Below are 57671 nucleotides of genomic sequence, written 5' to 3'. Positions count from 1 at the left end.
GTAAGAGTTTGTTGTTCGGCGGGAGTAACAATGCGTTTGCGCTTCAAAATTGCTGCAACGCGAGCTCCAATCTCTACAAGACTAAAAGGTTTAGTAATGTAGTCGTCAGCACCTTCGGCAAACCCTTTCATTTTGTCAGCTTCATCGGTTCGGCTCGTCAGCATCAACACAAACACGCCCGTGCGTCTTTGCATTTCTTGACACAGTTTGTAGCCAGTTGTATCAGGTAAATTTACATCTAGAACTACTAAGTCAGGATTGAGTTGCTCAAATAATTCCAGACCAGTCCGACCGTCCTCGCCAGACTCAACTTGATAACCTTGCTGGCTCAAAAAACGGTGAATTAAATTTCGGATTGCCGGGTCGTCATCAACCACAAGGATTTTTACAGGGGCCATGACCACAAGTTTGCTTGAAGAATTAGGCAAGAATATTCAGCCATAATAATAGAAAACTGGATACAAATCTCGAAAAAATTGAGCTTTTAATAGTTATAGCCCTATTTATAACCTACGCAAAATTTCAGGCAATAAATCTCCAGGAACTTTGGATAAGGCTAAATTTTGGCCTGGCAGCCCACATTCACTATAGAAAGCTCTAATCGTTTTGACAATATAGCTCAATGCTGTTTGCCGGGAATCAGCCGCTTGGGAGTTTGCCGCGGCTTGCAAGTTGAGTTTATCCCCATATGTTAACCCTTTGTCATTGAGATGTTGTCCCCATTCGGCGCACACTTGCAACTGGTGGTGCAGTGCTGCTTCTAGATGGCTTGTCTGTGCGACTTTGTTAGCGGCGAAATCTGGGTCGGTGGCTAGTTGATAGTGGGCTAGTCCGAGATTGTTGCGGGCGGCCAAGGCGTCAAAGGTGAGTTTGGTTCGATCGATCTCTCCGGCGATATCCAGGGCGGCTTCGTAGGCGGTAATCGCCTGCTGCAATGATTCCGTCCGCGCCTGTTTCTGCTGGAAGTGGTTCGCCAAATGCCAATAAGCGGTACCGAGATTGTTGTAGGTGGCGGCGGCTGCTGCGGGTACTAATTCTCGGGTGCGGTATTTCAATGCTTCGCGGTAGGCGGAAATCGCCCTGACTAGCAGGGCTTCTGAGGGTGCGTGCTGGGCGAGGTTCCAGCAGGCGGTACCGAGGTTGTTTTGCACTCCGGCATAGTTGAGGGGTTCTCGTTCGGGACTGTAACAGGAGAGGGCTTGGGTGTAAGCTGCGATCGCGCTTTTGAGATATACGATCGGCTCACCATCTTGGGCTAAATTCCAGTATGCTGTCGCCAAATTATTCTGAGCAGCAGCGTACTGCTGGGGCTCCACGGCGGGGTCTAGATCCAGCAGCGCTTGTTGGTAAGCTGCAACTGCGTGCTGCAAGTTCTCTGTCTTGTCTCGATAGCGGGCTAAATCGGCCGAGGCGATTCCCAAATTTTTGTTTAATCTAACGCGGGTTTGGGGTACGGTTTCGGCATCTGTTCGGTTCAAACCTTCAAGGTAGAGGGCGATGCTGCGTTCAAGACAGGATACCGGATCTGAGGCGTTATGCTGCGTGCGATCGCGCGACAGCATCCAGTAGAGAGTGCCGAGATCGTTGAGCAGATCGGAAATTGGCGGTAGGCTGGTGGACTCCTGGGCGTACTGAGTTAAATTTTCTGTCAATTGGGCAATCAGCCGCGCGCATTCTTCAGTTAGCGGTCGATTTTGCTGGGAGTTGCTGTCAACTTCGAGATACGCAATCACTTGTTCGATCGCGCGAATGGCGATTGTCAGGTTTTGCTCTGAAACGTCTCCGCCCAGAATGCGATCGCGGTAGTAATTTCCCAAACCGTGATAAGCCAAAGCCAATGCTTCGGAACTACACTGATGTTCTTGCAGCAGTTCGATATATTGCAGGGTTTGCAGCGGCAGAAAATTCTCCTCTGATGCGGGATTATTTTCGGCTTCCACATCCTCAGAAGCCGCTGCTAGCACCAAATCTGCCAGTTGGACGGATTTAGAATCTGGCGCTGGGGACGGAGGATGGGAAACTGGAGATGGTTCGTCATCTGCCAGTTGGACGGATTTAGAATCTGGCCCTGGGGACGGAGGATGGAAAATTGGGGATGGTTCGTCGGGAATTGGGGATGGTTCGTCGGGAATTGGGGATTGTCCAGACAAAGAAGATATTAAAAGTTTGTTGCCAAAGTCTCCGCTGTCCCGCAGGTTTCGCAAGTCTCCCGAGTTCCCGAAGTCATCAAAGTGCCCGAAGTCTCCCTTAGCTGGAGTTGGTTCGCCTTCAAACTCAAATACTCCGGTTCGCCAGTGCCAAAATTCCGGGGCCGATTGCTCGATCGAACTCAGCCAGGGGCGCGACACCCACAGCAACAGAGTAGACTCGCACATTTGCAGGTTTGCTTCGATGTCCCTCAAATAGCTCAGGAACGACCACTGCACGGCTGCTGACTGCCTGGTCAGGTGTTCGGCCCCGAGAATTTGAAAACCCGGCAAAGGGCTGTAGCTGCCCCTGTTTTGCGGCGGTGGGTGTTGGGTCAGCCACGCGGCGATCGAAGCCCAAGGATTTGGATCGCTCAAGTCGAGTTCCAAACTGACAAATCGGGGGTAGTCGATCGGGGAGCGAGGATCTGAGCCTGCGCTCTCTGCGGCTAATTCTGCCTGCAAGCGGGCTGCCAGACAGTCCCGCAACCACAAGTCGTCGCAGGCGGCAATAAAAATTTGACGGCGTAAATTGAGGTCGATCGCCTGTTTTAAGCGTTGGTAGATCAGCTTGTTCGAGCTAGAAACTTTTTGGGAAGGAATAGACATCAGGAGCAGCCGATTTTAGAATTTAGATTTTAGGTTTTAGGTTTTAGATTTTGGATTGTAGATTTTAGATTGTAGAGTTGAGAGTTGAAATCTCGATCGCTCATAACTCACAACTAAGCCCCGAAGGCAGTCAATCGATTTGAGATTTGAGATTTGAGATTTTAGATTGAAGCCTTGACTTGCGCGAGATAAATACGTTCGGCTCTTTATCGGATACAGGTTTTTTATTTATCCACGGATGAATCCGGGGGCTTGTATCCTGGATGCTTGATTGTCAATCGCACCGGTGATGACTCAAGGATTGTAGATTTTCAATTGGCAATTTTATGTGGGTGACGAACCCGTGTTAGTATTTGCAACCCAAGTCCCTGAACCCAACAGCCAAGAGGAAAACACCAAATTTCTGCTGGTCTTATTTAGCTTTCCAGCTCGCTTGGCACGCTTCAGGATTGTCGCAACTACCTGCTTTGTATTGAAACACAAAAACCATGTTTCCCTTGGTGGAAAAACATGGTTTGTTGAAGGATTATTTAAAATTGCGATTTGAAGCAGCTTTGAGTCTGGGCCCAGCTTTTAGACGGAAGCAGCCACGAACACCAAACCAGCGACCAACATGGCTGCTGCAATTCCCATGATGATATAGTTCCGTTGCTGATTTTTGTTGGGAGGTACGGCTTCATACACCTTTGGCTCTTTAGCAAAGTTGTTCAGGCGTCCATCGTCATCTTTGATGTAAGGCATCAGTCACAATCCTTAATATTTTTGATGTTTACAACTCTACCAAAAAAGCGCCCAGGAAAATTCGGCCATTTATTTGGAGGTGACAGTGCCTGTTTGGGGAGAAGAGGCGATCGCGTAATCTTTGATCGGCATTCTGCCTGCTAAGTACGCCATCCGCCCCGCTTCTGCTGCCATTCCCATTGCTTTTGCCATTGCCGGGGAATTTTGGGCATTGGCGATCGCCGAATTAATCAACAGTGCATCGGCTCCCATTTCCATTGCTCGGGCTGCTTCGCTGGGCGTTCCGATCCCCGCATCGACTACCACAGGAACCTTCACCGTGTCAATAATTATTTGAATGTTGGCGGCATTGTTGATCCCTTGTCCCGAACCGATGGGCGAACCTAAAGGCATGACTGTCGCACAACCGACTTCTTCGAGGCGTTTTGCCAGCAAGGGATCGGCATTGATGTAAGGCAAAACGGCAAAACCTTCTTTGACTAATTGTTCTGCAGCTTCCAAAGTGCCGATCGGATCTGGCAGCAAATATTTAGCATCGGGAATCACTTCTAATTTGACAAAATTATTGTCTTCTTGCCCTAAAAGTTTTGCCATTTCCCGGCCCAAACGAGCTACTCTAATCGCCTCATCCGCAGTTTGACAACCGGCAGTATTTGGCAGCATCCAAATTTTAGTCCAATCGAGAGCCTCTGCCAATCCTTCATGCCCCGGAGCATTTGTTTGCACTCGCCGCACCGCGACGGTAACAATTTCGCACCTGCTAGCGTTGACACTTTGCTGCATTTCTGCAATGCTGCGATATTTTCCCGTCCCCGTCATCAAGCGAGAATGAAAAGTTTTGCCAGCAATTACCAGAGGTTTGTCTAAAGGTGGCGTTGCTGTGTCTACTGGATAGCCAAAAATACTGTACTCAAGTGCCTCTTCCCAGTTTTTTCTGCCACCCATCATCTCTTCAAGCTGCCAACCTTCTTTTATGGTTAGATCGTCGCGGGTAACAGCATATAAAATTTGGCCTACAGTAATTAGTTTAGCATCTCGCGGCATATTATTTTTCAACCCGCACTCTACGATTTCTTTAAATTCGCTGAAATGGTCTTCCATTTTGCCAGTCTTCCCTTGTAATGATTTGAATTTGTTTGCTGTTGGCAACAAAAAATATTTGTTGAATCTGGTTTTGGGATACCCAAAACAGACCTTGTTTGATGCCAGCGTTGATTTTCCAGACATCGTAATTTTCTCGGTTGATGTGAAAAATCACTACTGATGCACCTTGATTTTTTGCCCTGCTGATTCCTTCTTGAACTCGATACCTGATGTTCCTCGTAGATTCTGTCAACTCCTTAAATTCGCAAATCTCACCGTCTATCTCAGCATCTGGCGTTCTCACACCCTCTGCTGCTTGCTCGCTCAAAATTCTAACTCTCTTCCCTATTTTAGCCAAAACTTCAGCCAGAAAGATTTCCGAATTATTAAGATTATGTTGTTGGTGAATTAGCACAAATCCGCCAGCCATCTCATCAAAATAATATCGCCGATATTCTGGTTCTGCATTTTCGTAGATGGCTCTGCTTGTTTCGATATATTCTGAATTCACCGTTATTATACTGTCAATAGACTCCGAGCGGGTAGAGTTAAAGGTATGAAATCAACTGTTGAGCAACTGGCTAAAATTGGAATATTTACCAGCTTAAACCAAACTGAATTAGAGCGATTGCAAGAACATACAGCAATTCGGAGTTACCGACAGGGAGAAGTTGTGATGTATGAGGGCGATCGCATCCCCGAAAAATTATACACTCTTTTGAGCGGTTCTCTGCGGGTTGCAAAAACAGCGGCGGCGGGCAAAGAAACAATTCTCCGCACTTTATTTCAGGGAGATATTTTTGCCGCACCTGCTTTGCTAGGCAACGGCATTGCCCCCGCAACGGTGACTGCTGAAACTGATGTCGAAGTTCTTACCACAGAACGGGAAGTTTTGCTAGCAGCAATTCGGGAAAATCCCGAGATTGCCTTGCGAATATTGGCGGTTTTTAATCAGCGGTTGCAGCAACTGCACGATACCGTGCACGGTTTGGTGTCGGAAAGGGCGATCGTGCGGCTGGCCCGATTTATTCATTACTTTGGCGTCGAGCAAGGTACGAAGATTGCGGATAATAGTGTATGTTTAGAAAAACGTTTTCCCTACTATCAAATTGCTCGCACTATTGGAATTACCTACGAAGAATGCGTGCGCTTGTTTAAGAAACTCAAGCCGTTTGTATCCTACAGTCGAGGCGGTAAGATTATTGTATTGGATTGGGAAAAATTGGAGGATATCGCCTCGGGAAATGAAATAGACTAAATGTTAAAATCCCAATTCTTGTAGGGACGGGTTTCACAAATACTATTTGACTGCAACTTACTATCTATATAAACCCGCCCTGCCACAACTGTGAACCGGGGCGGGTTTATGAGATTATTGATTTTAGGCAATTAGCATAGGTAAAACCCGCCCCTCAAGCAATATTTAGGGAATTAATTAGCCTCGGAAAGTGTCAAAATAAACGCCAAATTTTCTTCGGCTTTCAAAGCGTGAAGAGCTTGACCTGGCATGAAGACAAATACCCCCTGTTCCAAAACAATATCCTTGCCTTCCAAAGTCAAAATACCCTTTCCTTCTATGACATTAACTGTGGCATTCCGTGCCGAAGAGTGTTCCGAAATTTCCGTTCCTGCAGCCAGACAAAATAAACTGTACTGACAATTCTTGTCTTTGACTAAAATTTTGTTCAGAACTCCGGCGGCGGGATATTCAATTGCGTCTCGGAGTTGGATTGCTGAAGATTGTAGCGGTAAAAGAGTAGTAGTCATAGTTTTTGACAATTAATTAATTTGGTCACAAGTCCCCGGATTTATCAGTGGCTTCACTTTCTTCAATCGAAAATCGCAAATCGCAAATCGCAAATCGATTGACTCGGTTAAGATTGTTTTTTAGCAGACATAACGATGTAGCCTAGATCCTGTTGGTAATGCTGGAAAACTCGACGCATTGCTAAGATACGATCGCGAATTTGCGATCGACTTAATATATTCCACAAAATCCGCACAGTACCCACAAACCCTTCATCTTGCAGCATTCGCGACAAGTTGAGGAGCCCCATCGCCCCGGTTTGACACTTTTCTACTTGCAAACCCGCGTTTTGGCAAACAGCAATCCAGCCAGACTCAGACAAAGGCGTTGAATTGACGCGAATCACTTCTGATAAAGCTTTGTGAATTTCAGATTCTCGGTTTTTAACTAAAAGTTCGTGAGAGAGAAACTTGCCGCCGGGTTTTAAACGATCGCAAATTCCCGATACAATTTTAGCTTTCCCCGACGGCGACTGCATTGTCAGGATAGCTTCAGCCAACACCCAATCAAACTGTTGGGAAATCCGATCCAAGTGAAAAATATCTCCTTCCACAATTTCCACTCGATCGCTCAAACCGGCTGCTGCAACATTAGCACGAGCGCGGGCCACACTCTCGGGATTTTTCTCAACTCCCACTACTTTTACCCCAAAACGTTCAGCAAGGGCGATCGAAGTATATCCAAAACTAGCAGCCAACTCCAAAACAGTCTCCCCAGGCTGAAAATCCGCCCATTCAAATAACTGTTCCGTAGCAAGTTTCCCCCCCGGCCTCAGCATTTTCTTGCCAGCCGCCGCGAGCACTTGATGTCCCGGTGCAGTCTTAAAATTCAGAGCAGTATTGGTCATTGAATTGACCTCCTATTTAACCTTACTCTCAGTTTGCCAAATTCTCCCAAATCTTTCTATGATCTAGCTCATATTCAAATTATCGCAGGCTGACGAACCCTACAATATCGGGAATGATACTCGACATCACTTCGTGAATTAGAGTTTCTGGGGTCATACAATTAGGGCTAAAATAGCTAAGGTTTCGGTTTCGATCGGGACTTATTCAGGGTTGAGCGCCGCACTTCTTCAACTTGACTGACTTGAAAAATTAGGGTAAATTGTTGACCCATTTCTTTTTCGACAAATGCTTCTAAAAGCTGCACCTGTTTGGGTGTCAAAGCTTCGCTGCTGCGAACAATCAGACGAACCTCCGGCGGTTTTGTCAACCAGTTAGTATCAGTTTTAATCAGTTCCACTCGTTGAAAAGTGATAGTTCGGTTAAGCAACGCCCGCTTCAGACTGGCTTCGAGTTGCGCTTGCTCGATCAATTCCGCAAAACTCACGCCCAGAGGAATTACAAGTATAGCCGTCAATGCTAGCGCCCACAAGAGGGCTTTACCGGCGCGATGCAGGGGGGTGTAGCCGGCCATTAAAGAAGTTAGCATACAGGAGAGAGTAATCCCCAGCAAATTAGTAAGATATAGGAGGCTGGCTCCCAAACTGAGCGACCAATTAGCTTGAGATAAGCCTAAACCAATAACACAAATTGGCGGCATGAGAGCGACGGCGATCGCAGTTCCCGCCAGAGTAGCAGAAACTTTGGGCTGAACTTTCGCATAGCCGCTGATTCCCCCAGCGGCGATCGCAATTCCCAAGTCTAGTAATGTAGGTTTAGAACGAGCTAAAACTTCGCTCCCAAAGTCGGGAATTTGTACCAAAGCGCCCAAAAAACAAGCTAGAAAAATTGCTAGCACCGTCCCGACTGCTAATGCAACTAAACCTTTGCGGAAGATGAGAACGTTACCTTCTACCGCTCCAAATGCTAACCCTCGGATTGGCAACATCAGAGGCGCAACGATCATGGCACCGATAATGACGGCCGCACTATTGGCAAGCAGTCCAAAGGTGGCGATTATACAGGAACCGAGAATTAAGACAAGATAGTTAATATCTAGGGTTGATTCTTCCAACAAGTCAACTCGTATTTGCTTGAGATGCTCTCGAGGAATCCTGCTCCTGGTGAAATATTTAAGACGATCTCGAATATTGTTGAGCAAAATAATCTCCTTAAGTCGGGGGCTTGGATCCGTCAAACGATTTTAGATTTTAAATTTTAGATTTTAGATTCTAGATTTACTCCACAGATTTTAGATTTTAGACTCGATATTTTAGATTCGATATTTTCAATTTACTCCACAGATGAATCTGGGAGGTTGAACAAGAGTCTAAAATTTGGGGCGGCTCACGACAAGAGTCGGGGGATCCTATCCGCATGCAGGTGCGAGCAAAAGAATCAAAATCCCAGCCAGCAATTTTTCGAGGATGTCCCAGAATCCGAAAGCAATTGCCGCGCCACTAATACCCAGCAGTTGCATAAAATCCCCTGCCTTGAATGACGGGATGGCGATGAATGACGCGATCGGCAATAATTGATTTATAATCAAGATATATAGTCCACCCCAATAATACCGAATCATGCTCGCAGAAGCAAACGCGACACTTTGGCCTAGTCTAATTACTGTTTCAGCATTAATTCTCTACTTCGTTGTTACCATCAACGTCGGCAGAGCGAGATTCAAATACAAAGTTTCTCCCCCGCAGATGACAGGAAACCCAGACTTTGAGCGAGTGGTGCGAGTTCAGCAAAATACCTTAGAGCAAATGATTCTATTTTTGCCCTCGCTGTGGCTGTTCTCGCAATTTATCAGCCCAATTTGGGGCGCCGGTATCGGCGCAGTTTGGATAATTGGACGCATTTTGTTTGCTTGGGGTTACTATCAAGCTGCCGAAAAAAGAGCGGCAGGGTTTGGCATTAGTACCTTAGCTACTTTAGCTTTACTTGGTGGGTCTTTAACTGGCATAATTATGTCGCTGCTGAAGGTTTGAGCGTAGCTTGCGATCGAGATAATTGTTTTTCTACTCGTTTCCAAGCTCTGCCTGCTAACGCAAATCCGGAGGATATGCCTCCAATTTTCCTGCTGAAAAAACGAGGCATATCCTCTGGACAGCGGTTCGCAAGCCGAGCCCGGAAACCGGTTAAATGTCATAAATGTTAGGAGTAAATATGTCAGAAACCAACAAACCCGTATTTGAAATTAACCCGAAACTTTTTCAGCAGCTTGTCGAGTGGCAAGAAAAACTTGAACGAGAAGATGAATTAGCAAGCGAGTCAGAAGACGAGAAACCAACTGAGGTACAAAATCCTCCCGACAGTGATGAACAGCATTCTCAAACAGATAATTTCTAGCTGGTGGCTAGCAGCATTTTTGGGATTTCCGGCTGCTGTCTCGGCTCAATCGCTGACACCTAGCCAAATTCAGCAAGTCAATAGCGGTTTGTTTCGTTCTAACTCTCAAGATTTCTTTGAGCAAGGAAATCGCCAACTGGAAAGGGAAATCGCAACTTTGTTGCAAAAAAATGTCGCTTCCGAAGACCGGATTCTGGAGATTGATGAAAAATTGCGCTCTCAGCTTTGCAGGCAAGAATTTAAAATATCGTCGTCGCATTCTGATACAATAAGTGCTGCTCAGATTGCTGATTTTCAGAGCCAATTAAAAGGCATTTGCAGAGAAAATTAAAAGGAAAGTGAGGTCAATATTCAAAGTTTAGTGGTAATGGATCAAGAGGCAATGGCAAAGTTAAAAACAGCCATGCTGGAAGCGGAAACCGCTGCTCATTTGGCGGCAATCATTATTGATTATACTCATGAGGAAATAATGATAGTTTTTCAGGCTCTAGAATGGGAACAACAGGATAGAATTAAGACTGTTTGGAAGACTGTTAGTTAAAGTAGATTGGGCAAAATCAGAGGTTTTAATTTTTAACCGCAGATGTAAGCCGATAGACGCAGATGAACGCAGATTTAATTTTGTTAGTGTTCGCTGTGTAGAACAATCTTAATTTTTACACAGCGAACAATGACATATCTAAACTAGGGATTCGAGGCATAATTGGCGGAAATGATCGCCCCGTTGCTCGAAGTTTTGGTATTGATCGAAGCTAGCACAGGCTGGGGAAAGCAGCACTACTTTAGCATGATTTTGTTTGCCTAATTCTGCTGCTCGCGGGATGGCTCGTTCCATTGTTTCGACTATTTCCCAAGCGTTGTAATTTGCTTGTTCGAGCCGATCGGCAAAAATACCTGCCGCATCCCCAATTAGCAACACCCCAGCAGCTTTCGCCTTGATTGTATCAATCCAAGCGCGATCGTCCCCTTCTTTGGCGTCGCCGCCCGCAATTAAAATCGCCGGTGCGCTCACTGAAGCCAACCCGACTTGGGCGGCGTCGTAATTAGTAGCTTTGCTGTCGTTGATGAAATCTATGCCTTCCCAAGTGCAGATGTGTTCGAGGCGGTGCGAAACTCCGGGGAATTTAGCGATCGCCCGGGCGATCGCACTTTTATCTATCCCCGCCAAATTAGCCGCCGCTACCGCCATTAACAAATTCTGCAAATTGTGTTCTCCCACCATCCGCAAAGAATCAGCCGGCAGAATTTTCTCGCTTTGAGCTATTACCCAACCGTTTTCGATGTACGCTCCAAAAGTGCGATCGCCCAACAGTTCTTTTTCACCTTTGACACTCGTCCAACACGCATCCGGCCAAATGTCAACTCCTTGCTGCCGCAAACAAGGATCGTCGCCGTTAATTACTTGCAATTCAGACTTTTTCAGCAAATGCGCTTTAATGTTGTAGTAATTTTCCAAAGTTTTGTGGCGGCTGAGGTGATCCGGCGTCAAAGTCGTCAAAACTCCGATCCGTGGCGCTACAAACGGCGAGGATTCTATCTGATAGCTGCTGATTTCTGCGATTACCCAATCCGGCTGTTTTTCGGCTAAAGCTAATTCGCACGCAGCATAGCCAATATTGCCGCAAGCGGGAGCGTAAAGCCCGGCCTCTGCAAAAATAGCAGCAATTAAAGCAGTAGTAGTAGTTTTGCCGTTAGTGCCGGTAATTCCCACCCAAGGAGATTTGAGGTAACGCCACGCGAGAGCCATTTCTCCGATTGTTTCAATGCCTAACTCTCTGGCGCGCACTAATGCTGGACTGTCCCAGGGAACCCCCGGACTTACTACTATTAATTCTATAGATTCGACTGGTTCAAAAGATTTGCCTAACTCCACATGAATTCCTTCGTTAGCAAATTCCTGTTGCTGTTCGAGCAAATTTGGGGAAGATGAGCGATCGCTCAGCGTTACTTCCCATCCTTCGCGTTTTAGCAGTCTGGCGGCGGCAATTCCTGATTTTCCTAGTCCAATGATATGAGCGATCGGCATAAGTTGTGTGATGAGCGAATTTCCCTGGTTTTATAAGTTTATATCTTAACCTTGAATTGGTTATTGACTATTGGTTATTTTGTTTATTTTGGAATAGGGCGATCGAACGCGATATTTATTTGTAGGGAAACGGCACTGCTGTGTCCTAATTCGTAGGGAAACGACACTGCTGTGTCCTCTTTTGTGATTTCGATCGACCTTTTTTTGAGTTTTTCAAGGAGTGCGTCTTTCAAGTTGTTCAATTTTTTCTTCTAACCGGACAATCTCTCTGGATAAACAGCGAAGCTGATATGATGATCCGGCCGCAGTAAGCGCCACCATTCCAAATAAATATATCTCCTTGCTCAGAGGTTTTTCTTTATTTACTAGATAGTATATGGTAACAACGAGTGGCGCTAGCCAGAAACTGGCGTTTGACATTTGCGCCCATTTACGAATCAGTTGTTTCTCATTCATTGTTCATATCTTCCCTTTTCAAGAGCGAGGCAGAGCCTCTGGATATGGGTTCCCAGGCAGATCCTGGAAACCAGTTAAAAGTCAGTTAAAACTGAGATATTGCACTATTGTCAGCAACAGGCTTTTCGGCCTGTTCCACAAAAGATAAATTTTCTCGCTTCACAGGCCGAAAAGCCTGTTCACAAAAGGCTATTTGAGAATGGTGCAACATAGGAGTTAAAACTGACTGAAAAGTCTAGTATGTCAGGGTTTCAGTCCTCATAGCGAGGACTTTCGCTTTGAGACGGGGGTTTCAACCCCCGGCGGACTGAAGCGGAGGGTTTCAACCCCCGGCGGACTGAAGCGGAGGTTTTCAACCCCCGGCGGACTCAAATCTTGTCAATTCTAACTTTTCACGATCGCCCCAAAGTCAGCCAACACCCGCGCGTGATTCCGCAGCAAACCCAGTAAATTCAACCGATTTTGTTTAATTTCGGGGTCAGAATCCATCACCAAAACGCTTTCTGGCCCGTCGAAAAAGTTGCTGACAGTCGGAGCAATTTCTGTCAAACTATCTACTAACTGCTGGTAATTCCGAGTTTGTTTGGATAGCAGCGTTTGCGGCACTAACTGCACTACTGCATCGTAAAAAGCTTGTTCAGACGACTTTTGAAATAACTCAGGTTTCACCGCATTTTTCGGTTCCAATTCTACTTTATCCAAATCACCTTGAGCTGCCAAACGAGTTGAACGGTTGACTGTTTCGTATATCAGATCCAAAGTCTTGTTATTGCGGATTTCTTGCAGGAAAAGCGCTCTTTCCAGTGCGTCCAACAAATCTCTCAATGCTCGTTCAGTATATTCTGGGTCGTTTTCTCCCAAAACTGCATTTACCAAATCGTAATCTACATTCTTTTCTTCTTGCAACAAAGTCCGAATTCTTTGCAAGAAAAAGTCGTATAACTGATCCAGCAACTCCCCAGGTGTTTCTGGGCGCGCTGCGGTAAATTCGGCAACAACTTCTGCGAGCAACTGGTGCAAGTTGACTGGCAACTGAGCCGCCCAAATAATGTTAGTTATTGCATTGGCTGCGCGGCGCAAAGCGAAGGGATCGGATGAACCAGTCGGCAACATTCCCAAACCGAAGATGCTGACTAATGTATCTAATTTGTCGGCTATTCCCACAACTTGACCTGTGAGAGTTTGGGGCAAATTGTCGCCCGCACCTCTGGGCAAATAATGTTCAAAAATCGCTGTGGCTACTGCTTCCGATTCGCCACTTGCTAAGGCGTATTTCTGCCCCATAATTCCTTGCATTTCGGGAAGTTCGTAAACCATTTGGGTTACGAGGTCGGCTTTGCAAAGTAAGGCTGCTCTTGCTACATCAGCTTGCTCTTCCTCTGTGATTTGCAGTTGATTGACAATTAAACTGGCAATCTTGCACAGGCGATCGACCTTTGCGCGTACTGTCCCCAAATCTTCCTGGAAAGTAACTGTTTCCAACTTGGGCAAATAATCCTCTAGAGGCTTTACCAAGTCTGCTTTGTAGAAAAACTGACCGTCTGCCAATCTCGCCCGCACTACTCGCTCGTTACCGGCGGCAATAATCGCGGCTTTAGCAGGGTCGCCGTTGGAAATTGTAATAAAGTAGGGCAGAAGTTCGGGATAATCTGGGCTTTTGAGGATGGGAAAATACCGCTGGTTTGTAACAATAATTGTGGTGATTACTTCCGGCGGCAATATCAAAAATTCCTCGTCAAATTTGCCGACAACTGCGTTCGGCCATTCTACTAAGTCGGTGACTTCTTCTAACAATTCTTCGGTAATGGCGGCGTAACCGCCTTGTTTTGTCGCTGCGGCTTCTACTTGTGCTTTAATTAGATTTTTGCGCTGGGTTCGATCGACCTCCACGCAAGCAGCCCGCATACACTCGACATAATCCTCGGCTTGGGGAATCGAAACCCCCCCCGTCCCCCCCTTGCCAAGGGGGGGTGTAGGAAGCGATATCCCCTCCTTCTGGGGTGTAGGGGGGGTGTATAACACCCGGTGTCCTTGGGAAATTCGATCGCTCTTGACCGTATCCGAACCGCTCACCAATGTAATTGGCAGTACAGTATCATCCAACAGTGCCACCATCGATCGAATCGGGCGCGGAAACTTCAAATCTCCGTCGGCCCACCGCATAAATCTTTTGCCTTCTAACTTATTAATCCACTGCGGCACAAGTTCTGTCAAAATATCCGCACTCATCCGCCCCGGAATCTTTTTGAGCACAAACACAAAATCGCCTTTATCGGTAGCGCGAACTTCCAAAGCATCAATTTCTACGCCCTGCTTTTTCGCAAAACCTTCGGCTGCTTTCGTCGGTTTGCCGTCTTTAAAAGCCGAACTCGCGGGCGGCCCTTTTACCTCTTCTTCTCTATCTAATTGCTGAACTGGCAGTCCTTTCACGAGAACGGCCAAACGCCTCGGAGTAGCGTATACATTAATTGAGTCATTTGTCAAGGATTCTTCTGCCAGACTTGCAGGTACAAGTCGCTGCCACTGCTGGGCGCTGCCTGAGACAAAAGATGCGGGCAATTCTTCTGTACCGATTTCTAATAAAAAGTTAGCCATATAACAGTGTTAGGTGTTTTTGTCAATAGGCAATTAATCTGCCCGTTTAATCATTACAAAAGTTACCGCTGGCGATAACCCAATGACAGAATTATTTTACCGACGCGCAAGTCCTATTAAATCCAAAAAAGACTCAAATGATCAGCATACCACGTAAAATCGGGGGTGAAAGACAAATAGCTCAACAGCTCATGACCTTGGCGGAAAGACTGGCACAAGATTGGAAGTCACGACTTGAACAAGATTGCCCGGAGGAGAGTTCTAGCACTCGCGAGAGTGTTGTCCGCTGGCTGTTGGGAGACAGGCCAGAAAGATTTGACACTCTTGCTCCGGCTCAACTAACCGTCGCCTCTGGCGCGATCGACTTTTTATATCGAATTTTGATTTCTCGGTATCTGGGAGTACCGCCAGAAAAAGCTTACCGCAACTTGATCGGGCGGCTCGGCGGTTTGGTTGTGCTCCGGCAAAAAATCCAAGCGTGGGTTTCCCTGAGTCGCGACAGACAGCGGAGTGCGGTGGAGGTACTGCAAGAAGTGATTCAGGAAATGCTTAATTCCGATCGCTACCTGCAGCAGCAAGTCGCCTGGATTGCCGAATGCACCTCAGACAGACGCCTGCGAAATGCTTTGCTGCTAGCGAGCACAGAAGAATACTGCTTGCGGCCGATCCGCAACCAGCCGCTGCTGGTGTACCGTTTTGTCAACTACCTGCGGCGTGCCCAGCGGGGCGGGTTGACGCAAGTGCCTGCTGGAGACTGGGTGCGGCTGGTGTCGGAACAGGTTCTACCCGACGATACAGACGAACCGCTCAGCCTGCTAGACGAACAGGCGATGTCCGAGTATCGAGAAAATCAAGCTTGGGAAGAGCAGCAAACTCAGCGGCAGATTGTCCAACAAGAATTTGAGAATTACTTGGCCGCACAAGTCGATCCGCTGGCTTCCCGGTGGCTGCAGCTTTACCTGCAAGGTCGTTCCCAAGAGGCAATTGCCGAGGATTTGAAGGTTCCGATCAAGCAAATTTACCGCTTGCGAGAAAAAGTCAGTTACCACGCGATTCGGGTTTTTGCGGTCAAACAAGCACCGGAATTAGTCGCCAACTGGCTGGAAACTTCGCTCCAAGAACACAGTTTGGGCTTGACTCCGGCTCAGTGGCAGCAATATTTACAAAACCTGACGCCGGTTCAGCGGCAGTTGGTAGAATCGCTGAAAGCAGGGAAAAGTGTAGAGACGATCGCATCTGAATTAAAGCTGAAAACCAATCAAGTCATCGGCGAGTGGAGCAAACTCTATTTAGCAGCTCAATCGCTCCGCAACGAGTAGATTGGTAATGGGTGGCGGGCAATTGCTAACTGTTAATTGGCGGTAGCATTTTTCAGAATCCGCGCTACAAATCAATTCCCGAACAGCCACAGATGATTGCGAGTTTCTCCGGGGAAAACCGCGCGATGCCCCTTGTATCAAATCAGGTTAGCTCGATCGGGATGTTGTAGCGCAGCCGTGACGATCGCGCTCGGAGACGATCGCAGTCAACTCTCTGGGCTAAGATACTAGCAGCACGATCGACTTTTGAGGATTTTTTAACCAATCCTAAATTCAGCGGTTGCCCGTAAATCATCGGTTGTGGTGCATCTCTAATACTTGTGCATTAAAGATATAATTCTATTGTTGCCAGCCACGGGCATCAATATCGGGCGATCGGTGATAGTGGGTCTAGAGTGCGCCAGTCATCATCTAGTTCTCCATCTTTTGGTAGAATTTGAGGCTGCAATACAGAAGGGAGAAAATTCTGGGACTAAGAATTTTTATTTAATAAAAGCTTCCGGTTGTGAGACCAATTCCTCCGTCAGGGAAGTTGCAGCGTTTAATTTTATCGCATCAGGTTGGTGCGTCGCGCTCGATCGCGCTTCCAACTACAAAGCAGCTAATGGTACATACATCTTCAACAGACTCCGCAGCTACAATGGACTCCGATCGAATATTTCACCTAATCGACACAGTTGTCCCCTTTGAAGCTTGCCTTTACTATCAAGTTTTGCCTTTATCTCTAGAAGGTAATCTTTTTAAATTGGGCGTAGTCGATGCCCAAGATGACTCCGCCTTGGACTACGTGCAGCGGATTTTAGCTTACATGAATTGCTCAGTCACAACAGAGCCAATTGCCTCGGAAACTCAGCGCTCGATGCTCTCAGCTTACTTGCTGCACGGGAACCAGCTCCGAGAACCGAACCAGACAGCAACCGCCGCAGCCCCAACACCCAAAAATCCCGCATCAGCAACTTCAGGCCCCAATGCAGCAACGCTGCTGTCTGTGCCAGAACCCTCGATGCCCCCTCGCGAGCGGTTTAAACCTGCAGGCGCTGATGTTTTGCTGACGCCTGCAGATCCCTCGGTTTTGAATGTCAAGGCTTTGCACTTGTCAAGCCCTGTCGAAGTTTTGGCAACTTTGCCGGCGCCCCAACTGCTGCAAGAATTGCTCGGTAGAGTGCTGCGAGAGGGTATCGGCCGCCTGTTTTTTGAGCGGCACCAGTCCCAAGGTCGCATTCTTTGGAGTCAAGATGGCGTTTTGAAATCGATGCTCGAAGGTATCGATATCGTCCTTTTCCAAGAGGTCATCGACGAGTTGAAGCGGCTGACAGATATGCCTGTTTCCCCGGTGGAACAGCCCAAACAAGTCGAAGTTGAGCGCATATATCAAAACACTCATTTGCTGTTGCGCTTGCGGGTAATGATGGTGGGCGGCAAGGAAGAAGCCACCCTGCAAGTTTTGCGGGGGGCAGCTTTGAGGTTTTACCAGCAGCAGCAGTTGTCTAATTTGAGTCGGGACGCGCTGCGGCTGGCCGAAGAATTGCAGCGGAAAGTGAATCAAATTCGCGATCGAACTCGGCTTTCTCCTGTGCCTTTAGAGGGGTTGCCCGCTTTGGAACAGGTGATTAGAAATGTTGACGACCAACTTGAAGCTTTGCTGCACGAACAAAATCCCGAGCAGCCCTAATTAGCAATAGATGACTGTTTTAAATTTTTTTTACTCACATCAAGTCCGTCAAATAATAATAATTACTTTTGTAGTGAGGACTAAAGCCCTAGCGAGTTTTATGAGAACTAAAGTCTTCACTACAAACCAATTTGATGGCAGTTATGCGACGCAATACAATATTATACCAGTTCCAAAAAAGAATGCAATTGTATGCCCGTACTCTAAACCCTGGTAGCCATCAGTCATTCCCAATCTAAAATCTAAAATCTAAAATCTAAAATGGTATTAGCCGTGCTCGAAAACATTGTTGTACTGCAATAAATCCAAACTCACAAAAACGGGCAAACACTGAAAACATTGCTGTGCAATTTCCCAGCGTTCTTCTCGCTGCAACATAGCAGTCAACTTTTGTTTAGCGCTCAGCAAATAGCGGACATCGTTAGCAGCGTAGCTGAGTTGCTCGTCTGAAAGATGCTCAGAATTTCCCCAGTCAGAACTTTGAGAAGTTTTGTTGAGTTCTACTTTTTCCAATTCTTGGATTAAATCTTTAAGTCCGTGTTTGTTGGTGTAAGTTCTCGCAAGTTTGCTCGCTATTTTTGTGCAGAAAACAGGTGCAATGTCAATACTTAAATTGTAACGCATGGTTGCCATATCGAAGCGCGCAAAGTGAAATACTTTTTCAATATTTTCGGCTTCCATTAGCTTTTTTAAATTCGGGGCGGCAGTCTGGCCTTTAGCAATCCGCACTGCTGCAACTTTACCTTGCGGATCGCACAACTGAACCAAACACAAGCGATCGCGCCACGGCATCAAACCCATTGTTTCCGTATCAACGGCGATCGCCGGCGCAGTCAAATAATAAGATAAGAGAGAATCGGAAATATCACCATCGCACACTTGAAAATCTGCAAATTCCATTATTAGTAATTTTTGACTGTTGACTGTTGACTGTTGACTGTTGACTACCCTCTTCTCTCTTCCCTCTTCCTTCTTCCCTCTTCCTTCTTCCTTCAAATTATCGACTGCGAACAAAAAGCTGAGTAAAATAATACTCGCCTTTGGCATTTTTGGCAATCCCAATACCTGTCACATTAAACTGACCTTCCATATTCTTGCGGTGGCCGTCACTTTTAATCCAACCCTCAACAGCATTGCGTACCGGGTCGCTGTAGCCAAAATTATAAGCAAGATTTTCAGCTACACTTTGATAAGGAATCGTAATTGCTTTCGCCCGCCCCTCAAATCCATCGTGACTGAAACTTACTTTACCGTTAGCCATATTTTCGCTGTGAATTCTGGCTATCTGACTGATTCGCGGATCGATAGTCAGCGGCGGCAACTTTTTAGATGCTCGGTATTGATTAATCTGTTGGTTAACCGCTTTTTCTAAGTTAGTAATAGCACTCGAAGCAACATTAGTATTCATGGGAGTTTGTGGCAGCGATCGCGTAGGAATGGAGGTGTCACACTGTGGCAGGATTGTCAACAATCCCAAGCACGTCAAAATCAAACCTTTCGACATGAAATCAAACCAGAAATAAAGTTAATTGTTACCGATTCCTACAGAGCGATCGCCCCACATTCCGCTAACCTAGATATTCAGAACCTTCGCTACAGTGTTCACGTCTTTATCGCCGCGTCCGGAACAGTTAAGCACAATGCGCGGATTGCCTGTTAGCTGGGGGCACAGAGTCTCTAAATAGGCGATCGCGTGAGCAGTTTCCAAAGCTGGAATAATCCCCTCCAACTGCGAAAGCCGCTGAAATGCTCCCAGTGCTTCTGCATCAGTTACGCTATAATATTCAGCCCTGCCGGCATCCTTCAAATAACTGTGTTCCGGCCCTACACCCGGATAATCCAAACCCGCACTAATCGAATGCGGCTCAATCACTTGACCTTCATTATCTTGCAGCAAATAACTCATCGCCCCGTGCAGAACTCCCACACTTCCCTTAGTCAAAGTAGCAGCGTGTTTGTCTGTATCCACACCTTCGCCGGCCGCTTCAATACCAATCAATCTGACAGTTTCTTCCCCGACAAACTCGTGAAAAAGACCCATTGCATTAGAACCGCCGCCGACGCAAGCTAATAAAATATCCGGCAAACCACCCCACTTTTCCTGACACTGAGCGCGGGTTTCTTCACCGATTACCGCATGGAAATCGCGCACCATCATCGGGTAAGGATGCGGGCCCGCCACGGAACCGAGAATGTAATGAGTTGTTTCGACATTTGTCACCCAGTCGCGAATCGCTTCCGAAGTCGCATCTTTCAGCGTTCCCGTACCCGCCGCCACCGGCCGCACTTCGGCTCCCATCAGCCGCATTCTAAACACATTTAAAGCCTGTCTTTCCATGTCGTGAACGCCCATGTAGACAACGCATTCTATACCGAAACGAGCGCAAACTGTGGCGGTAGCAACGCCGTGTTGACCGGCACCAGTTTCAGCAATTACCCGCTTTTTGCCCATGCGTTTTGCTAACAATGCTTGAGCTAAAGCGTTGTTGATTTTGTGAGCTCCGGTGTGGTTTAAATCTTCGCGTTTGAGGTAAATTTGCGGGCCAGTTCCGTCTGCTTTAGCGTAGTGTTCGGTGAGGCGTTCGGCAAAATACAAAGGGCTGGGGCGGCCGACATAATCTTTGAGCAATTGTTGGAGTTGCTGTTGAAATTCCGGTTCGCTGCGGTATTTGTGGAAAGCGGCTTCTAGTTCAAATAAAGCCGGCATCAGGGTTTCGGGGACGTATTTGCCGCCGAATTTGCCGAATCTGCCGAGGGAGTCGGGGCGTTGGGCGCTGGTTTCCGTGGTGAGATGCAGGGGGGTGACAGTCATTTGATTTTAGATTTTAGATTTTAGATTTTTTAGATTCGCGGGTAAGCTAGAGGCTTGGTGTCGATCGTACCAAATCGGTTGTGGACTGGAGGCGATCGAACAAATTTCATTATAATTCCTTGAACGCTTGACCGAAAGCATCCAGGATACAAGCCCCCGGATTCATCCGTCCAGAAATAAAAAACTTGTATCCGAGAAACTTGCCCCCCGAATCTATCCGTGGGGTCAATCCTTCAATTCTTTAATCTAAAATCTAAAATCTAAAATCTAAAATCTAAAATCGATTGACGGGCTAATACAATAAGTAGAAGATAGAGCGCGTTCCGAGCGATCGCAACCATACCCCAATCCGCTAAAACTAGAAATACCAGTAAAAAAAGTTCAAGCATCTTAACCTATGGCAGCATCCAAACGCAAAGATTCTGACAGCAAAACAACCGACGGCAAACGAATAGTTTACTCCGAGTTTGGGAATGTTGACAACTCCGCCGCCCTCCAACGGGGAGTTGCCGAAGTTCCCCCCAATCAACAAAACCTCAAAATCGAAGCATCCCGAAAAGGACGCGGCGGCAAAACAGTTACAGTCATCAGCGGCTTTCAGGAAAAACCCGAAACATTAGCAACTTTAGCCAAGCAGCTAAAAGCCCAATGCGGTACTGGCGGCACAGTCAAAGAAAATGAAATCGAAATTCAAGGCGAACACAAGCAAAAGCTGCTAGAAATTATCACCAAGTTAGGCTACAAAGCTAAAATTAGTGGAGGGTAAATTAGTCAATATTCCTCAGTTTATGGGCGGGACTGGTTTATGATATACTTAGTTTTAAACATAGATGGTTGGTAAAACCCGCCCCTACATCGTACAAATTATCTTGTCGCGAATCAACCAGAAATGCTATTACCAATTACCGCCAATTTTTAATGTACACTCGACCTTTAGCTCGTTTAATCGAACAATTGCAGCGCTTGCCCGGAGTCGGCCCAAAAACAGCCCAGCGGCTCGCTTTACATATTTTGAAGCGACCGGAAGAAGAAGTGCAAGCCCTAGCTAAATCTTTGATTGATGCCAAACAGCAAGTAGGTTTCTGTCAAGTATGCTTTCACTTATCTGCTGACCCTGTTTGCGAAATTTGCCGCAATACCAACCGCGACACTCATACCATTTGTGTAGTGTCAGAATCCCGCGATGTAATCGCTTTAGAAAAAACGCGGGAATACATGGGTAAATATCACGTTGTTGGCGGTGTTATTTCGCCGATGGATGGAATTGGGCCAGAACAATTGAACATTCAACCGTTAGTGCGGCGCGTCACCCAGCAAAAGATTAAGGAAGTAATTATTGCTATTAGTCCCAGCGTGGAAGGCGAAACTACTACTCTTTATATCGGTCACTTATTAAAACCTTTTACGCTGGTGACGCGCATAGCTTTTGGTTTGCCGATGGGGGGAGATTTGGAATATGCCGATGAAGTTACATTGGCTCGCGCTTTGGAAGGAAGGAGGGAGTTGGATTAGTTAGAAGTTGTCCCGCATCTCAATTGTGTTTTCTGGCGGGCGGGACGCCCAACCCCTACTTTCCACAAGAACTCGATCGAGCTTAATCGCTCTTTTTTTACTCAAAGGGAGGAGTTTTCTAATCTAGCAATTAGTTCTTCTATTGACAAATCCGGCAGTTGTGACAGCAATAGCGATAAATTTTCTGGAGACAATCCGAGCAAATTTGGGATAAGATTGACGGTGTTTAATTCTAATTGACCAAAGCGCTTTCTCAAGACATTTTCGGCGATCAAAGTTTGTACTTGTTGTCTATCTGCTTGGGCGATTGGCAATGTGGATAATTGCACTAACAACATAGTGAATTCACCAACAGGTAAAGCCGATACAGAGGAAAAAAAGGCAATTGTCTGAGCGTCTAATTCCCCAAATCTGACTTGCAGAAAGTTCTGCAAAATCAACCGCTGTGCTTCTTCTCTTCCTTCTTCTCTTCCTTGTTGTGTTGCCTCATCTATTTTTTGTTGTAACAGAGGTACGAGCGCCATAACTAACTCCTTATCTTCCTGATTTCCTGGGGTACTAGCTGCTAAATTTACTTGCAGATTCGCTTGCAGGTTGTACAATAATTCTAGCGTACTAGCTCGTAAGGGACTATCAACAGGCAATCTTGTTAATTCCGCGATCGCCCCTTGCTGTACTTTACCCTTACCTAAAATCCGCAACCACATCGTTTCTGGAACATTCGGTAGCTGGTGAATAGCTATCAATCCTACTCGCCAAACTTCCGATAGAAAATAAACCCCCCTCCCCCAACCTTCTGACTCTTGTGGAAGCATAAAATTAAAGCTGCTTAACAAAGCCTCCGAAGCAGTGGGAGTCAATCTATTTTCGATTTTCGATTTTCGATTTTCGATTTTCGATTTTCGATTTTCGATTTTAAAAGTGTGTTGAAGTCGCTTGAAACCCGACCTCAATTTCTCGGACTTTAGCACAGAGATATTTACTGGTTTTGACTTATCCAAGATGCGACCGCAATTATTTTAGGTATTTTTTAGCAAATATGTCTGGAGGAATTGAGTCATTATTTAAAATCGCTATTTTGCTATTAAAACAAGATTTATATATCTCATTAGTTGACGATATTGGTGTTTTAATAATCCTTTATTATAACGCAGACAATTCCTGCGAAGTGGGGGTTTTGGTCTTCTGTTGTTTGAGTTGGGGTGACTTATTTAACCCAGATTTAGGATAAAATCTCAAATCGCCAATTGAGCGACTCTCCCCTGTCACTGCCGCGAAAGGGTAAACTGGACAAAGTTACCGAGAGTACAAAATCATGGCTAAATTCGATCGACCTTTAAGCTACCCCACAACCCGCAAAATCGACCAAACAGACGACTACCACGGCGTCAAAGTATCAGACCCCTACAGGTGGCTGGAAAATCCCGACTCTGAGGAAACTCAAGCTTGGGTGGAAGCCCAAAATGCAGTTACTTTTGCCTACCTCAACGAAATTCCGGCGCGGGAAAAAATCAAACAGCGCCTGACTCAACTTTGGGATTACGAGAAATACGGCATACCTTTCAAAGAAGGCGATCGCTATTTCTACTACAAGAATGACGGTCTACAAAATCAATCCGTACTCTACACGTTAACATCCCTCGACGGCGAACCCAAAGTATTAATTGACCCCAACACTCTCTCAGAAGACGGAACCGTTGCTTTGGGCGGTATAGCTATCAGCGAAGACGGCAAACTTATGGCCTACGGTTTGTCAACTTCCGGTTCCGACTGGCAGGAATGGAAAGTCCGCGATGTGGCAACAGGCGAAGATTTATCAGACCATTTAAAGTGGATTAAATTTTCAGGAGCATCCTGGACTCACGACGGCAAAGGCTTTTTTTACAGCCGCTACGACGAACCCAACGAAAAAAGCAAGCACGAAGACGTTAATTATTACCAAAAACTGTTTTACCACCAACTCGGTACGCCCCAATCTGAAGACCTATTAATCTACGAGCGACCCGACCAGAAAGAGTGGGGATTTAGCGGCGGCGTCACCGAAGACGGGCGCTACTTAATTGTCTCTGTTTGGCAGGGAACGGAAACTAAAAACTTGATTTTTTACAAGGATTTAACTGCACCGGAATCAACCGTTGTAGAACTCATTAACGAATTTGAGGCTGAGTACAGTTTCATCGACAATGAGGGTTCTCTTTTCTGGTTTCAAACAGACTTGAATGCACCGCTGGGCCGCGTAATTGCGATCGACACCAACAACCTACATCTCTCATGCCTCGGTGGTGACGAAACCCCCCCGTCGCCCCCCCTTACCAAGGGGGGGATTCAGGGGGGGTTCACAGAAATTATCCCCGAAGCAGCAGAAACTCTCGAAGGCATTGGCATCCTGAACAATCAATTTGTCGCTTCTTACCTAAAAGACGCCTACACCCAGATTAAAATCTTCAACTTAGACGGCTCTTTCGTGCGAGAAGTTGCCTTGCCCGGAATCGGTTCGGCGGGAGGATTCAGCGGCAAGCGGCACGACACCGAAACCTTTTATGCTTACACCAGTTTCACTGCACCAACCACCATTTATCGGTACAATATGGTGACAGATGAAAGTACGATTTATCGACAACCAAAGGTCGATTTTAATCCCGACGATTACGAGACAAAACAAGTATTTTATCCGAGCAAAGACGGTACGCGAGTACCCATGTTTATCACGCACAAGAAAGGCTTGCAGTTGGATGGCAACAACCCCACATACCTGTACGGTTACGGCGGTTTTGGCGTGTCGCTGACTCCGAGTTTTTCTGTTAGCAATGTCGTGTGGCTGGAGATGGGTGGAGTTTATGCGATCGCCTGTTTGCGGGGAGGCGGCGAGTACGGCGAATCCTGGCACCAAGCAGGCACAAAGTTGAATAAGCAAAACGTGTTTGATGACTTTATAGCTGGCGCTGAATGGTTGATAGAAAACAAGTACACCAAACCGGCAAAATTGGCGATCGCAGGTGGCAGCAACGGCGGTTTATTAGTGGGAGCTTGCATGACTCAGCGGCCGGAATTGTTCGGTGCAGCACTGCCGGCAGTCGGCGTTATGGATATGCTGCGCTTCCACAAGTTTACCATTGGTTGGGCCTGGACTTCGGAATACGGTTCTCCCGATAATGCCGAGGAATTTCCTACAATTCACGGCTATTCTCCCCTGCACAACCTCAAACCGGGAACGGCTTATCCGGCGACAATGATTACAACTGCCGATCACGACGATCGAGTAGTTCCGGCCCACAGTTTCAAGTTTGCTTCTACCTTGCAAGAAACCCACGCGGGAGAAAAACCCGTGTTAATTCGCATTGAAACTAAAGCGGGACACGGTGCGGGCAAACCCACTGCGAAAATCATTGAAGAATTGGCAGATGAATGGGCTTTTTTAGTGCGGGAACTCGATATTGACGCTTAGCAAGCCGCATTAGGGCGTGCGATCGACGCAGTTTGATGATTTAGATAGAAAGTGGGTGTAAAGGGCGATCGTTCTTTTAGAATTCAAGGGCGATCGTTCTTTTTTGTCACCGCAATCCTGGATATTAACATATATAATTTATCAAGTTTCTTTGTTAACTTTTGTAGCCTTGAGTTGCTATTATTACATGGCTGTGAGTTTACTGCACGCCAAATTAGTATAAGTATAAATCTCTAGAAATACCGTACTCTCAACTTTTAAGAGCGATCGCAGCTCAAAGTCAAAATCTGCCAATTTTTAGGAAATTAATATTTTCAGTATATTTACGGTTCAAGCTGTCTGAGCCAGCCTCAATATCACCAGACTCAGAACAGCAGTATGAGGGGTTAGACCCCTTATGCTGATAAATCCGTAAGTAATTTACCATATAACTAACCTTAGACCTGATATCATTTTCCCCAAAAATAGAGCATCTTCGCTAATATAAAGGCTGTTACCCCTTATTCATGTTATAATTTGCAGCCATCGGCCGCATCAGGACATCCAAGGGCGATCGCAGTAATTCCTGTCTAATGATTGACAAACATCACAAATAACAAATATAGGTAACTATTATGTCTCACAAACAAATAATTTTCCAAGCTTTATATTTGAAAGTTTATCGTCATCTATGAAAATGGGTAGCTTAGATTTAGCAACCCAATTAACCAAAAATGAAAACCATCCCAAATCTGTCAAATTTGTCATCTACACAAGCACGGAAATATACCAATATGGAAACTAAAATCTTGAGACAAGCTAGCCATAAAGCAGAGACCGCTGTCCGAATAAATCTAGCGATTGTGGATTCAAAAGTAGAAAACTACCAAGAGTTTCTCAGGGGAGTGAAACGCGATACAGAAGTAATCCTGCTCGATAGAACCCGGGATGGAATCGAGCAAATCACCGAAATTCTGGGTCAGCGCAACAGCATCACCAGTCTGCACATAGTTTCTCACGGCCGAGAAGCAGCCGTAGAAATCGGCCGGGCAGAACTTAATATTGATAATCTAGAAACCTACAGCAACCAATTGCAGCAGTGGGGAAAAGCCCTTAGCGAATCTGGCAGCATTCTGCTTTACGGCTGTAACGTAGCCGCCGGCGAATCCGGCATTAAATTCATACAAAAACTCAGTGAAATAACAGGAGCAAATATTGCCGCTTCCAACAACCTAACAGGGAGTGCAGCATTAGGTGGCGACTGGGAATTAAAAATTACCACAGGACAAATAAATACCGAAATAGCCTTTGAAAAAGAAGTCCTAGAAGGCTACACATCAGTCCTGGCTACCTTAGCGGCTGAAGAATTTAAAAATTCAACAGTAATCGGGCCTTGGATATATGGAGTTGGCAACACCCTTACAACTAACCCAGGCTTAACCGCAGGTAGTACACAAAACCTCAGCGGCGTTATTCCCGCTTTAGGGACTGGCGATACACCCGGAACAGGTACTTTGAGATTAACATCAAATGAATTTAACCAAGCAGCTTTTGTAATCTACAACAACCCCATCTCTGCCACTGAGGGTCTGAAAATTACCTTTGATTTCTTTGCCTATAACAGAGGTACTGTCCCTGCTCCGGATGGTTCCCTCCTTGGCGCCGATGGCATTAGTTTTTTCCTCATTGACGGAACAGCTACGCCAACAAAAGCCGGAGGCTTCGGCGGATCTCTCGGCTATGCTCAAAATACTAATACTCCCGCTTCAAGTGGTATTTCAGGAGGTTATTTAGGTGTCGGATTAGACGAGTTTGGCAATTATTCAAACAATAATGCAGGGCGTGTAGGCGGGCCGGGGCAGCGACCGGATTCAATAGGACTTAGAGGCAGCGAAAGCACCTCTTATAATTTTTTAAGTACCACTTCCGTTGCCATTGGCATAGATAATAAAGATACCACCATTCGCGCTGCTGCTAAAAGAACCGTCCAAATTACCTTATTTCCGACGAATTCAGCAACACCTAACCGTCTTACAGTGGGCTTCGACTTCAACGGCAATGGCATCTTTGAGGCGAACGAAACACCGATCACCATATCAAATTTGGCCACCCTAAACGGAGGAGAAGTACCACGTACTTTTAAATTTGGCTTTGCTGCTTCGACAGGGGGAAATACAAACATTCACGAAGTTAACAATGTCATCGTCGAAAGTATAGATCCGCCTACACTTGTAGCCGACGTTTCCATTGTTAAAAAAGGCCCGCTCTATGCCATACCCAATAGCACCATTACCTATACGATTACCTCCACAAATAACGGGCCAAACAGCGCCGAAAGCGTCCTGATTCAAGATCCGCTCCCAGAGGGCTTAACTTTCGTCAGCACTGACAACAACGGTACTTTCAATCCCACAACGAGGACGGTCATCTGGCCGGCGATTCCGACTCTGGCTAACGGTGCTAGCGAAATCCGCACCATCACCGCCACAGTTTCCCCAACAGTCACAGCTCCCTTAACTAACACTGCCTATAGTACATCCAGCACTTTCGACCCAGATCTAGGTAACAACAATAGTTCCCAACCCATCTCTCAAGTCTCAACTACAATTGTTGCTGCTCTTGCCGACCTAGTTACCACCAAAACCGGGACTACGGCAGCAGCACCAGGTGAAAGAGTTACTTACACAATTTCGACAGTCAACAACGGCCCGAGCACAGCCGAAAACGTCACCATTACCGACACCATCCTTCCGAATTTAACAGGAGTCATCCCCTCCAACGGCGGTGTCTACGATCCGGCTACAGGTATAGTCACCTTCGCCGCAGGCAGCGTCACCAACACAGCCACCGTCACCAACACAGTCAGCTTCATCGCACCTGCATCCGGCAGCGTCAGCAACACCGCCCGAAGTACCTCAACTACGACTGACCCCACTCCCGCCAACAACCAAGCTACATTCACCACACCTCTGACACCTAGTGCCGACCTAGTTACCACCAAAAGCGGGACTGTGGCAGCAGCACCAGGTGAAAGAGTTACTTACACAATTTCGACAGTCAACAACGGCCCAAGCACAGCCGAAAACGTCACCATTACCGACACCATCCTTCCGAATTTAACAGGAGTCATCCCCTCCAACGGCGGTGTCTACGATCCGGCTACAGGTATAGTCACCTTCGCCGCAGGCAGCGTCACCAACACAGCCACCGTCACCAACACAGTCAGCTTCATCGCACCTGCATCCGGCAGCGTCAGCAACACCGCCCGAAGTACCTCAACTACGACTGACCCCACTCCCGCCAACAACCAAGCTACATTCACCACACCTCTGACACCTAGTGCCGACCTAGTTACCACCAAAAGCGGGACTGCGGCAGCAGCACCAGGTGAAAGAGTTACTTACACAATTTCGACAGTCAACAACGGCCCAAGCACAGCCGAAAACGTCACCATTACCGACACCATCCTTCCGAATTTAACAGGAGTCATCCCCTCCAACGGCGGTGTCTACGATCCGGCTACAGGTATAGTCACCTTCGCCGCAGGCAGCGTCACCAACACAGCCACCGTCACCAACACAGTCAGCTTCATCGCACCTGCATCCGGCAGCGTCAGCAACACCGCCCGAAGTACCTCAACTACGACTGACCCCACTCCCGCCAACAACCAAGCTACATTCACCACACCTCTGACACCGACTCCCACAACACCAACTCCCACACCGACTCCCACAACACCAACTCCCACACCGACTCCGACAACACCAACTCCCACACCGACTCCGACAACACCAACTCCCACACCGACTCCGACAACTCCAACTCCCACACCGACTCCGACAACTCCAACTCCCACACCGACTCCGACAACTCCAACTCCCACACCGACTCCGACAACTCCAACTCCCACACCGACTCCGACAACTCCAACTCCCACACCGACTCCGACAACTCCAACTCCCACACCGACTCCGACAACTCCAACTCCCACACCGACTCCGACAACTCCAACAGACAACCAACCGCCATTAGCCAACAATGCCAACTCCAGCCTCGGCCCCAACAGCAGCCAGTTAGTCACAGGATTGGGAGGCAGCGACCCCGACGGGTCGATCGCCTCTTACACCATCAACACCCTGCCCTCACCAGACCAAGCCGTCCTGTTTTTAGGAGATCCAGCCAACGGCGGCGTACCGGTGACACCAGGCCAAGTCCTGACTCCAGCACAGTTGCAGCAACTATTTTTCCAAACAACTGGCAACTTTACAGGAGCCAATTTCACCTACAGCGCCACAGACAACAGCGGCGCCTCCAGTCCCGCTGTCGCTACTGTCGCGGCCATACTTCCAACAGACAACCAACCGCCAGTTGCCAACAATGCCAACTCCAGCCTCGGACCCAACAGCAGCCAGTTAGTCACAGGATTGGGAGGCAGCGACCCCGACGGGTCGATCGCCTCTTACACCATCAACACCCTGCCCTCACCAGACCAAGCCGTCCTGTTTTTAGGAGATCCAGCCAACGGCGGCGTACCGGTGACACCAGGTCAAGTCCTGACTCCAGCACAGTTGCAGCAACTATTTTTCCAAACGACGGGCAACTTTACAGGAGCCAATTTCACCTACAGCGCCACAGACAACAGCGGCGCCTCCAGTCCCGCTGTCGCTACTGTCGCGGCTATCTTGCGGCCGGGTGCGCCAACTCCCACACCAACTCCAACAGACAACCAACCGCCAGTTGCCAACAATGCCAACTCCAGCCTCGGACCCAACAGCAGCCAGTTAGTCACAGGATTGGGAGGCAGCGACCCCGACGGGTCGATCGCCTCTTACACCATCAACACCCTGCCCTCACCAGACCAAGCCGTCCTGTTTTTAGGAGATCCAGCCAACGGCGGCGTACCGGTGACACCAGGCCAAGTCCTGACTCCAGCACAGTTGCAGCAACTATTTTTCCAAACAACTGGCAACTTTACAGGAGCCAATTTCACCTACAGCGCCACAGACAACAGCGGCGCCTCCAGTCCCGCTGTCGCTACTGTCGCGGCCATACTTCCAACAGACAACCAACCGCCAGTTGCCAACAATGCCAACTCCAGCCTCGGACCCAACAGCAGCCAGTTAGTCACAGGATTGGGAGGCAGCGACCCCGACGGGTCGATCGCCTCTTACACCATCAACACCCTGCCCTCACCAGACCAAGCCGTCCTGTTTTTAGGAGATCCAGCCAACGGCGGCGTACCGGTGACACCAGGTCAAGTCCTGACTCCAGCACAGTTGCAGCAACTATTTTTCCAAACAACTGGCAGCTTTACAGGAGCCAATTTCACCTACAGCGCCACAGACAACAGCGGCGCCTCCAGTCCCGCTGTCGCTACTGTCGCGGCTATCTTGCGGCCGGGTGCGCCAACTCCCACACCAACTCCAACTGACAACCAACCGCCATTAGCCAACAATTCCAACTCCAGCCTCGGACCCAACAGCAGCAGGTTAGTCACAGGATTGGGAGGTCGCGACCCCGACGGGTCGATCGCCTCTTACACCATCAACACCCTGCCCTCACCAGACCAAGCCGTCCTGTTTTTAGGAGATCCAGCCAACGGCGGCGTACCGGTGACACCAGGTCAAGTCCTGACTCCAGCACAGTTGCAGCAACTATTTTTCCAAACAACTGGCAGCTTTACAGGAGCCAATTTCACCTACAGCGCCACAGACAACAGCGGCGCTATCAGTCCACCCGCTACCGCTACAGTGGCTGGACTGATAGCGCCCACACCTCTAACTCCAACTGACAACCAACCGCCAGTTGCCAACAATTCCAACTCCAGCCTCGGGCCCAACAGCAGCAGGTTAGTCACAGGATTGGGAGGCCGCGACCCCGACGGGTCGATCGCCTCTTACACCATCAACACCCTGCCGCCAGCGGCCCAAGGAGTCCTGTTTTTAGGAGATCCAGCCAACGGTGGTGTACCGGTGACACCAGGTCAAGTCCTGACACCGGAACAGCTAGGACAACTATTTTTCCAATCCACCGGCGACTTTACCGGAGCAACTTTCAGCTACAGCGCCACAGATAGCAACGGCGCTACCAGTCCCCTGGCTACCGCTACTCTCGGTTCCACAGGAGCAACTCCCACACCAAATCCCCTAAACTTACCGCCAGTAACCAACAATGCTAATTTCACGGTAGACCCCAATAGCAGCGCGCGGGTGCCGGGATTGGGAGGAAGTGACCCCGATGGGTCGATCGCCTCTTACACCATCAACACCCTACCGCCAGCGGCCCAAGGAATCCTGTTTTTAGGAGATCCAGCCAACGGCGGAGTAGCCGTGACACCAGGTCAAGTTTTGACACCGGAACAAATAGGACAACTATTTTTCCAATCCACCGGCGACTTTACCGGTGCCAATTTCAGCTACAGCGCCACAGATAACAGCGGCGCTACCAGCCCCGCCACTGCTACAGTTGCCGCTATCTCCCCGACTTCCAACCAACCGCCATCGATTAACAATGTTAACTTCACGGTTCCGACTGACGGCATCGTGCAGGTGTTGGGATTGGGAGGAAGTGACCCCGATGGGTCGATCGTCTCTTACACCATCACCAGAGTCCCCCCAGCCAACCAAGGAGTCCTGTTCTTATCAGATTCAGTCAACGGCGACATACCCGTGACAGCCGGTCAAGTTTTGACTCCGGCACAAATAGGACAACTATTTTTCGTAGCCACAGTTGACTTTAACGGAGCAACTTTCAGCTACACCGCCACCGACAACCTCGGCAAAGTCAGCCCCGCTAGCGCTACTGTTGCTGCTATCTTGAGGCCAGTTGGAACTGTTCCCCCACTCATACCTACACCCACACCAACACCCGCGCCCGGTATCTCAAATCCGATCGGGGAAGCAGATACCGACTGTCAATGTTCGCCCATTATTGAAAAACCGGGAATTAACTTTGCGCCCCCGCAGCAACCGCCCGCAGTTGGATTTGTCCGGCCTATTTCACAATTTTCAGAGGGACAAACCACCAAAGGAAGCGACGGCGATGACTTCATCGCAGACACCAAAGGCAACCAAAAAATCGTCGGTTTTAAAGGCAACGACCTGCTTTTAGGTGAAGACGGCGCGGACGAAATTTACGGCAACGAAGGCAATGACAGGATTTTTGGGGGCACTGGCACCGATATTGTTTACGGAGACGAGGGCAACGATATCGTATTTGCAGGCAAACAGAACGACTGGATTGCCGGCGACTTAGGCTCCGACACCCTGTTTGGAGATCGAGGTGCGGATACGATTCTCGGAGACACCGGGCAGAACAACTCCCAGAGTCCTGACGATGCTCGCGATTTGATTTTCGGAGGCGAGGGTGCAGACCTAATTAACGGCAACGAGGGCGAGGATACCATCCATAGCGGCAAAGGTGACGATATTGCCCTTGGAGGTAAAGAAAATGACCTGATTTGGGGCGAACTCGGCTCCGATACCTTGTTTGGTGGCATCGGCTCCGACAGCTTGTTTGGGGGCATCCGCGACCAAAGGGCCAGCGACTCCCAGGGACGCGACTTGCTGTACGGAGGCTTCGGTAACGACTTCCTCCACGGTCAACAAGACAACGATACGCTGGTTGCAGGCAAAGATAACGATCGCGCTTACGGAGGTAAAGGCAATGACATCATCTACGGTCAATTAGGCTCCGATACCCTCTACGGCGGCGAAGGAGCCGATACTCTGCTCGGCGACAGTGGCAGTTCCCAGTCAATCGGGGATCTCGGCGAACAAGACTTAATCTTTGGGGACAGCGGCAACGACATCATCGGCGGCGGCCACGGTAATGATACCGTGCAAGCAGGTAAAGGCAATGATTGTGTTTGGGGTGGCAAAAATAATGACCTGATTTGGGGCGAGATCGGCTCTGATACCCTTGTCGGCGACAGCGGCGACGACACCATGTACGGCGGTGCTCGAAGTCGAGTTCAAGATGTTGGCGGCCGGGACTTGCTCTTTGGTGGCATCGGTGCTGATGTGCTGTTCGGCGATGAGGGTGACGATACCATCAGTGGCGGTCAAGACAACGACTTGATTTACGGCGGCAAAGCTAACGACCTCATACACGGAGATCTGGGCGACGACTTGATTTACGGCGGTGACGGCAGCGATGAACTCTGCGGTGACGAGGGCAACGATACCATCTATGGCGATCGTGCTGATAACCGGGGTGTCTCGGTGGGGGCAAACGACCAGCAAGACTGCATCAACGGCGGTGACGGCAATGACTTGCTCTACGGCAATGAAGGCCAAGATACTATCAACGGAGATGCTGGCAGCGATACTCTGATTGGTGGTAAAGATAACGACCTGCTCAATGGGGGCGCTGGAGATGACTGGCTGTTTGGCGGCTTGGGCGAGGATACTTTAATTGGAGGTATTGGGAGCGATCGATTTGTGTTGAATGGTCAGGGCGGCACCGATACTGTCATTAACTTCGAGGTAGGCGTCGATAAGTTTGTTTTGAGCGACGGGCTGAGTTTCCAGCAGTTGCAATTTAGCGCCACTCCGAACGGTACGTTGCTGCTAGTAGCAGGAACCGATCGGGTTTTAGCGAATCTGGTTGGGGTTAAGGGGGCGATCGGCTCCTCGGATTTTCTACCAAATCTCTCTGAACTCTAGAATTGGGGGCGAAAGTCTCCTGTTCTGGCGAACAAAACGCCACAGCAGATCGGAACTTCTGTGGCGTTCCTCACAATACTCAATCCTGGTTAGAAACTTTGTTGCACTCGGCCTTTGACATAGCTCTGACAGTTGCCTTTTGTCCCTCTATAAAATGCTAAAAAATCAAGGTTTATTCAAGCATAATTTGGTATAATATCAAATCTGTTAGCATTGGAATTATTCATAAATCTCTTATCTTGATTGGCGTGAATTAGCGTCAATTACTTGTCCGGGGCGGTGAAGTAATTCTCTCTTTTTGACCGCAGATGAGGGCAGATGAACACAGATGAACGCAGATGAATCATATTAATTACTGTTGCATTTTTCGTGATTGTTGACTGTTTTTTACGCCCGACTATGCTACCGGATTTGATATGACTTTGTATGGGGTTTTTCAGTTGTTCCTAGGTACACAGGGGTTGGTAGCTCAAGTGTTTACTACCAACTAATTTTATTGTGTTGTGCGATCGGGCTTAAGAGCCAACTAAAATTCATCACTCATTCCCCATTCCCATGCCATTGATTCACAATAGAAGGAAAGAAGAGATACAGGGATAGCTATTTTTTCCTTTTTCTTGGCGAAGCCCCAATTCCCCACGCTCAATTCAAATACTTAGCTTAGGATAGCGAAATCTGCTTGCGTAAAAACAGGCGGCGCGGCTGGCCGAACAGCCAACCAGTCCAATTCCAATCCACCTGTTGCAAGCGATAGCCGGCCTGATAGTACAACTGTCGCGCCGCGTGATTATTTTCCAGAACGTGGAGGTAAATCTCAGAAAATCCCCATTCTCTGGCTGTCTCCTCGCAGTTGCTGAGCAATTGTTGAGCAACCCCTTGCCGCCGGTACTCCGGGTGAACGGCTAAATTCGACAAATAAGGATAGTCAGAATTAGGGATTTGCCAAGGAAAGCGAGAACGCAGAGCCATTTCTACTGTTCCTGTTATGCGCTGAGCTCGGTGCGATCGATAATTCTGCGTTCCCTCCTCGCGCGATACTAGCTCAGCAACCAGACAAATGTAATGTTCTGCCTTAGAACGCAGTCGATTTTTTAAATCTTCGTAAATGCCCAAACGCAACACTGGATACACCCATTCTACAAACCCCTCGCGGGAGTGAAAGCTCATGGCTAAAATATCAGCTAGCTGCGTCAAGTCGTTCGGCGTAGCCACCCGGAGCGAAAAACCAGAAAGTCCGGGAGTTTGTTGTTGGTGAGATGGTGAGGAAAAAAATGAAGGATTCACAATGCCAGGCCACTATATTATTTTTTTTTACGCGGGTTTCTAAGCTACGCTCTTAGAAAATTTATTGATGTTATACCGATCTTATAACGTAACTTATAGGCATAGTTTATTAGCCAGATTAAATTATATTTTTTTGTGCTTGACTTTAAGTAGTATTTGAGGTAAATGGAAACTTTTTAGGAGTTAATACTCTAGTTATGAAAAAATAAAACCCATCCCTAATACTAGATTTGTGGATCAGCTATTTTGCCTTTAAATTGAAGCTCGATCGCTGGCTAGGGGCCGGCGTCCAAGAGTTTAAGTAAACCGTAGCTTACAAATTAAATGCGCGACTGCTTAGCGGGCAAGGTATTAAAAACAATCACAAAGGTTTTAACGTCAGGTTCCCGGAATCCTACCGCTCTCTGCTTGCGGAAATACCCGATCGAATATAATTTATCAGTCAAGCGGTACTTGAAAAACTCAACGACCGATCGGATTAACACCGGGCGCGCTGGCGCGTCGGATGTTCCGCGCCGCCCCCCGGGCTGGCACCCCAGCTTTCAGTAGTTCTGGGTAATCCATCGCCCGTCCCCAATCTAACCGGGCTTACCTGTTGAGCTACTGGGTATTTTTCCCACCTCCAATTTAAATTTGGATGCTTGGAAACTGTCTGCAGGGGTTTTCCCCGTCGGTTCGATACTCTGCTGCGCGCGAGCGAGACCTTCAAAACCTCGATCGAGCTGATTGACCCTGCCCAAAAACCGATACAAGCCACCGACAGTCGTCGATAGATCAAAATTTTAGACCCTAGTTCAAGCTCCGCGATTCATCTGTGGAGTAAATCTAAAATCTAAAATCGACTGACCGGTTTCCACAGAGTACATCCCTAGCTAAGATTAACAGATGGATGCTCGAACTTGCGGTGTTTTGCCGCAGTAATTAGCTTGGGCGTTGGTCTGCAAGAGGCACAAAAAATGCCGAGATCGGCGAAAAAAGTGCAAGTCTAACTAAAATGGTACAGCAATTGCGTCACTCCCACAGACACCTCTGTGGTCTGTGGGCCACCCCCGAATATCCGTCAGGGGCTCGGCGCCGGATTGTGGTCGGTATCCTTGGCTGACTGTTAAAGTTGCTGTTACTTGTGGGAAAAAACACAGGCGAAGATGTTGGTTGTCTATTGTATCTTGCTGCGGGCAGCTTTCACATACCAAATAAAACAGTCCCAGGAGCCAGGAGCAAACATAAATTTGGCAAATCAACTCACAATCAGGACCGTTATTCCTATGTATTCTGAGATATCCAGACGGCAGTTAAAATGACCAGATTTGTGTTGGCTCTCCTGCTGCATAAAGGTAAGGGTGAAAGAAAATTATCGGGAGACGAGTTTATGTGAATATCATTAAATAATAAAATTGGGGTGCACGACAGATAACTGTGGCTCAGAAGAATTCCGAATTGAAAACCCAGACATCAAAAATCAAGGTTGATGCTTGCCTCGCACACTCACAACAACTTCATATCCACGAATTATTGTGATACCATTTTCCCAAAATAATGGCAATCTAGGCAAAACTCTAACCCTTATGTCATCAGTCATTCGCAATCGAAAATCGAAAATCGAAAATCGAAAATGGTATGACTTCAGCAATTTAAATCGGCGAATTCTTCCTTTGATCGGACTTATTAAATCGAACAGCCCCGGGGCACAGGAGAACGGTGCATGAATTCCCAAGAAAATCCTAAGCTAAAAATTCTGATCGTCGATGACGAACCGGATAACCTCGACTTGCTTTACCGCACCTTCCATCGAGACTACAAAGTGCTCAGAGCCGAATCAGGCCCCGCTGCTCTCGAAATTTTGGCAAAAGAGGGAGAAGTTGCGGTGATTATCTCCGACCAGCGAATGCCAAAAATGAGCGGTACGGAGTTTCTCAGCCTGACGGCGGCTCAGTACCCCGACGTGATCCGAATTATTTTAACTGGCTATACAGATGTTGAAGATTTAGTTGAAGCTATTAACGCTGGCAAAGTATTTAAATACGTTACCAAGCCTTGGGATGCTCAAGAGCTGATAAATCTTGTCAGTCAAGCTGTTGAGACTCACAATCTTCTGAAAACGCGCACCAATGAACTGCGCCGTGCTTTGAGCCAAGAATCGCTGCTTTATGCCGTTACAAATACTATCCGATCGGCTCCCAATTACCAGCAAATGCTGCAAAGAATTGTGGAAACAGTCGGGCAGATGTTTGAGGTGAGTTGCTGTCTGCTGCGGCCGTTCCAAGACGGCCGGGTGGCCGATGAGTGGTTCGTTTACCAGAAGGCAGAAACTAAAGGGTTGGGGGGCGATGAGGAAGCGATGCCAGGTGATGCTTCTGCTGCCGAACTCTCCCCGGATTTGCTGCGGGATTTGGTTTGGGAAACTCTGGATGTGGAGGTGATTCAAGATGCCCAAACTGACGATCGAGTTTTAAACTGGGATAATCAGCAACGACAGCAGGCTTACGAAGCTGCGAATATTCGATCGAGCTTGATCGTACCCCTGTTTTACAAAATCGAACTGATGGCAGTCTTGGCGCTGCACCAGTTCGATCGACCGCGCCAGTGGCAAGACCACGAGGTACAGTTGGTAATTACGGTGGCAGACCAAGCGGCTTTGGCGCTGTCTCAAGCCCGGGCTTACGAACGGGTGCGGGCGCTGGCGAAGCGCGAGGCCTTAGTCAATACTATTACTACGGCAATTCGATCGAGTCTCGATCCCCAAAATATTTTTGCAGCCATTACTCAACAACTCGGCCAAGCTTTGCAAGTTGACGGCTGCGCCCTATCTCTGTGGACTGAAGATGATGAATACGTCCAATGCGTGGGGCTATACGACACAGATAGGGATACCGTGGCTGTAGAACAGGGTTTTATGGACAATCCAGAGGTAGTTGCGAACCCTCTGGGCTACGAGACGGCTTCTGGTGATGATGCTGCTAACCCTCGCGGCTGGGTTTTTGCCCATCCTTCTTTGCCGCAGTCTTTGGTGCCGATTCGGGGCAATCCGCTGTTGCTGGAAGTTATGGTATCAAAAGAGCCGGTGGCGATCGAAGATCTGGAGGAACACCCGGAGTTAAATGTTACAGAACTGCAAGTTCGATCGCCAGCCCGCGCCCTGTTAGTCGTTCCCTTACTCTCGGAAGGCAAAATCATCGGCAGCATTTCCCTGCGCCAAAATCACAGCATCCGCCGCTGGAACCTCTCAGACATTGACCTGGCTCAAATAGTCGCAACTCAAGCGGCTCTGGCCGTGCAGCAGTCGCGCCTCTACCAGACTACCAGACAGCAGGCAGAACGGCTTCTGGAAGCCGATCGGCTCAAAACCGAATTTTTCCAAAATATCTCCCACGAGTTCCGCACGCCTCTAACTCTCACAATCGGCCCTCTGGAATCAGCTTGCAGGCGCCAAGAAGACTTGCCCTACGAACAAGCCGTAATCGCTTTGCGTAACTCCCGGCGCCTCCTGCGCTTGGTAAATCAACTGCTGGACTTGCAGCGGCTCGATGCCGGACGGATGCAGCCGAGTTTTCGCCCCTGCGATTTAGTCGGTTTCTGTTACTCTACCGCAGAGTCGTTCCGCGCCTACTGCGAGAAAAAAGGACTGCACTTAATTACCCAACTGCAAGAATGTCCTTTACTTTATTTGGATCTCGAAAGATTTGACAAAGTTATTTACAACCTGCTGTCAAATGCTGTCAAATTCACCCCAGAAGGCGGAACTATCACCCTGAAAGTTGAATCGGCCGGCGCTCACTGCTTGTTGCAAGTAAAAGACACTGGTATCGGCATTCGCACCGAACAAATTCCCTATTTATTCGAGCGGTTTCACCAAGCCGAAGGTTCAGCTAGCCGTTCCTACGAAGGCAGCGGCTTAGGTTTGGCACTTGTCAAAGAATTAGTCGAACTCCACGGCGGTCAAATTTCAGTTGAGTCAGTTTACGGCGAAGGTACGACTTTTACCGTTTGGCTGCACTTCGGTTCGACTCACTTGCCCCCGGAACAGGTACTAGAAATACCTGCGGAGTTTCACTCATCCAAAGCTGCGGTGGAACTGGCAGATGTGGAAGCGGAATTGTCGGAAAATGAGGCTGAAAATCATAACTTTGAGGCGCTCCAACCTGTCAGGTCGGAAACAGCAGTGGGAACGGTTTTGGTAGTTGACGACAATCCCGATTTGCGCTTTTACGTGTCGGCTATTCTGCGAGATGCCGGCTTTGCAGTTTTGCTCGCCCGCAACGGACAAGAAGGATTTGCCGTGGCTAAAAAACGTCGCCCTAATTTAATTATCACGGATTTGATGATGCCTTTGATTTCTGGCTTGGATTTGATTAAGATGATTCGAGAGGATGAGGAATTGCAGGGAACTCCGGCAATTTTGCTGACTGCTAAAGCCGACGAAGATACTCGAATAGAAGGAGTAGAACGGGGTGCGGATGCTTATTTGTCCAAGCCTTTTAACGATCGCGAATTGTTGGCGGAAGTGCGGAATTTGATCGCTCTCAAACAAAACGAGCGCCGAGTGCAGCAGTTGAACAGTTATTTAACTGAGTCGGTGCTGCGCCGATTTTTGCCGCCGTCGATGGTGAAGGCTGCCGCGGCTGGAGATTTGGCTCTAGATTTGCGCCCGGAACCGCGATTGATTACTATTTTGTTTAGCGATATTGTCGGTTTTACGGAAATGGCAAATACGCTGCGCTCGCGCCGGGTAGCTGAGCTGTTGAATGAATATTTGGCGGCAATGACTAAGGCTATTTTTGACAGCGGCGGTACGGTAGACAAGTTTGTTGGAGATGCGGTAATGGCTTTCTTTGGCGCGCCGGAGGAACTAACGCCTAACGAGCAAGTACGCCGCGCTGTGGCTGCTGCTGAGCAAATGCTGCGAGCTCTCAAGGAGCTTAACAAGGGCTGGTTGGAGCAGGGAATTGTTGGGGAAAATGGGGTGTCTCCGTTGCGGTTTCGCTGCGGGATTCACCAGGGTACTGCGGTGGTGGGGATGTTTGGCGGCCCTGACCGATCGGATTATACTGCGATCGGGCCGAGCGTGAATATTGCCGCCCGCTTGCAAGAGGTGACGGAACCAAACACGGTGCTAATTTCGGCGGCGGTGGCAGATTATGTTGAGGAAAATCGCATTGTTAAATATAAGCCTTTGAAATTAAAGGGAATTGATGAAACTGTATTGACTTTTTTACTAAATTGTGATTAGTCATTATAAGTATTATATGTTGATATCCCACGCACAATTTCGGGAACAACCTATTCGTAAATACAGCAGATTTCAACTGAGTGAATTACATTCACCCCACCCGCCCCAGGGCTGTTTTATATCGATTCCGGTGCAACCGGAATCGATATCAATTGTTTAATCTTTAATCTTTAATCTACAATCTACTAACCAAATTTCAAAATTCCCAATGGCGGCTGGGGAGTCAACTCTAAAATCTAAAATCTAAAATCTAAAATCTAAAATTGACTGACATTCCTTGCTTCCATCTATCAAAAGAGGGAAATTTTTTAACTGTTCGTCGGCGGATAACCTCTCTCTAGAGAACGGTTCAGCCGATCGCTCCGATCGAGTAGAAATAGAATGTCATATCTGATCGTGTATTGTATGAAACTGAATTCTTTGACGAAACGGCTTTCGACTGTCGGCCGCTGGATGGCTGCAACTGTGCTTTGCGTGTCAGCGATGGCCTTCGTTTGGCAGGGTGCGTTTTTCTCGAACACCGCAGCAATGGCTTCTCCTGCTGTAAACATCGCAGCAGCAGATGCGGGCGATGGGGTTAAAGAAAAAGCCAGCAAAGATGCTGGACGAGCCAAGAACTTCATCCGAGATACAGAAGATAAAGTTAAGGAAACTGCCAAGACAAATGCTGCTAAAGTCGATCGAGCATCAGATGATGGTAGTTTTGTAGAGCGCAAAGCTAAGAAAGACTCGGCCACAATTGAGAAAAGAGCATCGGAAGATTCAGCTCGGACTCAGGAAGCAGTAGATAATACCAAGAATGCTGTAGAGCGCGCTGTTGACAGCATCAAGGGTGCTTTTGGCAATTAGAAAATAAATAAGTAGGTAAGTGCAAAGGCCTTGTCTACTTAAGTAAGCGGGCATGAATAAACTGATGTGAGGGGGCGGGTTTTGACCTGCAAGAAGTCGGATAGCAAGAGTTACTTGCACTCACCCGCCCACCATATCTTATGGTTTTGTCGCTCTTGTCTGCTTACTTGAAACTGAAAAATTGGTGTAGGTTAAGCAAAATCTCTAGAGGGTTTGTAGAACCTACCTCAAACCATTCTTTAAAATTGCCGCAAAAATCGCAAGTCGCTAGCATAAACCCGGCGAATATCGTCGATTTCATAAAGTACCATTGCGAACCGCTCGACCCCAAAACCGGCCGCAAACCCAGTATATTTTTCTGGGTCTAAACCCACTCCTTTAAGAACGTTAGGATCGACAGTTCCGCAGCCCAAAACTTCCAGCCATTTGCCGTTCCACTGCAAATCAACTTCGGCAGAAGGTTCCGTAAACGGAAAGTAACTCGTGCGGAAACGAATCGGCAAATCTTGCCCGAACATTTGCCGCAAAAACTCTTTAATTGTGCCTTTCAAGTCAGTAAATGTCAGACCTTCATCAATTGCTAAAAGCTCAATTTGGTGGAAAACTGCGGCGTGAGTTGCATCGACAGTATCGCGGCGGTAAACGCGGCCGGGAGAGACAATCCGAATCGGCGGTTTGTGCTGTTCCATGTAGCGAATTTGCACTGATGATGTCTGAGTCCGCAGCAAGTCGCCTCCCGGTAGGTAAAATGTATCTTGCATATCCCGCGCTGGGTGGTCTGGCGGGGTGTTGAGCGCCTCGAAGTTGTAATAATCTGTTTCCATTTCCGGGCCGTTGGCGACGGTGTATCCGAGGCCGACAAAGATATCGAGAGCGCGGTCTATGACGGCGTTTAAGGGGTGCACGCGGCCTTGGGGGCGAAAAATCCCCGGCATGGTGACATCGATGGTTTCTGAGGCTAATTTGGCTTGGATTTGGGCTGTTTGGAGGGCGGCGCGCTTGTCTTCTAAATCGGCTTGCAGGGCTTCTTTGACTGTATTGGCGATCGCACCTACTTTGGGTCGCTGGTCTGGCGACAGTTTGCCCATCATGCCTAAAATTTGAGAGAGTTGGCCTTTTTTGCCGAGGTAGCCGACGCGCAACTGTTCGAGTTGTTCGAGGGTATTGGCAGTGGCGATCGCACTTTTGGACTCTTGACCGAGGGTTTCTAGTTGAGTTTCAATGTCGCTTAGCTGGACAGTCATTTTGATTTTAGATTTTTGATTTTAGATTTTAGATTGATGGCAGTTTTGGGCCAAGTTGAGTTTAGCGCAATTTTGGCTCTACAGTCTTGTTGATTTTAGATTTTTGATTTTAGATTTTTGATTGAGGGCAGTTTTGGGCCAAGTTGAGTTTAGCGCGATTTTGGCTCTACAGTCTTGTTGATTTTTGATTTTAGATTTTAGATTGAGGGCAGTTTTGGGCCAAGTTGAGTTTAGCGCAATTTTGGCTCTACAGTCATTTTGATTTTTGATTTTAGATTTTAGATTTTAGATTGATGGCAGTTTTGGGCCAAGTTGAGTTTAGCGCAATTTTGGCTCTACAGTCATTTTGATTTTAGATTTTAGATTTTAGATTGATGGTAGTTTTGGGCCAAGTTGAGTTTAGCGCAATTTTGGCTCTACAGTCTTGTTGATTTTAGATTTTAGATTTTAGATTTTAGATTGATGGTAGTTTGGGCCAAGTTGAGTTTAGCGCAATTTGGCTCTACAGCCATTTAGATTTTAGATTTTAGATTTTCGGCACTTACGGATAATTGGTAATAAGTAATTCGATGTTAGAGCGATCGTCCTAGTTGAATCTAGTTTAGTATTGTTATAAGGCCTATAAAAATTTCAATGAAACTTTTAATTAGCAACGACGACGGCATCTTTGCACAAGGCATCCGCAGCCTCGCCAACGCTCTCGCCGCCGCAGGTCACGACGTGAGCGTTGTTTGTCCCGACAGAGAGCGCTCCGCTACCGGCCACGGCCTTACCTTGCACCAACCCATCCGCGCCGAAATTGTCGAATCTATTTTTGATCCCGCAGTCCAAGCTTGGGCTTGTTCGGGTACTCCCGCCGACTGCGTGAAACTCGCTTTGTGGGCTTTACTTGACAAACCACCGGATTTTGTCCTTTCCGGTATCAACCACGGGCCGAATTTAGGCACGGATATCATCTGTTCGGGCACGGTTTCGGCGGCAATGGAAGGAATTATGGAAGGCATTCCCAGCATTGCTTTCAGCCTCGCGAGCTATACTTCCCAGGAATTTGGGCCGGCAGTGGATTTCGCTGTCACCTTGCTGTCGCAGTTGGAAAAACAGCCACTGCCCAAACCGGTGCTGTTGAATGTCAACATACCGGCAGTCACACAAGCAGAAATTACCGGAGTTGCGATCGCCCGTCAAGGCATTCGCCGCTATTTCGACATATTTCAAAAGCGCACCGATCCGCGCGGCAAAACTTATTATTGGCTGGCTGGGGAATTGTTAGAAGATGTAGAAGAAATCGCCGATTTGGCGATGCCGCATGATATTCCTACGGACGTACAAGCTATTCGCGACAACAGAATAACCGTAACTCCTTTGCAATATAATCTCACCTGTGCTCCCGACTTGCACTCGTTGCGGGATTGGCAAGTTGAAGGTTTTCCCAAGCAGTGAGCTCCGATCGACCCGATCGGAGCGGTAAACTAGGAATTAAGGAAAAGTGCCTCTCAAGGTCTATACCTTAGGCGTTAACACAGGCTCCCAATTACTTGTTAGTTTTTTTTACTCAAGAAAAACAGTTATGAACGCTCCCACCTATAACACTCATTCTGTCACTTGCCCGATCTGCAACCGTTCCAGCGTCGTAGGCCCAGTCGGAATGGTCAGTGGACTATTCACTTGTCCCCACTGCCATTCTCATATGGTAATTAGCTGGAGCGGTCATTTTGTGCGCGATCCTTTTAGTCTCAAACAACTGACGGTGGGAAAGATGCTCAGGCGCGAGAGCAGACCGTTAGCTCGCCTTCAGCGGGACTTTGGGCTGGGCAAGCCTTTGCCCCTGATTGCAATTTTGGGCAGTGTGGTCTTTTTCGGGTGTGCGCTCGCCGCTACGGAACAATCGCTACTCCGACAGAATTCACTGCAAGGATTTTTAGAGTGGGTGAGCGGAACTGGTAATTCCCAAGATATCTCACGTTAACATTTCTTAAAAGAAATTGTGACAGATACTGCGTGCAAATATCTATTCCTTTAGGTAGAAATCACACTATTTTAGCAATTGCATCCATCTTGAGCTGCGGGTAAGCACTTAGACGCCGTGCCCTTCTTCCTGTGTCCAAAAACGTCAAAACCCCAGTCCGGCAGGGGTTTTAACCCCTGCCTCAAAGCTCGATTCTGGTGGGCTGAATTCTCGCGAGGGTGTTTCGGGTTAAGTTGACACACATCACATCCCTTGATTTAGAAACTCAGCAATTTTTCTAACTGCTGCTTCCAAAATTGCTGGCGACTCGACTAAGGCAAATCGCACGTAGCCTTCTCCTGATTTCCCGAAACCGGCACCGGGGGAAGCTGCGACTCCTGTACTCTGTACTAGCTGAGTGCAAAATTTCACGGAATCTTGGGCCCAAGGTTCCGGCAGTTTCGCCCAGACGTACATGGTGGCGGGGGGTACGGGTACTTGCCAGCCAATGGGCTGTAGCGCGTTTACAAAGGCATCCCGGCGTTTTCTGAAGGTTTCTACGCTGGTTCTAACGGTATCTTGAGGGCCGGTTAAAGCTGCGATCGCTCCGTTCAAAATCCCTCGGTATTGGTTAAAGTCCACTGCGGCTTTTACCTGTCGCAGCGCTGCAATTAGTTCGGAATTGCCGATCGCGTATCCGACTCGAAAACCTCCCATACTGTAGGATTTGGATAGTGTAAAAAACTCGATCGCCACACTCTTATCTCGATCCGCCTGAAAGATTGACGGCGCCATCAATTTTCGATATTCTTCCCCGTTACCAGAGGGCGGGCACGGGGGCACCGCCCCTACAGAATCGTCAAACACCAAATCCACATAAGGGAAATCGTGAACTAACACCAGCCGATGTTCCCGACAAAAAGCCACAGCTTTCTCAAAAAAAGCAACCGGGGCGATCGCAGTTGTAGGATTGTGAGGATAGCTCAAAACCATCATCTTCGACTCAGCCAGCACTGCTGCCGGAATATCTTCAAATATCGGCAAAAACGCATTTTCTGCTAATATCGGCATCGGATAAATTTGACCGCCGGCCAAATGCACGCCGCCCGCGTGGGAAGGATAGCCCGGATCGAGCAGCAAAGCAAAATCTCCAGGGTTGAGTACAGCTAAAGGCATATGCGCCGTGCCTTCTTGGGAACCAATTAACGGCAGCACTTCTGTTTCTGGATTGACTGCAATCCCAAATTTTTGCTCGTACCAAATAGCTGCTGCTTCCCGAAAATCTCTTGTGCCGTTAAACAGCAAATAGCCGTGAGTGCTGGTGTCGGACAGAGAATGTGCGATCGCATCTGTAATGTGAGCCGCCGCCGGCAAATCCGAAGAACCCAGAGACAAGTCAATCACATTCTGCCCCGCTGCTCTAGCTTGAGCTTTTGCTCTATCCATATCGGCAAATACATTAAATTGCAGTGGCTCTAAACGTTTGGCAAATTGCATATTTTTTCTAACTTTTGGGGCATATTAATATTTTTTACATGGCTGATTTATTTTTTTTTCATTTTTATGTGCTGCTTTGTAAAGTTTTTTTTATAACCGCAGAGAGCGCAGAGGGCGCAGAGTCAGAGAGGAAGATCGCGGATAAAAGAGAGATGTTAAAAAATATTTTTGATTGCTATAGTTATGAGTTGGGAGTTGGAAACTCCCGAATCATTTCCAAACTTTATAAGTGAGCGTCGAGCAAACCGACCAAAGTTTGTTTAGTAATAGCTCCCTCGTGAGAAAGCACTACTTCGGCATTTTTAAACAGCCTGAGAGCTGGGACTCCTTCTACTTTATACTGCTTGACAGTATTAGGATTGGGGTCAATTTCCATTTTAACCACTTTCAGCCGATCGCTGTAGTTGGCCGCCACCCAGTCTACCGAAGGCGCGATCAGTTTGCAAGGCCCGCACCAACTAGCCCAAAAATAGGCAAGCACTGGTTGCTCTGCTTTCAGGACTTCTGTTTCAAATTTTTCGTCGTTAATGACAATTACACTGTTGCTCATGGTTCTGCGATTATTTTTTCTATTTATTTCTAAAGCACCGACTGGGTAAAACTTGCACCAACTGACAAGACAGCCCCAAAAAACTGTTAATAATTTTAAAACATTCTGCGAATTATTGAGTGCAAACTCAGGACTGGGAACTGATGGATAATTCTGTATGGCGTTTAATTCCACTGTTGTCGGCGTCTGGTAGCGTGCAGATGGCGATCGACCACTGGCTGCTGGAACAGCATCTAGCGGGGAAAAATCCGCCAACTCTGCGATTTTACACTTGGCAACCGGCGGCGATTTCCTTGGGCTACCACCAGCGCCGATGGCCGGAGTTTTGGCAGCAGTTGTCTTGGCAAGGAATGCCTGTAGAGTTGGTGAGGAGGCCCAGCGGCGGGCGCGCCGTGCTGCACCAAGGGGATTTAACTTATGCCGTTGTGGCGTCAGGATTTGGAAGCAGCCGTATGAAAGCTTATCAGACTATTTGCGAGTTTTTGATTGAGGGTTGGAGGGCGATGGGTTTGGATTTGCAATACGGGGAAGCTGGAAGGGGTTACATTCACAATCCGAATTGTTTTGGTACTGCGACGGGTGCGGATTTAGTTACACTTGATGGCTGCAAGTTAATTGGTAGCGCGCAATTGCGACGGGGTGATGCTATTTTGCAGCACGGTTCGATGCGTTTGCAGCCGGATGTTAAATTATTTTCTCAAGTGTTTGGGGAGGAATTAATTCCTGTGCAATTACCTCTATCTGAAGGGGGAGATGATTTGATTGCAACTGTAATTGATGTTTTGAGTGCGGAGGCTTGTCGCTGTTTTGAAATTGATTTGGAGGTGCAGCCACTTTCAGAAGAGGAATGGCAGGATATTTGGGAATTAACAAGTAGTAAGCTGTTTCACATTTAACCTGCATATTTGGGGGCGGGCTTTCCTGCCACTTTTTCGGAACAGCCAAGATGGCCGTGCCACATATTTCTGGGATACTTTTTGTGAGGTATACCGCCTGTTGGGAACAGCCAAGATGGCCGTTCTACAACAAAGAATTTTTATTGTAGAACCGTCATCTTGGCTGTTACTGATACAAGTTAAAAACTTGTACACTTATTTTTATTAAAAGTCTTGTGGCCCGTTGCTCTAACGCCACCAAAAAAGTTAAATTTAAATGCAGTACAGCTTATGGCTGTGGCTCAATTTCAACGATCGGCTCTTTGGCAATTTTGCCCAATTTCACAGAATCCAGCAAGCTTTCCCAATCAGCAGTTAATTCTGCATCATTAGGATTAGCGCGACGAGCGGCAGCTAGATTGCTGAGAGCCTCTTGCCAAATCCCATTTTCAGCATAAATAAAGGTTTTCTGGCGCGCATCAGCCTTCTCTAATTGACTGCGGATATCTTCACTGAGTTCAACTCGGCGCACAATACCTTGTTCCAAAATATCTGCGGATCTGTCTTGAGCCTCACAAATCAATGCAACAGACCAACGGTAATTTTTGCCTACTTGCAAGGGCGACACATTTTTATTGGCGGGGAGACTAACACCGATTACCCCTGATGAATTGTTAGTTTTTAGGGTTGTTTGATAAATCGGGTTCCCGTTTTCATCTTTCAGAACAAATTCGGCTAATTCCGCCTCTGTTTGAGGCAAGTAGAAAAAGAATACAGGATATTCCGAAACAGTCCGTCCGATTTTATTTTCTGGTATCAAGGCTGTAAACTCTATCTCACCCTTCACGCATTTACTTGCTTTGCGCGTCACTCTCCGTAGATCGCCCGGTAGCATATCTTCAATAGGCTGAACCAAGCGCGGCCCTCCCGATTCAGTGAATGGCTTGCCATCTGTGCTTGGAGTCGGCGGACCGAAGCGCGGCCCTCCCGATTCAGTGCCTGGCTTGCCATCTGTGCTTGGAGTCGGCAGTCCCACAACTGCTAATTGGGAAGCATCAAGTGTTGCTATCAATACTATTGAGCCAACTGATATCAGATTGATGAGAAACTTAGTAATTTTTTTCATATTAACTCCATGAATTTTTAGGGATAGATTCTCTCTTTTTATTTCTTTTTCCTTCCCAATATCCGGTAGACATTAACTTTTTGTTCCCTGCCTCTTAAAGGCAAAGCTCCCCAAGATTCTACCTCAAATTTGTCGGCCAGATGCAGAAAGGTTTCTTCTGCAATCAATATCCGGCAAGTGTCCTCTTGCCGATCCTTTTCGCAGCTTTCCAGGCGAGAGGCAATATTTACGCTGTCGCCGATCACTCCATATTCTAAACGGGTTGAGCCTCCCAGACTACCCACCATCACAGCCCCTGTAAAGATGCCTACTCGCATTTTTGCGGCCGGTAAACCGCGATCGATCCAATTTTGATTCATTTGTGGCAAGCGCGAACTTATAGCTAAAGCGCAAGATACGGCAAGGCGAGCATCTTCTGCAATTTCTTCTGGAGTGGTGCGGGGAATGGGTACGCCAAATACTGCCAGCATTCCATCTCCGGTAAATTTATTAATCACGCCTTGATGTGCTTGGACTTCTTGGGCCATTGCTGATAAATACTCATTTAACCAACTCATTACTACTTCTGGCGGTAGTTTTTCGGAGATTGTACTAAAACCCTGCAAGTCGGTGAGGATGATGGTAGCAGTAACTTTTTGGCCCGGCAATAACCCTGATTCGAGCAGATGGACGCGCTCTTTCCACAGGGCATTTGCGATCGCCGGTGAAGTTTGTTGTCCTAATAATTTCATCACAATCCCTTGCTGTTGCCTCGATTGCTCGTATTTATAGGTAACTGCGACTCCTGCGGTGATTAAAAGTGCCAGGGTAGGGGAAATTAGAGGTATCCACCCATGTTGCATGAAGAGGAAAAAGGTGAATCCGAATAATGAACCGCAAGCTGCGATCGCACTTCCCATCAAATTCAGCGATTTTTCTAGCCGCCAAGCTAAACAGCCGCCCACTGCGCCCCAAACAGCGATCCAGAGAATTTCTTGCCATTCGTCCCAATACCAAAATAGCCCTTTGCCGTCTAAAACTGCACTGATAATTTGGCTGGTGGCCGTGGCGTGAATTAATACCCCAGGCATCAGGCGGTTTCCGCTGGCATTAGCACTGTAAGGGCTGGAGAATAAATCTCTGACTGTTCGGGCTGTAACGCCTATTAGCACTATTTTACCCTTCACCAATTTTGGATCGACTTTTCGATCCAAAACTTGAGTTAGTGTCACGCTCTTTGCTATATTTTCAGCAGAGCGGTAATTGAGTAAGACTTGATAGCCTTGGGCATTAATGTTTTGATAACCTCCTGAGTCCGATCGCAATTTTGAAAATACTGTTTTATTAGCCTGAATTTCTTGTTTCTCAGTCAATTTAGAATCTATTTTTTTGCTATCCAAATAGGCAAAAGCTAGCCGCATTGAAAATGAAGCCAGTGTCGTTTTACCATCGCCAGCAAACATCAAATTTCGACGCACTCTACCGTCTGGATCGAGGACTAAATCGTTAAACCCTATCCGATTTTCTGGTATATTGGGAGGTGGCGGAGCTCGATCGTACTCTGAGTTGCCGATGAAGGTAATGGGAAATACTTTGGGGTTTTTCAGTTGAGTTGCTAATTCTGCTTTTCCCGGTTCGTAGGGAGTCGAGCGAATTATATCTATGCCAATAGCTTGGGGTTCAAAACGCGCTATTTCGGCGATCGCTTTTGCTAAAACGCGATCGGAAATTGGCCATTTTTCAAGAGTATTAATATCCCGATCGGTGATTGTCACTATCAGCAACCTGGGGTCAGGGCCCGGATCGGGCCGCAACTGCACCATGAGGTCGTAAGCATTTAATTCTAGTGGCTGCAACCCGCCTAAATGTCGCACTCCCAATAGAGTTCCGGTCACGACAATCCAGATAATAGCAAGAGGTTGCAAGTCAGGGAAGGGGAAGAAATGAGTTACGTTTTTCCAACTCCAGCCTCTATCCTTCAACTGATGATGAAATTGATGCAAAAATTTGGGCATATTGATAATTATTTTTTCAAATTTTCTTGAAAAAATGCACCGCCTCTTAAGTTATCAAATCTAACAATTTGGGATTTTTTATTTGAGATCGTGGAATTGGACTTTACATAGTCCGCACAGATGAATCCGGGGGTTATTCTTCTTTTAATGCCAAATCCCAAATCCCAAATTGTTTGACTAATGCCAAATTTTTAGTTTTCTTGTGCGGTTTTGGCGATCGCACTTAATTTCAATCCCTGCGGATAGCTGTTTTCTTCTTTGCTGCGCTTGATGTCGGCTTCGGAAATCTGCGGTTTGAGGTATTTTGCCAAAACTTTAACCACGTCGCCCCGATCGATCGTCCCCGCTACTGAACCAATCGGCGAGAGGACGATGATTCGGGGGAGTTGACGGGCTTCCATGCTGTTAATTACTTCTGCGATGGATGCTTTTTCGGAGACTGTGGGGGTTGTTCCCAGGGGTTTCAAAATGTTGTGCAAAGTCTGATGTTGCCATTGACTGCGTTCTGTGAAGCGGATATCGTCGATCGACACTAAGCCCAAATCCCTGCCGTTGGTCGCAGCAATGTAAAATGGAAACGGATTGACTTCTAACAAATATCGATCGGCAAATTCTCGCAGAGTCAAATCTGCATCTACAACTCGAAACTCGCGACTCATTGCATCGCTGGCTTTAATTTTGAGCAGGGCTTCTTGCAGCGAAGTAAATTGGCTATAAGCAGTGGCATTGCGAATGCCAAACCAGCCGATCAGGGCAATCCACAAGCCGCCGTACTCGCGCGCTAAAAAGCATAAACTCAGACCCAAAGCAACAGCCAGCCAACCTAAAACTTGTCCTGTTTTTGCCGCCCAGCGAACGCCGGCAAATCGAGAGCCGGTGATTTTCCAAATTGCTGCTTTTAAAACTTGTCCTCCATCCAAAGGCAGACCGGGAATTAAGTTAAATAATCCCAAAACGAGATTGATGAGCGCTACCCTGTCGGTGACAATTGCTAGCAAACTTTTCGGGGGAAGAACTTGAGAACCCAAACCGAGGATTAAAAACAGCGCAAAGCTGACTAGAGGGCCGGCAATAGCTACTTGAAAAGCTTGACCGGGAGTTTTGGATTCCGAGTCGATCGAAGCTACTCCTCCAAATAAGAATAAGGTAATAGAATTAACTTTAATGCCTTGCGATATCGCCGCCAAGCTGTGTCCGAGTTCGTGCAAGAGCACGGAAGCAAACAGTAGCAGAGCTATTGCTAACCCCGCACTCCAGGAGAGCGCAGGCCCCCACAGGCGGTAACTGCTGGCGTATTCGCGGGTTGCTAAGGCTAAAATTATAAACCACGAGTAATCTATAAGTAGGGGGATGCCAAATAAAGAGCCGATTCGCCAACCTGTCTGCATGAAGTTTCCTGGGAAAGGAGAGCAAGAAAGAGTTTCTATTATATCTTTTCTTCCCCTTGCCTTTCCCCTGGCGCTGATTTTTACAGAACTCCGGCGTTACCCAAGCCCAAGATTACTCCGGCTCCGAGCAAGTGGCCGAAGCTGGTTGTTGCCAGCAATTCTGGTATGCCGAAGCCTTTGAACATTCCAGGCACTGCAACGGGTAAAGCTGGGCCCTTGCCTCGGTTTTGCTTGTTTATGCCGTAGTAGCCGATCGCGATCGCCAACAAATTACATAAAATCATTGTCAGTCCTACCGTTGGCGACCACTCGGGTGTTGAGGGAGCGGTAGATTGTACGGCTAACAGCAAAGATGAGGCGATCATGTTCTTATCTCCTGATTTCACAGATAAATTGATTTCCAAGATTATAAAAAGCTGTTTGCATTAAACTAAGATTTGTTTTAATAGTTAACAATTCGTTGATATTTTGATACAAATTCGGAACGGAGGACCGGGAGTGCGGGTTAAAATTTGCGGAATCACTAAATTAGACCAAGGAATTGCGATCGCCCGCTTGGGAGCCCAGGCTTTGGGGTTTATCTGCGTGCCGGCTTCCCCGCGCTATGTCAGCCCAGAAACAATTCGCCTGATTGTCGAGCAGTTGCCGAAAAATGTCGATCGCATCGGCGTTTTTGCCAACACCACAATAGAAAATATCTGTCAAGTAGCCGCAGAGTCAAATTTAAGCGGGGTGCAGTTGCACGGAAATGAAACGGCGGAATATTGCGATCGGCTGCGGGAGTTTTTGCCGGGAATTGAAATTATCAAAGCCCTGAGAGTTAAGACTCCTGAAACTTTAGCCACCGCTGCTGTTTATGCTGTTCGTGTTGATACTTTACTGCTGGATGCTTACCATCCAGAGCAATTGGGCGGTACTGGTAAAACGATCGACTGGATGATGCTATCAGAGTTTAGACCGCAGTGTCCTTGGCTGCTGGCGGGCGGTTTAACACCGGATAATATTTTAAATGCAATTGATAGCGCGATCGGCTATAACTTCAGCGGCGTTGACCTTTCTAGCGGCGTAGAAATAGCGCCGGGAGATAAAGATTTGACCAAAGTTGCTCAGTTGTTTGCTAAATTAAGTCAACTTGCTAATCATCGATAAATTGGCAATACCAAATTCGCGCTTTTTCTGCGATTGATTCTTTAGTCAGCGTGAGCGAAGCCTGCCTTATACAAGGCAGAACTCGTTTCTACAGTAGCGGTTTCAACCGCAGTTTATTCCCTTTATTGTTTTATCGGCGGATCTCAAAAGTGCCTGAAGCGGAGCTATCTTGAAGGGAATCGCCCTCCGCGTCTTCGTATGCCAAAACCAACTCGCTAACCGTAGCACCGGTGGGGCCGCGGCGGCACCAACTAATCATTTCTTCCACAGCTTTTTTGGAGCCTTCAAAGACAGCCTCGACGCGCCCATCGGGGAGATTTCTTACCCAGCCGCCCAAGCCGAAATACTTTGCTTGATTCATCGTTGAATATCGGTATCCTACTCCTTGAACTAATCCCGAAACAAAAACGCGGACTCTGACGGGCGGCAATGATTGGTTTTGCATAATAAACGGCTCAACTTACTGCTAACATCTGTTTGAAAATTTTAAGGATCGGTTTGATTATGTTAAATTTTAGTGCGATGGCGCTGCTGGGATTGCTGGTACGCCGCGTCACCCTAGCTTTTTCAACTATTCCCGATTTCACTGATTGGCTGGTTGCAGCTATGCTCGCGCTGGTTTACACTTCGATGGCGCTTCCTATCGGTTTTTGGTCGGGATTTTTGAAAGTTGATGTGCAAACCTCCAGGGCTACAATTGTGGGAGTGCTCGTTGGCTGTTTGTTAAGTCCCGGTATCACCGAGGAAGTATATTTCCGCGTGTTAATGCTGCCGCACCCGTTCGAGAATGCTTCTGGGTTAATGCTGTGGTTTTGGGGATGCGCGAGTTTGGCGGTTTTTGTAGTTTACCACCCGCTGAACGCGCTGACTTTTTACCCGGTTGGTCGATCGACCTTTATGAATCCAGTGTTTTTGCTACTGGCGGCAATTTTGGGAGTTGCGTGCTCCCTCGCATACCTGCAAAGCGGTTCTATCTGGCCTGCGGTGGCGGTTCACTGGCTCGCAGTGACAGCCTGGCTGTTGCTACTGGGCGGTTACAGGAGGCTGTATGGTTAAATGTAAAAAGTCCAGCATCACTATTTTGTCGGGAGGATCTCAATTGTGGGTATCATAGGAGCGATCGTAGGTTTTTTGGCAGGGGTAGCAGTTGCTTATTGGTTGTATGAAAAGCGCTTAAACAAGCAAAAACAAGAATACTTGCAGCAAACTCGCAGAATTAGTGAGGAAATAGAATTAGCTCAGATGTCTCGGGTGCAACAAGCTGTCGAATCTCAGCAAGGAGAACGGGAAAATCAGCTTAGAAAAGCTACTATCGAACACGAAAATTTACTCAGACAAGTTACTACCCAATACGAAAACCAGCTCAAACAAGTTGCGGCTCAATATGAAAATCAGCTCCAACAACTTCAGGCAGAACGCGACAGTCAGATCCAACAAGTTGCCAGCGTAGACGAGCATGAGCTGCGGCGACAAATCAGCGAGGAATTAGAAGCTGCTAACAATGCTAGGATGCAGCAAAATATCCAATCTTTGCAAGCAGAACACGAACATCATTTACTTAGAGTTGCTGACGAATTGCATCTAAATTATCAAGCTCAGATGGAGCAACATTTGCAAAACTTGCAAAATGAACACGAAATTCGCTTGAGGCAAACTGCTGAAGAATATGAGAACCGCGAGGTTGAGATGCAGTTAAATATGGAGGCTTTGCAAGAGCAATACGAGAGTCAGTTGCAAGCGGCTCACGAGCAGTTGAGAACTCACGAAGCTCAGATGCAAGCTACTATCAGGTCTTTGCAAGAGCAGTACGAGAGTAATGTACAACAAGAAGTCCCGGAGCAGCAGTTCAGTCAGTTAAATTCAACAGAATTTGGAGAATATTTACCACAACAAGAAGTTTGGCAGGAACAGTCAAGTGAGTTAAATCAAACAGAAGTTGAAGAAGAGTTAAATTACACAGATTTTTCGGAACCGCAACCCAGTGATTTACATCAACCACCAGTCGAACAACAGCTTCCAATTACCAGACAAGCACCAAGCTATTCCCTACCGCAGTTGATGGGATGCGTTCAAAGTCAGGACAAAGAAACTCGCAAGTTTGCAGCGTCTGCTTTAGGTAAAATAGCTGCTGCTAATGCTCTGAGAGCAGAAGGTCAGCGAGCAATAGAAACCTTGGGAAAATTAGCTCAAGATATTCACCCGGAGGTGCGCGAAGCTGCTGTGGAAGCACTAGCAATGATTAAGTCTGAAAAAGTGATTCCGCTGTTGCAAAAAGCTTTGCGAGATATAGATAGCGGTGTGGCTAAATCGGCAAGTGCTGCGCTCAATAAGTTTAAGTTTTATCCGCGCACTCCGGCCGCTAAACCGAAAAATGTTGATCTGAAGAAACCCAAGCGTTAACCAGTTATAGCGGTTCTCAATAAAATGAGGTACATACCGCTCGCAAGTGATGCCCTATGCCCTATGCCCTATGCCCTATACCCTATGCCCGCGAGAGTACCTCATGTTACGCTCGAAAGGCTATATTAGGATAAATGTAGCAATTCTCAATTGCCTGCAACACAGGACACAACATTGTTGTGTCCCTGCCGATTCGATGAATACCACAAATATCTAGCAATTCTCAATTGCCTGCAACACAGGACACAACATTGTTGTATCCCTAGCGAGGTGCTGTATTGCACTGAGTTCCGATTAATACCACAAACATATATAGCAATTCTCCATTGCCTACAACACAGGACACAACAATGTTGTGTCCCTACCGAGGCTCTGTTCTAGTTCTGAAGATAGTAGATAAACAAGTTATTATTTATAATTATCAATAAGTTATATGTAGCCTGGTTTACATAAATTACGAACAGAGATTGAGAATAAAGTTGAGTAAAAATATCCGCACTTACTCAGTGATAGGGAATGCTCAGCATATTTATAAAGATTAAACAAAGCAATGGTGAATAGGTGGATTTTTATAAAGATTTCAATAAGAACTGGTGGAAGGGGTACATCGTCGGATAGTTTTGAAGCAAGAAAACAAAAAGCTGGAAATTTTTAAGAAGGTCACATCAATGGATCAGGAAGTTGTAGATCTAGTAACAGCTCAAAATTTACTTCCCTCTCAAGGGGATTTAGTGGCTAAATTCAGCAAGATAGATTTGCCCAAAACTATTGAAATGGGCGATCGAGCTAAAGTCAACGTGAAGCTGACAAATCAAGGTTCCGCACCAGTCACAGGCCCCGTCACAGTCAAACTCTACACTTCCACAGACTCGACCATCGATCGCGCCCCAGACGGCAAATTAGTCAACGATTGCTTGCTAACCTCCACTATCCAACAAGTCAACCTGCTTCCGGGACAATCCACAACCGTTAGGTTGAACTATGGCAACATGACCTCGGTTGGAGCTCCGGGGGCTTGCAACCTGATTGCCGAAATTAACCAGAACAATAACACCAAGCAAATCTCAAAACTGGTTTCGGCCACCGGAAGCGATGTTGTCATCGACTGGAATGCCACCGCTTTAAATGCGATCCAAGCTGAAGGGAAAGCGGGACGGGGCGTGCCGCCTACTGTAGGGTCGCGCCTGATGGCGATTACTTCCCTCTCAGTTTACGATGCGGTGAATGCGTTCGATCGCACTCACACGTCCTATGCTGTCAACACTCCCGCCCCCATTGGCGCATCCGAGGAAGCAGCAGCAGCAGCAGCAGCCCACAAAGCGTTAGTGACACTGCTGCCAAATCAAACTCAATTATTCGATCGACAACTCGCCCGATCCCTAGCAGAGATCGACGACACACCGCAAGCCGAGGCCGATGGAGTCGCCTTTGGGAACTTCGTTGCTGACACCATCCTCGCCTCCCGCGCCAACGACGGTTCCAGCAACAATGCCCCTTACGTTCCCCCAGAGGGTGATTACGTTTGGCGACCGAAAACAGAAGGCCCCAACAAAGGCGCGGCACTAGGGCCAAACTGGGGCAAAGTCAAGCCCTTCGCTATCCCCAACACCGCAGCCTTTGCCCCGAAAGGCTTAGATGGCGTACCGGGAACCGATCGCTTCGTGCAAGACTTGGAAGAAGTTCGACTGTTGGGGGGGAAACAGAGTACCGCAAACACCACCGTGACGCGGACTCCCGACCAAACCGAAATCGCGATTTTCTGGGCGGACGATCGCGCCGACACTTTCCGGCCTTACGGACAATTGAACCAAATTGCTGAAGAAGTCGCCATGCGCGAGGAAACAACCGTCCCGGAAAATGCCCGCTTGTTTGCCGAGTTGAACGTCGCTTTGGCCGATGCTGGGATTGTGGCTTGGGATGCCAAGTACAACAGCAAAGTCATTCAACCCCGACCTGACGATTTGATTACCGGGGGATTTGGCGAGAAAAAAGGCATTTC

The 57671-nt window shown here is 47.5% G+C and carries 48 protein-coding genes (2 of these 48 only partly in view); 22 read left to right on the top strand and 26 right to left on the bottom strand.

The window, feature by feature from the left end; all coding sequences use genetic code 11:
• Window positions 1–398 carry the 5' portion of a response regulator transcription factor gene (locus tag OSC7112_RS17260; protein ID WP_015177109.1) on the bottom strand. Its footprint begins 295 nt before the window's first position, so only the first 398 of its 693 coding nucleotides appear in the window; its start codon is at window positions 396–398; its stop codon lies off the left edge, out of view.
• Window positions 399–503: 105 nt separating this feature from the next.
• On the bottom strand, window positions 504–2795 hold the full coding sequence (locus OSC7112_RS17255; RefSeq protein ID WP_015177108.1) for a tetratricopeptide repeat protein: 2292 nt from the start codon (window positions 2793–2795) through the stop codon (window positions 504–506).
• A gap of 328 nt (window positions 2796–3123) precedes the next feature.
• Between OSC7112_RS17255 and OSC7112_RS17250 the strand changes: the two genes are divergently transcribed.
• Window positions 3124–3342, top strand: a complete 219-nt coding sequence (locus OSC7112_RS17250) for a hypothetical protein (protein ID WP_041622590.1) — start codon at window positions 3124–3126, stop codon at window positions 3340–3342.
• Between the two features lie 26 nt (window positions 3343–3368).
• On the opposite strand, the gene psb34 is transcribed toward OSC7112_RS17250, so the two are convergent.
• The 3 genes from psb34 to OSC7112_RS17240 all read right to left on the bottom strand — a co-directional run bounded on the left by psb34 (window position 3369) and on the right by OSC7112_RS17240 (window position 5130).
• A complete protein-coding gene (gene psb34, locus OSC7112_RS38290; RefSeq protein ID WP_015177107.1) occupies window positions 3369–3536 on the bottom strand; it encodes a photosystem II assembly protein Psb34 in 168 nt (55 codons plus the stop codon).
• A gap of 69 nt (window positions 3537–3605) precedes the next feature.
• Window positions 3606–4637 (bottom strand): thiazole synthase, encoded by a 1032-nt coding sequence (locus tag OSC7112_RS17245; protein WP_015177106.1) that lies wholly within the window; start codon window positions 4635–4637, stop codon window positions 3606–3608.
• Window positions 4612–5130 carry a CdiA C-terminal domain-containing protein gene (locus OSC7112_RS17240; protein ID WP_015177105.1) on the bottom strand — a complete coding sequence of 173 codons (519 nt, stop codon included), beginning with the start codon at window positions 5128–5130 and terminating at the stop codon, window positions 4612–4614. Before OSC7112_RS17240 ends, OSC7112_RS17245 begins: the two co-directional genes overlap by 26 nt.
• A 45-nt stretch (window positions 5131–5175) precedes the next feature.
• Between OSC7112_RS17240 and OSC7112_RS17235 the strand changes: the two genes are divergently transcribed.
• Window positions 5176–5877, top strand: a complete 702-nt coding sequence (locus OSC7112_RS17235; protein WP_015177104.1) for a Crp/Fnr family transcriptional regulator — start codon at window positions 5176–5178, stop codon at window positions 5875–5877.
• 173 nt (window positions 5878–6050) lie between these two features.
• Here the strand turns inward: OSC7112_RS17235 and OSC7112_RS17230 are convergent, their stop codons facing one another.
• The 4 genes from OSC7112_RS17230 to OSC7112_RS38285 all read right to left on the bottom strand — a co-directional run bounded on the left by OSC7112_RS17230 (window position 6051) and on the right by OSC7112_RS38285 (window position 8859).
• Window positions 6051–6386, bottom strand: coding sequence for a cupin domain-containing protein (locus OSC7112_RS17230; protein WP_015177103.1), 336 nt, complete (start codon window positions 6384–6386; stop codon window positions 6051–6053).
• A 107-nt stretch (window positions 6387–6493) separates the two neighbouring features.
• A complete protein-coding gene (locus OSC7112_RS17225; RefSeq protein ID WP_015177102.1) occupies window positions 6494–7273 on the bottom strand; it encodes an SAM-dependent methyltransferase in 780 nt (259 codons plus the stop codon).
• A 176-nt stretch (window positions 7274–7449) separates the two neighbouring features.
• Entirely contained in the window at window positions 7450–8508 is a 1059-nt protein-coding gene (locus OSC7112_RS17220) for a DUF389 domain-containing protein (RefSeq protein WP_223300632.1), read from the bottom strand.
• A gap of 171 nt (window positions 8509–8679) precedes the next feature.
• Window positions 8680–8859 (bottom strand): mechanosensitive ion channel, encoded by a 180-nt coding sequence (locus OSC7112_RS38285; RefSeq protein WP_223300631.1) that lies wholly within the window; start codon window positions 8857–8859, stop codon window positions 8680–8682.
• A 31-nt stretch (window positions 8860–8890) separates the two neighbouring features.
• Here OSC7112_RS38285 and OSC7112_RS17210 point away from each other — a divergent pair, with 31 nt between their 5' ends.
• The 4 genes from OSC7112_RS17210 to OSC7112_RS17195 all read left to right on the top strand — a co-directional run bounded on the left by OSC7112_RS17210 (window position 8891) and on the right by OSC7112_RS17195 (window position 10203).
• Window positions 8891–9301, top strand: a complete 411-nt coding sequence (locus tag OSC7112_RS17210; RefSeq protein WP_015177100.1) for an MAPEG family protein — start codon at window positions 8891–8893, stop codon at window positions 9299–9301.
• A gap of 178 nt (window positions 9302–9479) precedes the next feature.
• A complete protein-coding gene (locus OSC7112_RS17205) occupies window positions 9480–9662 on the top strand; it encodes a hypothetical protein (RefSeq protein WP_015177099.1) in 183 nt (60 codons plus the stop codon).
• On the top strand, window positions 9631–9993 hold the full coding sequence (locus tag OSC7112_RS17200) for a hypothetical protein (RefSeq protein WP_015177098.1): 363 nt from the start codon (window positions 9631–9633) through the stop codon (window positions 9991–9993). The genes OSC7112_RS17205 and OSC7112_RS17200 overlap by 32 nt, the downstream gene beginning before the upstream one ends.
• Before the next feature lie 36 nt (window positions 9994–10029).
• A complete protein-coding gene (locus OSC7112_RS17195) occupies window positions 10030–10203 on the top strand; it encodes a hypothetical protein (protein ID WP_190274450.1) in 174 nt (57 codons plus the stop codon).
• 138 nt (window positions 10204–10341) lie between these two features.
• Here the strand turns inward: OSC7112_RS17195 and murD are convergent, their stop codons facing one another.
• From murD to glyS, 3 genes are all read right to left on the bottom strand, one after another.
• Window positions 10342–11688: a UDP-N-acetylmuramoyl-L-alanine--D-glutamate ligase gene (gene murD, locus OSC7112_RS17190; RefSeq protein ID WP_015177096.1), complete on the bottom strand. Its 1347-nt coding sequence runs from the start codon at window positions 11686–11688 to the stop codon at window positions 10342–10344.
• A 213-nt stretch (window positions 11689–11901) separates the two neighbouring features.
• A complete protein-coding gene (locus OSC7112_RS17185; protein WP_015177095.1) occupies window positions 11902–12144 on the bottom strand; it encodes a hypothetical protein in 243 nt (80 codons plus the stop codon).
• Between the two features lie 384 nt (window positions 12145–12528).
• Window positions 12529–14739 carry a glycine--tRNA ligase subunit beta gene (glyS, locus tag OSC7112_RS17180; protein WP_015177093.1) on the bottom strand — a complete coding sequence of 737 codons (2211 nt, stop codon included), beginning with the start codon at window positions 14737–14739 and terminating at the stop codon, window positions 12529–12531.
• 137 nt (window positions 14740–14876) lie between these two features.
• Between glyS and OSC7112_RS17175 the strand changes: the two genes are divergently transcribed.
• Window positions 14877–16058 carry a HetZ-related protein 2 gene (locus OSC7112_RS17175; RefSeq protein WP_015177092.1) on the top strand — a complete coding sequence of 394 codons (1182 nt, stop codon included), beginning with the start codon at window positions 14877–14879 and terminating at the stop codon, window positions 16056–16058.
• Window positions 16059–16200: 142 nt separating this feature from the next.
• Here the strand turns inward: OSC7112_RS17175 and OSC7112_RS39850 are convergent, their stop codons facing one another.
• On the bottom strand, window positions 16201–16353 hold the full coding sequence (locus OSC7112_RS39850; RefSeq protein ID WP_190274223.1) for a hypothetical protein: 153 nt from the start codon (window positions 16351–16353) through the stop codon (window positions 16201–16203).
• A gap of 210 nt (window positions 16354–16563) precedes the next feature.
• On the opposite strand from OSC7112_RS39850, the gene OSC7112_RS17170 reads away from it, so the two are divergent.
• Window positions 16564–17730: a hypothetical protein gene (locus OSC7112_RS17170; RefSeq protein ID WP_317623907.1), complete on the top strand. Its 1167-nt coding sequence runs from the start codon at window positions 16564–16566 to the stop codon at window positions 17728–17730.
• Window positions 17731–17997: 267 nt separating this feature from the next.
• Here the strand turns inward: OSC7112_RS17170 and OSC7112_RS17165 are convergent, their stop codons facing one another.
• The 3 genes from OSC7112_RS17165 to trpB form a co-directional block, all read right to left on the bottom strand.
• Window positions 17998–18630 carry a ribonuclease D gene (locus OSC7112_RS17165; protein WP_041622585.1) on the bottom strand — a complete coding sequence of 211 codons (633 nt, stop codon included), beginning with the start codon at window positions 18628–18630 and terminating at the stop codon, window positions 17998–18000.
• A gap of 97 nt (window positions 18631–18727) precedes the next feature.
• The gene (locus OSC7112_RS17160; protein WP_015177089.1) at window positions 18728–19234 is read right to left on the bottom strand and encodes a CAP domain-containing protein; all 507 of its coding nucleotides are present in this window, start codon (window positions 19232–19234) and stop codon (window positions 18728–18730) included.
• A gap of 69 nt (window positions 19235–19303) precedes the next feature.
• Window positions 19304–20542, bottom strand: coding sequence for a tryptophan synthase subunit beta (gene trpB, locus OSC7112_RS17155; RefSeq protein WP_015177088.1), 1239 nt, complete (start codon window positions 20540–20542; stop codon window positions 19304–19306).
• Between the two features lie 397 nt (window positions 20543–20939).
• Between trpB and OSC7112_RS17150 the strand changes: the two genes are divergently transcribed.
• Together OSC7112_RS17150 and recR are read left to right on the top strand one after the other, a co-directional pair.
• Window positions 20940–21308 (top strand): translation initiation factor, encoded by a 369-nt coding sequence (locus OSC7112_RS17150; protein WP_015177087.1) that lies wholly within the window; start codon window positions 20940–20942, stop codon window positions 21306–21308.
• A gap of 152 nt (window positions 21309–21460) precedes the next feature.
• Complete coding sequence (recR, locus tag OSC7112_RS17145) at window positions 21461–22054, top strand: recombination mediator RecR (protein WP_015177086.1); 594 nt, start codon at window positions 21461–21463, stop codon at window positions 22052–22054.
• 101 nt (window positions 22055–22155) lie between these two features.
• Here the strand turns inward: recR and OSC7112_RS17140 are convergent, their stop codons facing one another.
• Window positions 22156–22869 (bottom strand): hypothetical protein, encoded by a 714-nt coding sequence (locus OSC7112_RS17140; RefSeq protein WP_150111553.1) that lies wholly within the window; start codon window positions 22867–22869, stop codon window positions 22156–22158.
• A gap of 224 nt (window positions 22870–23093) precedes the next feature.
• On the opposite strand from OSC7112_RS17140, the gene OSC7112_RS39845 reads away from it, so the two are divergent.
• The 3 genes from OSC7112_RS39845 (at window position 23094) to OSC7112_RS37110 (ending at window position 34144) form a co-directional block, all read left to right on the top strand.
• On the top strand, window positions 23094–23285 hold the full coding sequence (locus OSC7112_RS39845; RefSeq protein WP_015177084.1) for a hypothetical protein: 192 nt from the start codon (window positions 23094–23096) through the stop codon (window positions 23283–23285).
• A gap of 84 nt (window positions 23286–23369) precedes the next feature.
• Window positions 23370–25499 (top strand): prolyl oligopeptidase family serine peptidase, encoded by a 2130-nt coding sequence (locus OSC7112_RS17130; RefSeq protein WP_015177083.1) that lies wholly within the window; start codon window positions 23370–23372, stop codon window positions 25497–25499.
• 713 nt (window positions 25500–26212) lie between these two features.
• Entirely contained in the window at window positions 26213–34144 is a 7932-nt protein-coding gene (locus OSC7112_RS37110; RefSeq protein ID WP_083888171.1) for a DUF4347 domain-containing protein, read from the top strand.
• A 660-nt stretch (window positions 34145–34804) separates the two neighbouring features.
• Here the strand turns inward: OSC7112_RS37110 and OSC7112_RS17120 are convergent.
• On the bottom strand, window positions 34805–35428 hold the full coding sequence (locus tag OSC7112_RS17120; RefSeq protein WP_015177080.1) for a GNAT family N-acetyltransferase: 624 nt from the start codon (window positions 35426–35428) through the stop codon (window positions 34805–34807).
• A 1702-nt stretch (window positions 35429–37130) separates the two neighbouring features.
• On the opposite strand from OSC7112_RS17120, the gene OSC7112_RS17110 reads away from it, so the two are divergent.
• Together OSC7112_RS17110 and OSC7112_RS17105 are read left to right on the top strand one after the other, a co-directional pair.
• Entirely contained in the window at window positions 37131–40655 is a 3525-nt protein-coding gene (locus tag OSC7112_RS17110) for a response regulator (protein WP_015177079.1), read from the top strand.
• A 405-nt stretch (window positions 40656–41060) separates the two neighbouring features.
• A complete protein-coding gene (locus OSC7112_RS17105; RefSeq protein WP_015177078.1) occupies window positions 41061–41504 on the top strand; it encodes a hypothetical protein in 444 nt (147 codons plus the stop codon).
• A 239-nt stretch (window positions 41505–41743) separates the two neighbouring features.
• On the opposite strand, the gene pheS is transcribed toward OSC7112_RS17105, so the two are convergent.
• Window positions 41744–42748: a phenylalanine--tRNA ligase subunit alpha gene (pheS, locus tag OSC7112_RS17100; RefSeq protein WP_015177077.1), complete on the bottom strand. Its 1005-nt coding sequence runs from the start codon at window positions 42746–42748 to the stop codon at window positions 41744–41746.
• Window positions 42749–43381: 633 nt separating this feature from the next.
• Here pheS and surE point away from each other — a divergent pair.
• Together surE and OSC7112_RS39840 are read left to right on the top strand one after the other, a co-directional pair.
• Entirely contained in the window at window positions 43382–44188 is an 807-nt protein-coding gene (gene surE / locus OSC7112_RS17095) for a 5'/3'-nucleotidase SurE (protein ID WP_015177076.1), read from the top strand.
• 127 nt (window positions 44189–44315) lie between these two features.
• Entirely contained in the window at window positions 44316–44714 is a 399-nt protein-coding gene (locus OSC7112_RS39840; protein WP_015177075.1) for a hypothetical protein, read from the top strand.
• 243 nt (window positions 44715–44957) lie between these two features.
• Here OSC7112_RS39840 and OSC7112_RS17085 read toward each other — a convergent pair whose 3' ends face one another.
• Both OSC7112_RS17085 and OSC7112_RS17075 read right to left on the bottom strand, forming a co-directional pair.
• Window positions 44958–46190, bottom strand: coding sequence for an LL-diaminopimelate aminotransferase (locus tag OSC7112_RS17085; protein WP_015177074.1), 1233 nt, complete (start codon window positions 46188–46190; stop codon window positions 44958–44960).
• Window positions 46191–46413: 223 nt separating this feature from the next.
• Window positions 46414–46740, bottom strand: coding sequence for a thioredoxin family protein (locus OSC7112_RS17075; protein ID WP_015177073.1), 327 nt, complete (start codon window positions 46738–46740; stop codon window positions 46414–46416).
• Window positions 46741–46883: 143 nt separating this feature from the next.
• Here OSC7112_RS17075 and OSC7112_RS17070 point away from each other — a divergent pair, with 143 nt between their 5' ends.
• The gene (locus tag OSC7112_RS17070) at window positions 46884–47636 is read left to right on the top strand and encodes a lipoate--protein ligase family protein (protein ID WP_015177072.1); all 753 of its coding nucleotides are present in this window, start codon (window positions 46884–46886) and stop codon (window positions 47634–47636) included.
• 268 nt (window positions 47637–47904) lie between these two features.
• On the opposite strand, the gene OSC7112_RS17065 is transcribed toward OSC7112_RS17070, so the two are convergent.
• The 4 genes from OSC7112_RS17065 to psaK form a co-directional block, all read right to left on the bottom strand.
• On the bottom strand, window positions 47905–48741 hold the full coding sequence (locus tag OSC7112_RS17065) for a DUF928 domain-containing protein (RefSeq protein ID WP_015177071.1): 837 nt from the start codon (window positions 48739–48741) through the stop codon (window positions 47905–47907).
• 38 nt (window positions 48742–48779) lie between these two features.
• The gene (locus tag OSC7112_RS17060) at window positions 48780–50735 is read right to left on the bottom strand and encodes a CHASE2 domain-containing protein (protein WP_015177070.1); all 1956 of its coding nucleotides are present in this window, start codon (window positions 50733–50735) and stop codon (window positions 48780–48782) included.
• Window positions 50736–50926: 191 nt separating this feature from the next.
• Window positions 50927–52123, bottom strand: a complete 1197-nt coding sequence (locus OSC7112_RS17055) for a site-2 protease family protein (protein WP_015177069.1) — start codon at window positions 52121–52123, stop codon at window positions 50927–50929.
• Between the two features lie 80 nt (window positions 52124–52203).
• Entirely contained in the window at window positions 52204–52488 is a 285-nt protein-coding gene (psaK, locus tag OSC7112_RS17050) for a photosystem I reaction center subunit PsaK (RefSeq protein ID WP_015177068.1), read from the bottom strand.
• A 133-nt stretch (window positions 52489–52621) separates the two neighbouring features.
• Here psaK and OSC7112_RS17045 point away from each other — a divergent pair, with 133 nt between their 5' ends.
• Window positions 52622–53272 carry a phosphoribosylanthranilate isomerase gene (locus OSC7112_RS17045; protein ID WP_015177067.1) on the top strand — a complete coding sequence of 217 codons (651 nt, stop codon included), beginning with the start codon at window positions 52622–52624 and terminating at the stop codon, window positions 53270–53272.
• Between the two features lie 130 nt (window positions 53273–53402).
• Here the strand turns inward: OSC7112_RS17045 and OSC7112_RS17040 are convergent, their stop codons facing one another.
• Window positions 53403–53717: an acylphosphatase gene (locus tag OSC7112_RS17040; protein ID WP_015177066.1), complete on the bottom strand. Its 315-nt coding sequence runs from the start codon at window positions 53715–53717 to the stop codon at window positions 53403–53405.
• Window positions 53718–53776: 59 nt separating this feature from the next.
• Between OSC7112_RS17040 and OSC7112_RS17035 the strand changes: the two genes are divergently transcribed.
• The 3 genes from OSC7112_RS17035 to OSC7112_RS17025 all read left to right on the top strand — a co-directional run.
• Window positions 53777–54328 carry a CPBP family glutamic-type intramembrane protease gene (locus OSC7112_RS17035; RefSeq protein ID WP_015177065.1) on the top strand — a complete coding sequence of 184 codons (552 nt, stop codon included), beginning with the start codon at window positions 53777–53779 and terminating at the stop codon, window positions 54326–54328.
• Window positions 54329–54373: 45 nt separating this feature from the next.
• The gene (locus OSC7112_RS17030; RefSeq protein WP_015177064.1) at window positions 54374–55672 is read left to right on the top strand and encodes a HEAT repeat domain-containing protein; all 1299 of its coding nucleotides are present in this window, start codon (window positions 54374–54376) and stop codon (window positions 55670–55672) included.
• 668 nt (window positions 55673–56340) lie between these two features.
• On the top strand, window positions 56341–57671 hold the 5' portion of the coding sequence (locus OSC7112_RS17025; RefSeq protein WP_015177063.1) for a phosphatase PAP2 family protein. Its footprint extends 331 nt past the window's final position; only the first 1331 of its 1662 coding nucleotides appear in the window; the start codon lies at window positions 56341–56343; its stop codon lies off the right edge, out of view.

Origin of the sequence: Oscillatoria nigro-viridis PCC 7112, from assembly GCF_000317475.1 — a bacterium.
GTDB classification, from domain to species: domain Bacteria; phylum Cyanobacteriota; class Cyanobacteriia; order Cyanobacteriales; family Microcoleaceae; genus Microcoleus; species Microcoleus nigroviridis.
The sequence above is the reverse complement of the archived record's forward strand: the minus strand, read 5'-3'. Positions and strand labels throughout refer to the sequence as shown.

What these genes read in the sequence shown, in the direction of transcription:
- OSC7112_RS17255 (WP_015177108.1), bottom strand. Translation starts at nt 2,795, where the DNA reads ATGTCTATTCCTTCCCAAAAAGTTTCTAGCTCGAACAAGCTGATCTAC.
- psb34 (WP_015177107.1), bottom strand. Translation starts at nt 3,536, where the DNA reads ATGCCTTACATCAAAGATGACGATGGACGCCTGAACAACTTTGCTAAA.
- OSC7112_RS17245 (WP_015177106.1), bottom strand. Translation starts at nt 4,637, where the DNA reads ATGGAAGACCATTTCAGCGAATTTAAAGAAATCGTAGAGTGCGGGTTG.
- OSC7112_RS17235 (WP_015177104.1), top strand. Translation starts at nt 5,176, where the DNA reads ATGAAATCAACTGTTGAGCAACTGGCTAAAATTGGAATATTTACCAGC.
- OSC7112_RS17230 (WP_015177103.1), bottom strand. Translation starts at nt 6,386, where the DNA reads ATGACTACTACTCTTTTACCGCTACAATCTTCAGCAATCCAACTCCGA.
- OSC7112_RS17225 (WP_015177102.1), bottom strand. Translation starts at nt 7,273, where the DNA reads ATGACCAATACTGCTCTGAATTTTAAGACTGCACCGGGACATCAAGTG.
- OSC7112_RS17210 (WP_015177100.1), top strand. Translation starts at nt 8,891, where the DNA reads ATGCTCGCAGAAGCAAACGCGACACTTTGGCCTAGTCTAATTACTGTT.
- OSC7112_RS17205 (WP_015177099.1), top strand. Translation starts at nt 9,480, where the DNA reads ATGTCAGAAACCAACAAACCCGTATTTGAAATTAACCCGAAACTTTTT.
- OSC7112_RS17200 (WP_015177098.1), top strand. Translation starts at nt 9,631, where the DNA reads ATGAACAGCATTCTCAAACAGATAATTTCTAGCTGGTGGCTAGCAGCA.
- OSC7112_RS17195 (WP_190274450.1), top strand. Translation starts at nt 10,030, where the DNA reads ATGGATCAAGAGGCAATGGCAAAGTTAAAAACAGCCATGCTGGAAGCG.
- murD (WP_015177096.1), bottom strand. Translation starts at nt 11,688, where the DNA reads ATGCCGATCGCTCATATCATTGGACTAGGAAAATCAGGAATTGCCGCC.
- OSC7112_RS17185 (WP_015177095.1), bottom strand. Translation starts at nt 12,144, where the DNA reads ATGAATGAGAAACAACTGATTCGTAAATGGGCGCAAATGTCAAACGCC.
- glyS (WP_015177093.1), bottom strand. Translation starts at nt 14,739, where the DNA reads ATGGCTAACTTTTTATTAGAAATCGGTACAGAAGAATTGCCCGCATCT.
- OSC7112_RS17175 (WP_015177092.1), top strand. Translation starts at nt 14,877, where the DNA reads ATGATCAGCATACCACGTAAAATCGGGGGTGAAAGACAAATAGCTCAA.
- OSC7112_RS39850 (WP_190274223.1), bottom strand. Translation starts at nt 16,353, where the DNA reads ATGATTTACGGGCAACCGCTGAATTTAGGATTGGTTAAAAAATCCTCA.
- OSC7112_RS17165 (WP_041622585.1), bottom strand. Translation starts at nt 18,630, where the DNA reads ATGGAATTTGCAGATTTTCAAGTGTGCGATGGTGATATTTCCGATTCT.
- OSC7112_RS17160 (WP_015177089.1), bottom strand. Translation starts at nt 19,234, where the DNA reads ATGTCGAAAGGTTTGATTTTGACGTGCTTGGGATTGTTGACAATCCTG.
- trpB (WP_015177088.1), bottom strand. Translation starts at nt 20,542, where the DNA reads ATGACTGTCACCCCCCTGCATCTCACCACGGAAACCAGCGCCCAACGC.
- OSC7112_RS17150 (WP_015177087.1), top strand. Translation starts at nt 20,940, where the DNA reads ATGGCAGCATCCAAACGCAAAGATTCTGACAGCAAAACAACCGACGGC.
- recR (WP_015177086.1), top strand. Translation starts at nt 21,461, where the DNA reads ATGTACACTCGACCTTTAGCTCGTTTAATCGAACAATTGCAGCGCTTG.
- OSC7112_RS17140 (WP_150111553.1), bottom strand. Translation starts at nt 22,869, where the DNA reads ATGCTTCCACAAGAGTCAGAAGGTTGGGGGAGGGGGGTTTATTTTCTA.
- OSC7112_RS39845 (WP_015177084.1), top strand. Translation starts at nt 23,094, where the DNA reads ATGTCTGGAGGAATTGAGTCATTATTTAAAATCGCTATTTTGCTATTA.
- OSC7112_RS17130 (WP_015177083.1), top strand. Translation starts at nt 23,370, where the DNA reads ATGGCTAAATTCGATCGACCTTTAAGCTACCCCACAACCCGCAAAATC.
- OSC7112_RS37110 (WP_083888171.1), top strand. Translation starts at nt 26,213, where the DNA reads ATGAAAACCATCCCAAATCTGTCAAATTTGTCATCTACACAAGCACGG.
- OSC7112_RS17110 (WP_015177079.1), top strand. Translation starts at nt 37,131, where the DNA reads ATGAATTCCCAAGAAAATCCTAAGCTAAAAATTCTGATCGTCGATGAC.
- OSC7112_RS17105 (WP_015177078.1), top strand. Translation starts at nt 41,061, where the DNA reads ATGAAACTGAATTCTTTGACGAAACGGCTTTCGACTGTCGGCCGCTGG.
- pheS (WP_015177077.1), bottom strand. Translation starts at nt 42,748, where the DNA reads ATGACTGTCCAGCTAAGCGACATTGAAACTCAACTAGAAACCCTCGGT.
- surE (WP_015177076.1), top strand. Translation starts at nt 43,382, where the DNA reads ATGAAACTTTTAATTAGCAACGACGACGGCATCTTTGCACAAGGCATC.
- OSC7112_RS39840 (WP_015177075.1), top strand. Translation starts at nt 44,316, where the DNA reads ATGAACGCTCCCACCTATAACACTCATTCTGTCACTTGCCCGATCTGC.
- OSC7112_RS17085 (WP_015177074.1), bottom strand. Translation starts at nt 46,190, where the DNA reads ATGCAATTTGCCAAACGTTTAGAGCCACTGCAATTTAATGTATTTGCC.
- OSC7112_RS17075 (WP_015177073.1), bottom strand. Translation starts at nt 46,740, where the DNA reads ATGAGCAACAGTGTAATTGTCATTAACGACGAAAAATTTGAAACAGAA.
- OSC7112_RS17070 (WP_015177072.1), top strand. Translation starts at nt 46,884, where the DNA reads ATGGATAATTCTGTATGGCGTTTAATTCCACTGTTGTCGGCGTCTGGT.
- OSC7112_RS17065 (WP_015177071.1), bottom strand. Translation starts at nt 48,741, where the DNA reads ATGAAAAAAATTACTAAGTTTCTCATCAATCTGATATCAGTTGGCTCA.
- OSC7112_RS17060 (WP_015177070.1), bottom strand. Translation starts at nt 50,735, where the DNA reads ATGCCCAAATTTTTGCATCAATTTCATCATCAGTTGAAGGATAGAGGC.
- OSC7112_RS17055 (WP_015177069.1), bottom strand. Translation starts at nt 52,123, where the DNA reads ATGCAGACAGGTTGGCGAATCGGCTCTTTATTTGGCATCCCCCTACTT.
- psaK (WP_015177068.1), bottom strand. Translation starts at nt 52,488, where the DNA reads ATGATCGCCTCATCTTTGCTGTTAGCCGTACAATCTACCGCTCCCTCA.
- OSC7112_RS17040 (WP_015177066.1), bottom strand. Translation starts at nt 53,717, where the DNA reads ATGCAAAACCAATCATTGCCGCCCGTCAGAGTCCGCGTTTTTGTTTCG.
- OSC7112_RS17035 (WP_015177065.1), top strand. Translation starts at nt 53,777, where the DNA reads ATGTTAAATTTTAGTGCGATGGCGCTGCTGGGATTGCTGGTACGCCGC.